The 54,339-nt window shown below is 48.8% G+C and carries 69 protein-coding genes, 1 tRNA gene and 2 pseudogenes (2 of these 72 only partly in view); 39 read left to right on the top strand and 33 right to left on the bottom strand.

All coding sequences use genetic code 11. The features are described from left to right. The 3 genes in view from N5910_RS05230 to N5910_RS05220 are tightly spaced (at most 2 nt apart) and all read right to left on the bottom strand, a layout consistent with a single transcriptional unit that may run on beyond the window. Nucleotides 1–121 carry the 5' portion of a ribonucleotide reductase N-terminal alpha domain-containing protein gene (locus tag N5910_RS05230; protein WP_191215999.1) on the bottom strand. 2,294 nt of this gene lie to the left of the window's left edge, so the window shows 121 of its 2,415 coding nt (coding positions 1–121); the start codon lies at nucleotides 119–121; the stop codon falls past the left edge of the window. Next, nucleotides 114–809 (bottom strand): 2-amino-5-formylamino-6-ribosylaminopyrimidin-4(3H)-one 5'-monophosphate deformylase, encoded by a 696-nt coding sequence (gene arfB, locus N5910_RS05225; protein ID WP_074359026.1) that lies wholly within the window; start codon nucleotides 807–809, stop codon nucleotides 114–116. Before arfB ends, N5910_RS05230 begins: the two co-directional genes overlap by 8 nt. A 2-nt stretch (nucleotides 810–811) precedes the next feature. After that, a complete protein-coding gene (locus tag N5910_RS05220; RefSeq protein ID WP_191215998.1) occupies nucleotides 812–1,294 on the bottom strand; it encodes a DUF1947 domain-containing protein in 483 nt (160 codons plus the stop codon). A gap of 224 nt (nucleotides 1,295–1,518) precedes the next feature. Here N5910_RS05220 and N5910_RS05215 point away from each other — a divergent pair, with 224 nt between their 5' ends. The 7 genes from N5910_RS05215 (at nucleotide 1,519) to cfbC (ending at nucleotide 7,063) form a co-directional block, all read left to right on the top strand. Then, nucleotides 1,519–1,755 carry an LSm family protein gene (locus tag N5910_RS05215; RefSeq protein WP_013295846.1) on the top strand — a complete coding sequence of 79 codons (237 nt, stop codon included), beginning with the start codon at nucleotides 1,519–1,521 and terminating at the stop codon, nucleotides 1,753–1,755. Between the two features lie 70 nt (nucleotides 1,756–1,825). Continuing rightward, the gene (locus N5910_RS05210; protein ID WP_074359024.1) at nucleotides 1,826–2,008 is read left to right on the top strand and encodes a 50S ribosomal protein L37e; all 183 of its coding nucleotides are present in this window, start codon (nucleotides 1,826–1,828) and stop codon (nucleotides 2,006–2,008) included. Beyond that, complete coding sequence (locus N5910_RS05205) at nucleotides 2,009–2,854, top strand: toprim domain-containing protein (RefSeq protein WP_074359023.1); 846 nt, start codon at nucleotides 2,009–2,011, stop codon at nucleotides 2,852–2,854. It abuts the gene before it with no gap. A gap of 32 nt (nucleotides 2,855–2,886) precedes the next feature. After that, nucleotides 2,887–4,290 carry an amidophosphoribosyltransferase gene (purF, locus tag N5910_RS05200; protein ID WP_191215997.1) on the top strand — a complete coding sequence of 468 codons (1,404 nt, stop codon included), beginning with the start codon at nucleotides 2,887–2,889 and terminating at the stop codon, nucleotides 4,288–4,290. Between the two features lie 26 nt (nucleotides 4,291–4,316). Further along, nucleotides 4,317–5,513, top strand: coding sequence for a peptidase U32 family protein (locus tag N5910_RS05195; RefSeq protein ID WP_074359761.1), 1,197 nt, complete (start codon nucleotides 4,317–4,319; stop codon nucleotides 5,511–5,513). Between the two features lie 259 nt (nucleotides 5,514–5,772). Beyond that, nucleotides 5,773–6,246, top strand: coding sequence for a CBS domain-containing protein (locus N5910_RS05190; protein ID WP_074359021.1), 474 nt, complete (start codon nucleotides 5,773–5,775; stop codon nucleotides 6,244–6,246). Between the two features lie 13 nt (nucleotides 6,247–6,259). Beyond that, nucleotides 6,260–7,063 (top strand): Ni-sirohydrochlorin a,c-diamide reductive cyclase ATP-dependent reductase subunit, encoded by an 804-nt coding sequence (gene cfbC / locus N5910_RS05185; RefSeq protein WP_074359020.1) that lies wholly within the window; start codon nucleotides 6,260–6,262, stop codon nucleotides 7,061–7,063. Nucleotides 7,064–7,284: 221 nt separating this feature from the next. On the opposite strand, the gene N5910_RS05180 is transcribed toward cfbC, so the two are convergent. Continuing rightward, complete coding sequence (locus N5910_RS05180) at nucleotides 7,285–7,707, bottom strand: GIY-YIG nuclease family protein (RefSeq protein ID WP_238337842.1); 423 nt, start codon at nucleotides 7,705–7,707, stop codon at nucleotides 7,285–7,287. 378 nt (nucleotides 7,708–8,085) lie between these two features. On the opposite strand from N5910_RS05180, the gene N5910_RS05175 reads away from it, so the two are divergent. After that, nucleotides 8,086–8,499, top strand: coding sequence for a DUF371 domain-containing protein (locus N5910_RS05175; RefSeq protein WP_074359759.1), 414 nt, complete (start codon nucleotides 8,086–8,088; stop codon nucleotides 8,497–8,499). A 152-nt stretch (nucleotides 8,500–8,651) separates the two neighbouring features. On the opposite strand, the gene N5910_RS05170 is transcribed toward N5910_RS05175, so the two are convergent. After that, nucleotides 8,652–8,735 (bottom strand) — tRNA-Leu (locus N5910_RS05170). Nucleotides 8,736–8,897: 162 nt separating this feature from the next. Between N5910_RS05170 and N5910_RS05165 the strand changes: the two genes are divergently transcribed. The 4 genes from N5910_RS05165 to galU all read left to right on the top strand — a co-directional run bounded on the left by N5910_RS05165 (nucleotide 8,898) and on the right by galU (nucleotide 11,075). Beyond that, on the top strand, nucleotides 8,898–9,185 hold the full coding sequence (locus N5910_RS05165) for a DUF167 domain-containing protein (protein ID WP_261599373.1): 288 nt from the start codon (nucleotides 8,898–8,900) through the stop codon (nucleotides 9,183–9,185). Nucleotides 9,186–9,290: 105 nt separating this feature from the next. Further along, a complete protein-coding gene (locus N5910_RS05160; RefSeq protein ID WP_074359018.1) occupies nucleotides 9,291–9,530 on the top strand; it encodes a hypothetical protein in 240 nt (79 codons plus the stop codon). Beyond that, a complete protein-coding gene (locus tag N5910_RS05155; RefSeq protein ID WP_238337841.1) occupies nucleotides 9,523–10,167 on the top strand; it encodes a hypothetical protein in 645 nt (214 codons plus the stop codon). The genes N5910_RS05160 and N5910_RS05155 overlap by 8 nt, the downstream gene beginning before the upstream one ends. A gap of 41 nt (nucleotides 10,168–10,208) precedes the next feature. After that, nucleotides 10,209–11,075, top strand: coding sequence for a UTP--glucose-1-phosphate uridylyltransferase GalU (gene galU / locus N5910_RS05150; RefSeq protein WP_261599372.1), 867 nt, complete (start codon nucleotides 10,209–10,211; stop codon nucleotides 11,073–11,075). 92 nt (nucleotides 11,076–11,167) lie between these two features. Here the strand turns inward: galU and N5910_RS05145 are convergent, their stop codons facing one another. The 4 genes from N5910_RS05145 to galE all read right to left on the bottom strand — a co-directional run bounded on the left by N5910_RS05145 (nucleotide 11,168) and on the right by galE (nucleotide 15,543). Continuing rightward, entirely contained in the window at nucleotides 11,168–12,430 is a 1,263-nt protein-coding gene (locus tag N5910_RS05145) for a CPBP family intramembrane glutamic endopeptidase (RefSeq protein WP_261599371.1), read from the bottom strand. An 8-nt stretch (nucleotides 12,431–12,438) separates the two neighbouring features. After that, nucleotides 12,439–13,851 carry a KAP family NTPase gene (locus N5910_RS05140; protein WP_261599370.1) on the bottom strand — a complete coding sequence of 471 codons (1,413 nt, stop codon included), beginning with the start codon at nucleotides 13,849–13,851 and terminating at the stop codon, nucleotides 12,439–12,441. 11 nt (nucleotides 13,852–13,862) lie between these two features. Next, complete coding sequence (locus N5910_RS05135; RefSeq protein WP_261599369.1) at nucleotides 13,863–14,381, bottom strand: hypothetical protein; 519 nt, start codon at nucleotides 14,379–14,381, stop codon at nucleotides 13,863–13,865. A 193-nt stretch (nucleotides 14,382–14,574) separates the two neighbouring features. Continuing rightward, entirely contained in the window at nucleotides 14,575–15,543 is a 969-nt protein-coding gene (gene galE, locus N5910_RS05130; RefSeq protein WP_261599368.1) for a UDP-glucose 4-epimerase GalE, read from the bottom strand. Between the two features lie 151 nt (nucleotides 15,544–15,694). Between galE and N5910_RS09510 the strand changes: the two are divergent. Continuing rightward, nucleotides 15,695–16,047 (top strand): annotated as a pseudogene (locus tag N5910_RS09510) (EamA family transporter). A gap of 164 nt (nucleotides 16,048–16,211) precedes the next feature. Next, nucleotides 16,212–16,673, top strand: a complete 462-nt coding sequence (locus N5910_RS05115) for an AraC family transcriptional regulator (RefSeq protein ID WP_074359012.1) — start codon at nucleotides 16,212–16,214, stop codon at nucleotides 16,671–16,673. 36 nt (nucleotides 16,674–16,709) lie between these two features. On the opposite strand, the gene N5910_RS05110 is transcribed toward N5910_RS05115, so the two are convergent. Further along, the gene (locus N5910_RS05110) at nucleotides 16,710–17,207 is read right to left on the bottom strand and encodes a hypothetical protein (RefSeq protein WP_074359011.1); all 498 of its coding nucleotides are present in this window, start codon (nucleotides 17,205–17,207) and stop codon (nucleotides 16,710–16,712) included. A 110-nt stretch (nucleotides 17,208–17,317) separates the two neighbouring features. Here N5910_RS05110 and N5910_RS05105 point away from each other — a divergent pair, with 110 nt between their 5' ends. The 3 genes from N5910_RS05105 to N5910_RS05095 all read left to right on the top strand — a co-directional run bounded on the left by N5910_RS05105 (nucleotide 17,318) and on the right by N5910_RS05095 (nucleotide 19,555). After that, on the top strand, nucleotides 17,318–17,707 hold the full coding sequence (locus tag N5910_RS05105) for a GerW family sporulation protein (protein WP_074359010.1): 390 nt from the start codon (nucleotides 17,318–17,320) through the stop codon (nucleotides 17,705–17,707). Nucleotides 17,708–17,777: 70 nt separating this feature from the next. Next, nucleotides 17,778–18,353 carry a DUF2953 domain-containing protein gene (locus N5910_RS05100; RefSeq protein ID WP_074359009.1) on the top strand — a complete coding sequence of 192 codons (576 nt, stop codon included), beginning with the start codon at nucleotides 17,778–17,780 and terminating at the stop codon, nucleotides 18,351–18,353. A 344-nt stretch (nucleotides 18,354–18,697) separates the two neighbouring features. Next, the gene (locus N5910_RS05095) at nucleotides 18,698–19,555 is read left to right on the top strand and encodes a type II CAAX endopeptidase family protein (RefSeq protein WP_261599883.1); all 858 of its coding nucleotides are present in this window, start codon (nucleotides 18,698–18,700) and stop codon (nucleotides 19,553–19,555) included. A gap of 94 nt (nucleotides 19,556–19,649) precedes the next feature. Here N5910_RS05095 and N5910_RS05090 read toward each other — a convergent pair whose 3' ends face one another. The 4 genes from N5910_RS05090 to N5910_RS05075 all read right to left on the bottom strand — a co-directional run bounded on the left by N5910_RS05090 (nucleotide 19,650) and on the right by N5910_RS05075 (nucleotide 23,648). Beyond that, a complete protein-coding gene (locus tag N5910_RS05090) occupies nucleotides 19,650–20,510 on the bottom strand; it encodes a sulfurtransferase (RefSeq protein WP_191215990.1) in 861 nt (286 codons plus the stop codon). A 126-nt stretch (nucleotides 20,511–20,636) separates the two neighbouring features. Continuing rightward, nucleotides 20,637–21,026 (bottom strand): hypothetical protein, encoded by a 390-nt coding sequence (locus tag N5910_RS05085; RefSeq protein ID WP_074359004.1) that lies wholly within the window; start codon nucleotides 21,024–21,026, stop codon nucleotides 20,637–20,639. A gap of 352 nt (nucleotides 21,027–21,378) precedes the next feature. Next, nucleotides 21,379–22,971 (bottom strand): sensor histidine kinase, encoded by a 1,593-nt coding sequence (locus tag N5910_RS05080; protein ID WP_261599367.1) that lies wholly within the window; start codon nucleotides 22,969–22,971, stop codon nucleotides 21,379–21,381. Next, nucleotides 22,965–23,648, bottom strand: coding sequence for a hypothetical protein (locus tag N5910_RS05075; protein ID WP_238337837.1), 684 nt, complete (start codon nucleotides 23,646–23,648; stop codon nucleotides 22,965–22,967). Before N5910_RS05075 ends, N5910_RS05080 begins: the two co-directional genes overlap by 7 nt. Before the next feature lie 60 nt (nucleotides 23,649–23,708). On the opposite strand from N5910_RS05075, the gene N5910_RS05070 reads away from it, so the two are divergent. Beyond that, a complete protein-coding gene (locus tag N5910_RS05070) occupies nucleotides 23,709–24,164 on the top strand; it encodes a methylated-DNA--[protein]-cysteine S-methyltransferase (RefSeq protein WP_238337836.1) in 456 nt (151 codons plus the stop codon). Nucleotides 24,165–24,365: 201 nt separating this feature from the next. Beyond that, nucleotides 24,366–25,607: a chloride channel protein gene (locus tag N5910_RS05065; protein WP_261599366.1), complete on the top strand. Its 1,242-nt coding sequence runs from the start codon at nucleotides 24,366–24,368 to the stop codon at nucleotides 25,605–25,607. 87 nt (nucleotides 25,608–25,694) lie between these two features. On the opposite strand, the gene N5910_RS05060 is transcribed toward N5910_RS05065, so the two are convergent. Both N5910_RS05060 and N5910_RS05055 read right to left on the bottom strand, forming a co-directional pair. Continuing rightward, nucleotides 25,695–25,886 (bottom strand): carbon monoxide dehydrogenase beta subunit family protein, encoded by a 192-nt coding sequence (locus N5910_RS05060; protein ID WP_261599365.1) that lies wholly within the window; start codon nucleotides 25,884–25,886, stop codon nucleotides 25,695–25,697. A 22-nt stretch (nucleotides 25,887–25,908) separates the two neighbouring features. Beyond that, complete coding sequence (locus N5910_RS05055; protein ID WP_261599364.1) at nucleotides 25,909–26,205, bottom strand: carbon monoxide dehydrogenase beta subunit family protein; 297 nt, start codon at nucleotides 26,203–26,205, stop codon at nucleotides 25,909–25,911. A gap of 155 nt (nucleotides 26,206–26,360) precedes the next feature. Here N5910_RS05055 and N5910_RS05050 point away from each other — a divergent pair, with 155 nt between their 5' ends. From N5910_RS05050 to N5910_RS05025, 7 genes and pseudogenes are all read left to right on the top strand, one after another. Beyond that, nucleotides 26,361–26,759, top strand: coding sequence for a hypothetical protein (locus N5910_RS05050; RefSeq protein WP_202879456.1), 399 nt, complete (start codon nucleotides 26,361–26,363; stop codon nucleotides 26,757–26,759). Nucleotides 26,760–26,812: 53 nt separating this feature from the next. After that, nucleotides 26,813–27,463, top strand: coding sequence for an anaerobic carbon-monoxide dehydrogenase catalytic subunit (locus tag N5910_RS05045; RefSeq protein WP_238337833.1), 651 nt, complete (start codon nucleotides 26,813–26,815; stop codon nucleotides 27,461–27,463). Between the two features lie 8 nt (nucleotides 27,464–27,471). Further along, nucleotides 27,472–28,710 carry a 4Fe-4S dicluster domain-containing protein gene (locus N5910_RS05040; RefSeq protein ID WP_261599363.1) on the top strand — a complete coding sequence of 413 codons (1,239 nt, stop codon included), beginning with the start codon at nucleotides 27,472–27,474 and terminating at the stop codon, nucleotides 28,708–28,710. A gap of 6 nt (nucleotides 28,711–28,716) precedes the next feature. Then, a pseudogene (locus N5910_RS09505) lies at nucleotides 28,717–28,767 on the top strand (hypothetical protein); the annotation flags it as partial. Between the two features lie 3 nt (nucleotides 28,768–28,770). Further along, entirely contained in the window at nucleotides 28,771–29,121 is a 351-nt protein-coding gene (locus N5910_RS05035) for a 4Fe-4S dicluster domain-containing protein (protein WP_261599362.1), read from the top strand. A 277-nt stretch (nucleotides 29,122–29,398) separates the two neighbouring features. Further along, complete coding sequence (locus N5910_RS05030) at nucleotides 29,399–30,727, top strand: ATP-binding protein (protein ID WP_261599361.1); 1,329 nt, start codon at nucleotides 29,399–29,401, stop codon at nucleotides 30,725–30,727. Between the two features lie 133 nt (nucleotides 30,728–30,860). After that, nucleotides 30,861–31,883: an adenylosuccinate synthetase gene (locus N5910_RS05025; RefSeq protein WP_074358999.1), complete on the top strand. Its 1,023-nt coding sequence runs from the start codon at nucleotides 30,861–30,863 to the stop codon at nucleotides 31,881–31,883. Here the strand turns inward: N5910_RS05025 and thiD are convergent. From thiD to proS, 4 genes are read right to left on the bottom strand one after another with little or no spacing between them, the layout of a single operon-like run. Then, entirely contained in the window at nucleotides 31,880–32,647 is a 768-nt protein-coding gene (thiD, locus tag N5910_RS05020; RefSeq protein WP_390893138.1) for a bifunctional hydroxymethylpyrimidine kinase/phosphomethylpyrimidine kinase, read from the bottom strand. The genes N5910_RS05025 and thiD overlap by 4 nt on opposite strands. Nucleotides 32,648–32,652: 5 nt before the next feature. Continuing rightward, on the bottom strand, nucleotides 32,653–33,333 hold the full coding sequence (gene cofC, locus N5910_RS05015) for a 2-phospho-L-lactate guanylyltransferase (protein ID WP_074358997.1): 681 nt from the start codon (nucleotides 33,331–33,333) through the stop codon (nucleotides 32,653–32,655). Next, a complete protein-coding gene (locus N5910_RS05010; RefSeq protein ID WP_074358996.1) occupies nucleotides 33,330–34,022 on the bottom strand; it encodes a hypothetical protein in 693 nt (230 codons plus the stop codon). Before N5910_RS05010 ends, cofC begins: the two co-directional genes overlap by 4 nt. Before the next feature lie 12 nt (nucleotides 34,023–34,034). Then, nucleotides 34,035–35,432 (bottom strand): proline--tRNA ligase, encoded by a 1,398-nt coding sequence (proS, locus tag N5910_RS05005; protein WP_191215988.1) that lies wholly within the window; start codon nucleotides 35,430–35,432, stop codon nucleotides 34,035–34,037. 133 nt (nucleotides 35,433–35,565) lie between these two features. Here proS and N5910_RS05000 point away from each other — a divergent pair, with 133 nt between their 5' ends. From N5910_RS05000 to rpiA, 3 genes are read left to right on the top strand one after another with little or no spacing between them, the layout of a single operon-like run. Beyond that, complete coding sequence (locus tag N5910_RS05000) at nucleotides 35,566–36,609, top strand: NAD(P)-dependent glycerol-1-phosphate dehydrogenase (RefSeq protein ID WP_261599359.1); 1,044 nt, start codon at nucleotides 35,566–35,568, stop codon at nucleotides 36,607–36,609. Further along, on the top strand, nucleotides 36,610–37,050 hold the full coding sequence (locus N5910_RS04995; RefSeq protein WP_191215987.1) for a UPF0179 family protein: 441 nt from the start codon (nucleotides 36,610–36,612) through the stop codon (nucleotides 37,048–37,050). Nucleotides 37,051–37,067: 17 nt separating this feature from the next. Next, nucleotides 37,068–37,739 (top strand): ribose-5-phosphate isomerase RpiA, encoded by a 672-nt coding sequence (gene rpiA / locus N5910_RS04990; RefSeq protein WP_074358992.1) that lies wholly within the window; start codon nucleotides 37,068–37,070, stop codon nucleotides 37,737–37,739. Nucleotides 37,740–37,882: 143 nt separating this feature from the next. Here the strand turns inward: rpiA and N5910_RS04985 are convergent, their stop codons facing one another. From N5910_RS04985 to N5910_RS04970, 4 genes are read right to left on the bottom strand one after another with little or no spacing between them, the layout of a single operon-like run. Further along, a complete protein-coding gene (locus N5910_RS04985; RefSeq protein WP_074358991.1) occupies nucleotides 37,883–38,089 on the bottom strand; it encodes a hypothetical protein in 207 nt (68 codons plus the stop codon). A gap of 2 nt (nucleotides 38,090–38,091) precedes the next feature. Then, nucleotides 38,092–38,952 (bottom strand): metal ABC transporter permease, encoded by an 861-nt coding sequence (locus N5910_RS04980; RefSeq protein WP_315901931.1) that lies wholly within the window; start codon nucleotides 38,950–38,952, stop codon nucleotides 38,092–38,094. Further along, nucleotides 38,930–39,724, bottom strand: a complete 795-nt coding sequence (locus tag N5910_RS04975) for a metal ABC transporter ATP-binding protein (RefSeq protein WP_261599358.1) — start codon at nucleotides 39,722–39,724, stop codon at nucleotides 38,930–38,932. Before N5910_RS04975 ends, N5910_RS04980 begins: the two co-directional genes overlap by 23 nt. Continuing rightward, nucleotides 39,724–40,656, bottom strand: a complete 933-nt coding sequence (locus N5910_RS04970) for a metal ABC transporter solute-binding protein, Zn/Mn family (protein ID WP_238337832.1) — start codon at nucleotides 40,654–40,656, stop codon at nucleotides 39,724–39,726. Before N5910_RS04970 ends, N5910_RS04975 begins: the two co-directional genes overlap by 1 nt. Nucleotides 40,657–40,779: 123 nt before the next feature. Here N5910_RS04970 and N5910_RS04965 point away from each other — a divergent pair, with 123 nt between their 5' ends. Beyond that, a complete protein-coding gene (locus N5910_RS04965) occupies nucleotides 40,780–41,160 on the top strand; it encodes a CopG family ribbon-helix-helix protein (RefSeq protein WP_191215984.1) in 381 nt (126 codons plus the stop codon). 9 nt (nucleotides 41,161–41,169) lie between these two features. On the opposite strand, the gene cobM is transcribed toward N5910_RS04965, so the two are convergent. The 3 genes from cobM to N5910_RS04950 are packed head-to-tail and all read right to left on the bottom strand — an operon-like array spanning nucleotide 41,170 to nucleotide 43,117. Next, a complete protein-coding gene (gene cobM / locus N5910_RS04960) occupies nucleotides 41,170–41,970 on the bottom strand; it encodes a precorrin-4 C(11)-methyltransferase (protein ID WP_238337831.1) in 801 nt (266 codons plus the stop codon). 11 nt (nucleotides 41,971–41,981) lie between these two features. Then, the gene (locus N5910_RS04955) at nucleotides 41,982–42,866 is read right to left on the bottom strand and encodes a DUF166 domain-containing protein (protein WP_191215983.1); all 885 of its coding nucleotides are present in this window, start codon (nucleotides 42,864–42,866) and stop codon (nucleotides 41,982–41,984) included. Between the two features lie 5 nt (nucleotides 42,867–42,871). After that, nucleotides 42,872–43,117: a TIGR00304 family membrane protein gene (locus N5910_RS04950; protein ID WP_191215982.1), complete on the bottom strand. Its 246-nt coding sequence runs from the start codon at nucleotides 43,115–43,117 to the stop codon at nucleotides 42,872–42,874. A 288-nt stretch (nucleotides 43,118–43,405) separates the two neighbouring features. Between N5910_RS04950 and N5910_RS04945 the strand changes: the two genes are divergently transcribed. The 4 genes from N5910_RS04945 (at nucleotide 43,406) to N5910_RS04930 (ending at nucleotide 44,165) form a co-directional block, all read left to right on the top strand. Beyond that, a complete protein-coding gene (locus tag N5910_RS04945; RefSeq protein ID WP_238337830.1) occupies nucleotides 43,406–43,585 on the top strand; it encodes a nucleotidyltransferase domain-containing protein in 180 nt (59 codons plus the stop codon). Continuing rightward, nucleotides 43,525–43,770 carry a hypothetical protein gene (locus N5910_RS04940; protein ID WP_238337829.1) on the top strand — a complete coding sequence of 82 codons (246 nt, stop codon included), beginning with the start codon at nucleotides 43,525–43,527 and terminating at the stop codon, nucleotides 43,768–43,770. Before N5910_RS04945 ends, N5910_RS04940 begins: the two co-directional genes overlap by 61 nt. Next, nucleotides 43,767–43,937 carry a hypothetical protein gene (locus tag N5910_RS04935; protein ID WP_202879453.1) on the top strand — a complete coding sequence of 57 codons (171 nt, stop codon included), beginning with the start codon at nucleotides 43,767–43,769 and terminating at the stop codon, nucleotides 43,935–43,937. The genes N5910_RS04940 and N5910_RS04935 overlap by 4 nt, the downstream gene beginning before the upstream one ends. A 69-nt stretch (nucleotides 43,938–44,006) precedes the next feature. Then, a complete protein-coding gene (locus tag N5910_RS04930) occupies nucleotides 44,007–44,165 on the top strand; it encodes a HepT-like ribonuclease domain-containing protein (protein ID WP_202879452.1) in 159 nt (52 codons plus the stop codon). A 156-nt stretch (nucleotides 44,166–44,321) separates the two neighbouring features. On the opposite strand, the gene N5910_RS04925 is transcribed toward N5910_RS04930, so the two are convergent. After that, nucleotides 44,322–44,534 carry a hypothetical protein gene (locus tag N5910_RS04925; RefSeq protein ID WP_191215981.1) on the bottom strand — a complete coding sequence of 71 codons (213 nt, stop codon included), beginning with the start codon at nucleotides 44,532–44,534 and terminating at the stop codon, nucleotides 44,322–44,324. A 108-nt stretch (nucleotides 44,535–44,642) separates the two neighbouring features. Next, nucleotides 44,643–45,050 carry a methyl-coenzyme M reductase family protein gene (locus N5910_RS04920; protein ID WP_261599357.1) on the bottom strand — a complete coding sequence of 136 codons (408 nt, stop codon included), beginning with the start codon at nucleotides 45,048–45,050 and terminating at the stop codon, nucleotides 44,643–44,645. A gap of 75 nt (nucleotides 45,051–45,125) precedes the next feature. Between N5910_RS04920 and N5910_RS04915 the strand changes: the two genes are divergently transcribed. The 5 genes from N5910_RS04915 to N5910_RS04895 all read left to right on the top strand — a co-directional run bounded on the left by N5910_RS04915 (nucleotide 45,126) and on the right by N5910_RS04895 (nucleotide 48,954). Next, a complete protein-coding gene (locus tag N5910_RS04915) occupies nucleotides 45,126–45,572 on the top strand; it encodes a hypothetical protein (protein WP_074358981.1) in 447 nt (148 codons plus the stop codon). Between the two features lie 377 nt (nucleotides 45,573–45,949). Beyond that, nucleotides 45,950–46,327 (top strand): roadblock/LC7 domain-containing protein, encoded by a 378-nt coding sequence (locus N5910_RS04910; RefSeq protein WP_074359755.1) that lies wholly within the window; start codon nucleotides 45,950–45,952, stop codon nucleotides 46,325–46,327. A 2-nt stretch (nucleotides 46,328–46,329) separates the two neighbouring features. Then, the gene (locus tag N5910_RS04905) at nucleotides 46,330–47,505 is read left to right on the top strand and encodes an ATPase domain-containing protein (RefSeq protein ID WP_261599356.1); all 1,176 of its coding nucleotides are present in this window, start codon (nucleotides 46,330–46,332) and stop codon (nucleotides 47,503–47,505) included. Beyond that, entirely contained in the window at nucleotides 47,506–48,195 is a 690-nt protein-coding gene (locus N5910_RS04900) for an RAD55 family ATPase (protein WP_261599355.1), read from the top strand. Nucleotides 48,196–48,321: 126 nt separating this feature from the next. Beyond that, a complete protein-coding gene (locus tag N5910_RS04895; RefSeq protein WP_261599354.1) occupies nucleotides 48,322–48,954 on the top strand; it encodes a tetratricopeptide repeat protein in 633 nt (210 codons plus the stop codon). Between the two features lie 324 nt (nucleotides 48,955–49,278). Here N5910_RS04895 and N5910_RS04890 read toward each other — a convergent pair whose 3' ends face one another. From N5910_RS04890 to metG, 4 genes are all read right to left on the bottom strand, one after another. Further along, nucleotides 49,279–50,187 carry an MraY family glycosyltransferase gene (locus tag N5910_RS04890; protein ID WP_238338016.1) on the bottom strand — a complete coding sequence of 303 codons (909 nt, stop codon included), beginning with the start codon at nucleotides 50,185–50,187 and terminating at the stop codon, nucleotides 49,279–49,281. Between the two features lie 114 nt (nucleotides 50,188–50,301). Beyond that, entirely contained in the window at nucleotides 50,302–50,766 is a 465-nt protein-coding gene (locus tag N5910_RS04885; RefSeq protein ID WP_074358977.1) for a DUF1699 family protein, read from the bottom strand. Nucleotides 50,767–50,774: 8 nt separating this feature from the next. Further along, a complete protein-coding gene (locus N5910_RS04880) occupies nucleotides 50,775–52,352 on the bottom strand; it encodes a DUF530 domain-containing protein (RefSeq protein WP_074358976.1) in 1,578 nt (525 codons plus the stop codon). A 181-nt stretch (nucleotides 52,353–52,533) separates the two neighbouring features. Beyond that, a protein-coding gene (gene metG, locus N5910_RS04875) for a methionine--tRNA ligase (RefSeq protein WP_074358975.1) crosses the window boundary here: on the bottom strand, nucleotides 52,534–54,339 show its 3' portion. The gene runs 153 nt beyond the window's last position; 1,806 of the gene's 1,959 nt are visible here — the last part of the coding sequence; its start codon lies off the right edge, out of view; it ends in the stop codon at nucleotides 52,534–52,536.

The raw sequence follows: 54,339 nt of genomic DNA, 5'->3' as shown, positions 1-54,339 counted from the left end.
CCCTCAGAAGGTACCTTTCCTTCAGCACGCTGAGGGCCGTTCTGCTTAAGGGTATCATCATGAAGCTGTATTCAACGGACCCTCCGATGACATCGGAGTGGCCTAGATTCCTTTCAGTCAATAAGGTCAAGAAGGTTCTTTATATCCCTTACAGCACTCTCAACAGCATCTTCAAGCAGCCTCTGGCCGAGGACAGGGTCAGGGTTTATACCCTCCTTTTCACAGGTCCTCGCAGCCCGGTCAATTTCCCTGTTAGATTCACGGGCCTCCTTAAGGCCTATCATCCCTATTTCAGGGTAAAGTTCGGGTCTGCATTCATCCAGCCTTCCTAAATCCGCAATTCCAAGGATTAAACCTGCGGATAACTCACCGCTTCCTGCATGGGGGCCCTCAATTTCAACCATCCTGCTGTTCCAGACGATCTCAAGGTCCAGTTCCTCCATGAGGTCCTCCATGTAATCTTCAAGGTCGTTACCGCCGTGGGCATTCACGATAACCACGGCATCAAGCTTCAGGAGTCTTCTGGCCTTCCTGAGAGTCGGTTTGAGTTCCTTCTCAACCAGTTCCTCCGGTTCCATGTGGATTCCATGTTTAACGTAGGGGAACTCTGCCGCACCGTAGATCACACCCAGGAACCTTGCTCCTGTGCGCAGAGCAGCCTCAAGGGCTATGTATGATGCTATCTTGGAGTCGGTGTCAATGGGGAGTGCAGGGCCATGGTTTTCAAGGTGGGAGCCCAGTGCAATCACACCTATCCTGTGGACCTTCTCTGAGAGGATGTTCCCCGCGTCAAGGTTCAGCCGAACCACCTTCAGACCTCCAGATTCCAGATCCTATCCCCTATATAGTGTATGGTTTTAACGGCTTTCCCTGAATCCTTCTCAACCATTTCAGGCCCGCTCATAAGGCTTATACCCACTGCGAGGGGTTTGCGGTGTTTCTCATCAACCACGATGACCGTGTCATTCTCCCCTATCATGGGGTCAGCATCAACGATACCAGGGCTCATAACATCGGCTCCGTTTGCAAGGAACCTCACAGCGCCCATGTCAACCACAACGTAGCCCTTCTTAATTTCAGTTCCAAGGGCACCCTTCAGTGTGGGGAAGGGTTTATCATCGATGAGCATGACCATGGGCCTGCCATCCACCAGGATCAGGTTTTCATCATCGGTTTCCAGGATCTCAACGGTGGCCCTGTCGGGTATTATCCCGGCATAGTCACCGAGCCCTTCCTTAATCTCCCTGAGCTTCTTTTTCTTCAGATGATACCTCTTTCTTACCTTCACATTCACACCCTTTCACTGTAGATTTCACAGGCAAACAGATTATACCATTATATGTTTAAGGTGATTAAAATCAGTTTACCCACACATGGCAGATCTATGGGTCCTGGGGGTAAGAAACCTATATATACTATTAGAATAGAAAAATGGAGTATCTGACCGCAAGATTTCAGATGTCCAGTTAGGTTTAAATATAATCTTGGCAGATCTTAATCTAAGGATAGGTGATAGATGTGAGTTCACAGAGAGTTAATGTACAGAGACCACTTGATGCCCTTGGCAATTCACTGAACTCCCCTGTTATAATCAAGTTGAAAGGCGACAGGGAGTTCAGAGGGGTTTTAAAGAGCTTTGATCTCCACATGAACCTCGTGCTCAACGATGCAGAGGAACTTGAGGATGGGGAGGTCACAAGGAGGCTTGGAACCGTCCTTATCCGTGGAGATAATATAGTGTACATATCCCCCTGAGGGACGCTAATTTATATCTGAGGAAGACTGAATTTTACATTAATGGAACTTGTTTTAGGAGGATTAAAAGATGAAAGGTACTCCATCATTTGGTAAGCGTAATAAGAATCTTCATATAAGATGCAGACGCTGCGGTAAAAACTCATACCACGTGCGTAAGAAGGTCTGCGCCGCCTGTGGCTTTGGAAGATCAAGCCGTATAAGGCGTTATAACTGGCAGAACAAGAAAATTACAGGCCAAAGGTTGAAATAAATGGATAATAAGGGCCCTGTTGATGTGCGGATAATCGTTGAGGGAGCCTCTGATGTTGAGAGCGTTTCAAGGGCGCTCCAGAAGGTATCCCTCGGGGCAAAGTACCATATAACTGTCTCATCCATAGTGCCGACAACAAGCCTCGAGATTGCCATGAAGGCGGTTGAGGGCGCTGATATAGTCCTTATAGCAACAGATGTTGATCAGACAGGAAGAGAACTTGCAGATAAATTCCGCGAAGCCCTGAAGGGTATTGTCGGGCACATTGAAAGGATGAAACTCCCCTACGGTCACGACGTGGAATACCTCGACCCGGAACTCATAAGGGAAGAAATAGAAAACGCCATCATAAGGGCCGGGCTCCATACAATTTCAGGTGTAAAGGACCTGAGGGACATGGAGCATGCGCTCAATGAGTGCAATGGGAAGTTAGAGGAGTTATCCTCTGAAAACAGCGCCCTTAAAGAGGAAAATAAGAGACTCAGGGATGAAATCGAGACTGAGAGGGCGACTCTGAATTCCCTTAAGGATGAACTGATGGGGGTCAGGGAAAAACTCAGGGCCCTTGAGGAACAGTACTCTGAGCTCAAAACTCGTTTTTCTGAAATTGAAGAAAAGAATCTTCTTGAAACCTTTTCAATAAGGGAACTCTGGAATGAGGCCTTTGATGAGGATCCAGGGGACCTTGAAAGGATTTATTTTGTAACGGACCATATAAAACCCGATGGCATTATAATGGGTCAGGGATCCATTGCAGCACCATCACGGGATGATGCCATTGAATGGCTCAGGATTATCAAATCAGCTCTGGTTTTTGTTGAGAAGGATGATGAATCACCGGAGTGACCCTAAAAACCTTCTTGCAGGGAGAATCTAAAGTGAGAGATAAATGCGGTATTGTAGGGATTTACTCAGCAGATAAGAACATCAACGTGGCCTCCCAGATATACTATGCACTCTACGCACTCCAGCACCGCGGACAGGAATCTGCAGGAATTTCAACCTTTGACGGTGATGAGATGCGGACCCACAGGGGCATGGGGCTTGTCTGCGACGTCTTTGACCCTGAGAAACTCGCAGAGCTCAGGGGAAGTGTGGGTATAGGACATGTCCGCTATTCAACCACTGGAAAGTCAAGGATTGAAAATTCACAGCCATTCTGGAGCGAATTCCAGGGAGGAAGGATAGCAATAGCCCACAATGGAGACATAATCAATTCAATGGAGCTAAGGGCTGAACTGGAGGATGAAGGCCACAGCTTCATATCAACAACAGATTCTGAGGTGATCTGCCACCTCCTGAGCAGGGAATACGATAAAAACCCTAACATGGTGGGGGCGATAAAGCGGGTTTCAGAGCAGCTCATAGGCTCCTATTCACTTGTGGTGCTCCTGAATGATGACCTCTACGTTGTAAGGGACCCTGTGGGTATAAAGCCCCTGGCCTTTGCAAGGAAGGGACCCGTGCAGATGGTGGCATCAGAGACCGTGGCCTTTGATGTTATAGGAGCCGAACACGTGAGGGATGTCCAGCCAGGGGAGATACTCCACCTCAACAGGGGAAACTCCCACTGGGTTGCCAATGCACCGGACACACGGAGGGCCCACTGCATGTTTGAATACGTGTACTTCGCACGCCCGGACAGTGTCATCGATGGCCGTAACGTTTACAGGGTCCGCCTGAACATCGGGGAGGCCCTCTACAGGGAGCACCCCGCCGATGCAGACGTGGTTGTCCCGGTCCCTGATTCATCAATACCTGCTGCTATCGGCTATTCAAGGATCTCAGGGATACCCTACGGGGAGGGCCTCATCAAGAACAGGTACGTTGGCCGCACCTTCATAATGCCCACACAGGAGGAGCGTGAAACCGCGGTTAAACTCAAGATGAACCCCATAAGGTCTGAACTTGAGGGTAAAAGGATAGTCCTTGTGGATGACAGTATTGTGAGGGGGACCACCTCAAGGGCCCTCATCGATATCATAAGGGATGCGGGGGCAGAGGAGATACACCTGAGGATAGGATGTCCACCCATAAAGTCCCCATGCTACTACGGTATAGCAATGGCAACCAAGAGGGAACTTATAGCATCCGACAGGGATGTTGAGGAGATAAGGAAGATTATAGGTGTTGACTCACTGGGCTACCTCAGCATAGAATCCCTGGTTGAATGCATAGGTATCAAGAAGGGCTTCCTCTGCACCGGATGCCTTGACGGCGACTACCCCACACCCCTCCCCAGGAATATCAGGGAATACGAGTCAGTAAGGTCATGCCTCTGATTCTTTCACATGAATCTGTGGTTACCATGCCTGAACTTCTATCACCTGCAGGAGACTTCCCCTCCCTCATGGCTGCCCTGAAGGCAGGTGCTGATGCTGTCTACCTTGGCCTGGAGGGCTGCAATATGAGGGCAAGGGCAGGGAACTTCACGGTCCATGAGATAGAGGAGGCCGTTGAGAGGGCCCATGGTTACGGTGCACGGCTCTATGTATGCACCAACACCTCCCTCAGGGATGAGGATGTTGAGAGGCTTGAACTCATACTCCCTGAACTTCATTCTGCCGGTGTGGATGCTGTCATAGCATCTGACCTTGCAGCAGTTGACCTTGCAGCAGATAACGGTCTGGATGTCCATGTGAGTGTCCAGGCAAACATATCAAACACCCGCAGCCTCCATGTACTGAAGGATATGGGTGTGTCAAGGGTTATACTGTCAAGGGAACTTTCCCTTAATGAGATCTCCGGTATAGCATCATCATCACCCATCGAGGTGGAGGTCTTTGTCCATGGAGCCCTCTGCACAGCCCTGTCAGGGAGGTGCTACCTGAGCTCATACCTCTATGGGAGGAGCGCCAACTGTGGCGAGTGCCTGCAGCCATGCAGAAAGAAGTGGAGGCTTGTATCCGAGGATGGTGAGTTTGAACTTGAAACAGATGCCTCAGGTTACATAAGAACTTACCTCCTAAGCCCCAGGGACCTCTGCATGATTGAACACATCCCAGAGCTCCTGGATGCAGGTGTATCCGCCCTCAAGATAGAGGGGCGCGGCCGGCCCGCAGATTATGTGGGGACCGTTACGGGTGTGTACAGGGAGGCGGTTGACAGGTACCTTGAGGGTGAATGGAGGTTTGAGGAGAGGTGGCTCCGGGAACTTAAAAAGGTGTTTAACAGGGGCCTTGGAAAGGGATTCTATTTCTCAGAGCCCGAGGCAGGGAGTCCGGGCAACGTCTCGGATTATGTTAAGCTCGATGTTGGGGAGGTTGTGAACTACTACCGGAAGGCAGGCGCGGCCGAGGTGCGACTCTGGAGACCCCTAAAGCTGGGGGATGAGATAATAATCCAGGGCAGAACCACCGGCGCCCTGATACAGAGGGTTGAGTCCATCCAGGTAGACGGCTGCAGTGTGGAGAGGGTTGAGGATGGACATGCAGGGATCCTTGTATCAGGGAGGGTCAGGGAGGGGGACCTGGTCTACAGGAGGGTCCCAAGGGACCGGGGATGATCCCAGGGCTTACCCTTTCTTTATTTTCGAGGTGCCGCAGCCCTCCCATGACTTCTTCAGCCCTTGAGGCTCTGAAGGTTCATAATCTTATTTATCCCTTGGTGCGGTCTATAGCAGTTTAATGCTTCTTCAGCCCTTGAGGCTCTGAAAAGCCCAATGACCCACTTCACTGCTCACTGATCTTCAGCTTCATGGGGATATCCGGCAGGGAAACTGTTATTTTTCAGGTCAGATAAAGTACTGTTAATGGGGTGAATAGATGATAAAGGTAAAGGATGCAATGCAGAGTGATGTTATAACCGTTAAGAGGACGAACAGTATCCATGAGGCTGCCAGGGTACTCAGGGAGAACAGGATCAGCGGGGCTCCTGTTGTTGATGATGACGGGAAACTTGTGGGTATAATAAGTGAAGGGGATATAATGAGGCTCCTGGAGGTCCATTCACCAAGGCTCAACCTTATACTCCCATCCCCACTGGACCTTGTGGAGCTTCCCATCAGAATGAAGCATGAGTATGATGAGATAGCCAAGGGGATAAGGAAGGCTGCGGTGATGCTTGTTGAGGAGATAATGAAGGAGAAGGTCATCACGGTCTCCCCCGAGGCATCTGTCTCTGATGCAGCTGAACTCATGGATAAGCATGATATAAAGAGGCTCCCTGTTGTTGATGAGGATGGAAACCTTGTAGGGATAATCACAAGGGGAGATGTTATAGGGGCCTTTGTTAAGTGAGCAGGGTGTGCCAATGAAGAGGATAGCCATTTATGGTAAGGGAGGTATAGGCAAATCCACCATCGTATCAAACATGGCAGCAGCCTACTCATCAAGCTACAGGGTCCTTGTGATAGGCTGCGACCCCAAGGCAGACACCACCAGGACCCTGTATGGACAGAGGATCCCTGCGGTCCTCGATATCATGAAGGAGAACCGGAAACCTGATGTTTCTGATGTGGTCCATGAGGGCTTTGGTGGTGTGAGGTGCGTTGAATCCGGGGGTCCTGAGCCGGGTGTGGGATGTGCCGGGAGGGGTGTTATCGTTGCAATGAACCTCCTTGAGAGGCTGGGTGTCTTTGATGATGACCCTGATATAATCATCTATGATGTGCTGGGGGACGTTGTCTGCGGAGGATTCGCGGTTCCCCTCAGGGAGGAATTTGCCGATGAAGTCTACATTGTGACATCAGGTGAGTACATGTCACTCTATGCTGCAAACAACATTGCAAGGGGTGTAAGGAAGCTCAAGGGCAGACTTGGCGGGGTTATATGTAACTGCAGAGGTATAAGGGATGAGGTTAAGATTGTGGAGGCCTTCGCATCCAGGATAGGATCCAGGGTTATCGGTGTTGTTCCAAGAAGCCCCCTTGTGCAGGAGAGCGAGCTTGAAGCAAAGACTGTTGTTGAAAAGTTTCCTGATTCAGACCAGGCAGCTATTTACAGGGAACTTGCGGATGAAATCTATGGTAACACAGACTTCACGGTCCCCGAGCCCATGGATCAGGACGAGTTTGAGGAGTTCTTCAGGAGATTCATTTATTCAAAGGATAATTAATTATGGGGAGGTGTTTTTTGGAGAGATATGTTCAGCTTGGCATATTCCATGCCATTACAGGGTCCTGATTGTTCTGCCGGCCGTCTGTCATTCTATCCCTGGGGCATCATCGGCCCCGTGCCTCCATGGTATTCTGTCCTGAAGCTAATATTTGGGGTTCTGATGCTTGGCGCCGGCATTAAACTTTTAAGGACATGATGCCGGGCGTCTGGAGCATGTGATCACAGGTTCCATTCACTCACCCTGGCGCCGGAGCCCTCCATTGCCTCAAGCACGGCACCTGTAGCATCATCAAGGCTTTCGAAGTAGTGGAGGTGTGAGCTGCACCGGCAGTCCGAACACCCGAAGCCAGTTACTGAGGATGGACCATGGAGCTTCTCTGAGATGGTGCATTCAAGTCTTCGTTCATCTGTGGTATAGAGGACCCTTTCAACCACAGCCTCCCTGAGAAGGTAATCTATATGCCACCTCAACCTTTTTTCCTTCTTAAGGTGCCTCCTTATCCGTCCTTCAAGGGAACCGAAACCTGAACCAACATAGACATAGAATCCCTTCTGGAAGACCCTTCTACCAAGCCTTCCCACATCCATCTCTGATCCATCGGACCTTATGATGAGGCAGTATGTACCCTTCATATGAATCATATAATAATCATGTTCAGACATCTATCAATTAAGTCAATCTGCTCCCGTTGAAGTAATACTCTTCCATGGTATTATCACAGCAAGAAAGTTTTAGTAAAATTTATATTTTTCATCGGTAATAACTTATTCTGGTTTCTGCAGGGTTAATCTGGGTGATGCCTTGTGGTGGCAGATGGTTGCTTTAGATAACAGTGATAAGCATGGTAATGATGGGGCAATGAAATATCAGTTTCCCACATAGGGAAGTGGCAGGACGCGCTTCAATGAAAAATTATCCAGGTGGGGGCCTGTGGGGAGGTGTAATGATGTGTCCTGTCTCTTAACTGTTTCTGAACCCTGCAGAAACCCCATGTTTCTGGAGGTGGTTAAGTGGGAGGGATGAGATATACCCTGAGGGCTAGGGGTCATCCGAATGTTTCTGCCAGGCACAGGACAACCCTTGAGGTTACTGTGGACCCGCAGATAGGGAAAACAGCCGACTGTATTATAGGTGTTTCATCATCTGATTCAGTATCAACAATTCCTGAGGAAATTAAAAGGGCCATAAGGGATCCTTCTGCAAGGATAAGACTCGTTTTACGTACTGAAAATGGATTCGATGAGGTGAGGGGTTACGGGCACCCTGACTTAACCCTGGACCATCCCACCGATATTGTCTGCCGCAGGAGCAGTTACATATGCGGCAGGACCCTCATGATAGGGGCTGATAAGGCAGCCTGTGATCTCAGCGAGGAACTTGTAAGGGATCTCATGGAGGGCAAGGAGCTTACAGTGGAGATAATAGTTGAATGAGCTGCCTGGATATTTACAGTTGTTGTGGTATTTTTTTCCTGCTCATCAAAGAAACAGTTACTTTAATTTTTTTATTTGTGACTTAATGGTTTGGTCCAAGAAATAGTTACTTCATTTTTTTTATTTCCCACTTAATGATAGTATTTGAATAGTGCAGGGGACGGGATTCGAACCCGCGAAGGGACTCCCCCACTAGGCCCTCAACCTAGCGCCTTTGACCGCTCGACCACCCCTGCATATGAGAATGAGTGCTGATCGGGGAGTGAAACAAAGTATCTACATTTTTATATTTAAACTTTGCGGTGCCCCGGCACAGGTTTTTATACGTGGCATGTAAAATTTTTATCATAAACCAAGCAGATCAAATATCTGGATGGATCAATATGGAGCCTGTAGCATTGGATGCTCTGAGAAAGGCAGGGAATGATCTCCTGGTGGATATTGAGGTATCACCGGGTTCTGGAAGATTTGAAATAGCATCATATGATGAATGGAGAAAGAGACTTGTGGTTAAGGTAAAATCACCCCCTGAGAAGGGAAAGGCAAACAGGGAGATCATGAAGGAGTTCTCAAAGATTTGCGGTAAAGATGTTGAGATCATATCAGGTCATAAAAGCCGACATAAGACCCTCAGAATATATGGTATGGATCCTGAAGCCTTTCTCAGCCTGCTGCAGGAGTTCTGAAGTAATATCTGGCTCATGAATGTATATGATTCATTTAAGTGTAAACAATTTTCATGGAAAAATATATTAGTAAGGTTTTAGAGAAGATGTAACTGGAGGTTAGACATGATTTCAACAGTTACAACGACAACAACCACCACCGTGACGACTGCAGATGTCATGACATACAGTATAATAGCAGTGCTTGCCCTTATAGGGTTCCTTGCTGTGAAGGAGGTTCTGGGCTCCGATGAAACAGGAAGCGAAAGGATAAGGGCTCTGGTTTCAGGTTCGAATATAGCCATTCTACCGTTGCTAATAGTCTTCGCAGCCATCGTCATCTACAGGGTTCTTACAATTGTCTAGGAGGATTATGATGAACAGGAACGCTATAATATTGGTGATAGTCGCCATCCTTATCATTGTGGGTGCCGCGGCTTTCATGATGAGACAGCCAGCAAATACAGGTACAGTGACGGCAGGAGACACCCTCCTTGCAATTGATAACCATGCAGCCGACCATCAGATCCATGCGGTGATGGTCATAGAGAATGTTTCAAAGGCTGACGGGACCCTTACAAACATCTACGCTGATTCATGGATCCAGCCCGGCGGTAAGGTCCAGATGGATATTTCAAAGGAGCTCGGCTATAATGGGTCACTGCCATCAGGAACAAGCTTCACAATGAAGATGTGGTGCGACCCACATGGAAACGGCACAGGGAATGCAACACTCAACATGACCGTCCATGGGGGAACAGCAGACAAACTCATGGATGAAACCAGGGCATATCTGCTTACAGCATCCCATGAATTCTATCCACTCTCAAGTATAACTTCAGACCAGATTAACACGACCCAGGACCCTGCTAAGGGGGCGGAGTTCCTCAAGGGGATACAGTCAATCTATGTTGAGTTACTGATAACAGTAAATCCCGATGGAACAGTCACGATAACGCAGCTCACACCTCCAGTCCTATGCAGTCTCGCAGCAGGTGGTTAAAAAAACTTTTTATTTTTTTTTTAAGTATAAGGAGGTTTTTTATGAAGGCAGTTATACCAGCAGCTGGCCTGGGAACCCGTTTTCTCCCTGTAACCAAGGCACAGCCCAAGGAGATGCTACCCGTATTTGACAAACCCACAATACAGTACGTTGTAGAGGAGGCAGTGGCTTCAGGTATAGATGATATCCTGATAATAACCGGTAAGGGTAAAAGGTCAATTGAGGACCACTTTGACCGTTCCTTTGAACTTGAATACTTCCTTAGGAAGAACAACAAGACAGAATACCTTGACGAGATAGAGGCAATATCTGAACTGGCAGACATCTACTTTGTCCGCCAGAAGGAACAGAAGGGCCTGGGTGATGCAATATACTGTGCAAGGAAACATATAGACGGCGAGGATGCCTTCGCAGTCCTCCTGGGTGATACCATAACCTCGGCGGAAACACCCTGCACACGCCAGTTAATGGACATCTATGAGAAACATGGTGCCTCTGCGATTGCAGTTGAGGAGGTACCACGTGACAGGGTTGAAAGGTACGGTATAATCGATGCAGAGCACCTGGGCGGAAACCTCTACAGTATAAGGGACATGGTTGAGAAACCGGCCGTCAGTGAGGCGCCATCAAACCTTGCGATAATGGGGAGATACGTCCTTGAAAGCGAAATTTTTGATCATATAAAGAATATACCTCCAGGTTTTGGAGGGGAGATACAGCTGACAGACGCCATGAGGTGTCTTGATAGGGTTTATGGATGCGTTTTCAGGGGCAGGACCTATGATATAGGTAACAAGGTTGACTGGCTCAAAACATCCCTAGAATTCGCACTCCTTGATGATGATATAAGGCCAGAACTCATGGAGTATCTTGAGGACCTCATGCAGGTACTGAAAAAATTTTATTGATCAACCTTCAATGGTTTTTTTTCTTTTCCATGGTTGAGTTTTGTATCTCTTCCCATTACCATCCTCCACCTGATTTTGCATCTCCCGGCCATCTAGAGGAAAGGCATCACAAGGAACAGAATAGAGTTTGATATCCCGTGGGAAACTGTTATACCGGATATGCTGTCGGTTCTCTGGAAAGCGAAACCATAAACAATGGCCACACTGAAGACAAATATAAGGTCGTAACCGGACTTCCAGCCGACGTGAAGGGCTGTGAATAACAGTGATGCATACAGAAGCCCAGGCAGCGGCCCCATGACCTTCTCAGCATTCCTCTGAAGTATACCCCTGAAGAGGAGCTCCTCTGCAAATCCGGTCCCTATCAGCATCACAAGAAAACCCGTGAGGAAGTTGACCGGGCTGAGGGATGGTATGAGGGCATCGGGTCTCAGTATCTGGTATTCAATATAACCCATGGGGAACCCTGTAAGTGCAACTGGCACCTGCCATCGCAGCTTCCTCAGGTTTAACCCAACCTCATCCATTGTAAGTTTCTGAATCCTCATGAGGGCCCCCGATGCAGCAAAGAGGGGCAATGCTATGATGATGTACCAGTAGAGGTGTTTCACCGCTCCAAGGGGCATTGAAAGACCTATGATCCTTATGAGGGGGAGCATCATCATGGCGGCAAGAAGAACCCTCATCCTCTTCTTTGAGAGGGATGAATGGATGAAGAGGGCAAATAGAAGTCCGGTATGGAGTACAAGGCCAGCCTTGAAGCTGATGAATGATGTTAAATACTCTGCGAGTATGATTAATGCCAGATAAAGCAGCAGAACCGATGTATTGTATCTTATAATTTCAGATGAAAGCTGCTCCTCAAGGTCCCTTATCTTGGCGTAGGTTACAAGGGCCCTGACCTTATCCTGTGTCTTCATGCAGATCCTGTTATAGTACTGGTAGGCCTCAAGGGCTTCATCATGTTTCCCAAGCTTTTCAAGGACCTTAGCACTTCTAATAATAGCTTCTGACTCATTTTTAATGTCATTCATCCTCCTGAACCTGGATGCAGCCATATTATAGAACCAGTGGGCCTTCCTGAGCCTCCCCTCCATTTCATAGGCCCTTCCAATGCACAGTGAAACATGGGCCTCCATAGGGTCCCCCTCTTCCCTGTAGAGTTCAAGGGCGTTCTCATAGTTTTCAAGGGCAAACCCTATTTTCTTAAGCTTGTGGTACTCCCTGCCGATCCTGAAAAGGGTGTCGGCGGTTTTTTTAACATCTCCGGCTTCAGCGAAGTCCTCTGCCATCCTCTGCATGTTTTTAAGCCTGTTAATGTAGTTTTCAGGCTTTATAATCCGTCTTCTCTCCAATTTATCACCTAATTTTCCATGACCATCCTATGGAAAAGCTCACCATCCACGTGCAGATCAAGCTGACCCGCAGGTGGCAGGGATGACTTTTCGAACCTTTTAACATCCTGGAGGATACTCATATCAAGTATCGCCTCCATGGACCGCACACCGTGCCTGTACTCTGGTATCTTTAGGAAGGCGTTTAAAACTTCCCTGTCTATCCTGAGACGTCCCCTTGCATCAAAGAGGTGGGGAGTTTTTCTCTCAAACATTGACCTGAGTAGTATGGCCCTGCGCAGCATGAAGAATTTATCACGGCGGTGCTGGGGGTCCGGTCCGATAATGTTCACGTATCCCCTGAGTCGGCTTATGAAGTCACGGACCTTGGCTTCCCTCAGGATATCAGGGTCCTGGGATTCAAACTCCTGGAATGTGCTGTTTGTCCCCCCTGCAAATATAAGTATGGATTTTCCCAGGGGGTGCATGCTGTCGCCTTCCCTGAACTCCCCGTCCTGCATCGGGGCAAGGAAGTAACGTATCCATCCAAGCTTCTTATCACCCAGGGGAGAATCAAATTCATCAAAAAATGCCTGGGCTATTTTACCCTGAAGGACAGCGTCCCTTATCTGATGAAATGCATCAATAAGGTCTTCCTCGTCCCTGAACTGTGATATGTTGAAGTTCAAGTGCTCGATCCTTTCAGGGTCAACACTTGCAGCCAGCTGTTTCACTGCAAATGATTTACCTGCACCGGGCGGTCCGAATACTCCGATGCACAGGGGCCTTTCAGGATTCTCAGTCTTAAGGTACTCAATCATAAGGTTCCTTATGCTCTGATAGCCCTCAATTTCTGTCCGATCAGCGGTTATAAGTTTTCCAAAGTGTGCTATTGGAAGCGGACATCTCCTCTGCCTGTAACCGTTGATAACAATGTGCCTGGAAACTGATTCTATGTCAAATATCGGTGGAGAATCCGCGATTGTCCAGAGATCCCTGCCCTGGTGGGGTATCTTAACGGATCCTATCCATGAAATGTCCCCTGCCTTGAATATGTTCAGGGGATAATCGGGTTTTCGTGTGAATCCCTTCCGGTGGAGGTTCATTGATGCCGTCATCCCGCTCCGTACGGCATCATCAATGTCATGGCCCCTACATATTGACTCTGTGAAACCCGCGGTGAATGCACAGCCATAGCCCTGCATTTTTCCAGGGGACCTTTCAAACAGATTCCCCTCAAAGAGGTGCGGGTGGTAGAATAAGCGCGCATCACCCCCACTGTAGTGCACCGCACCTTCAAGTCCTATCCTCACGACCATGTTAAGGTCCCTTAGATCTGCCATGGCTGGGTTGTTGTTCATCTGCCACATGAAATCCTCTGCTGTCTTCTCCCATGACAGCCTTCTGCTTATGTTTGCACCGAACTCCCGCAGGTCATCCACGGTCACGATCGTTATAAGGTTTCCCTGTGATTCTCAGCGAGGTAACGCCAGAGGCTCCCTGTGAAGAGGGGTGATGACATCTTGAGTACTATGAGGGTTTCTTCGTTCCTTAATGAAGAGGGCCATTTATCATTCATTTCCCGGAAACCATTCCCTGCATCATCAATCACAAGGACATCTGCTTCAGAGTCCCTGAATTTAAATGGCATCCCTGGAAGGCCATCTTCAGGTCCAGTGTAACCTAGGAAACGCTTCACATGATAGCCTTTACCTGAATCCTCAAGTTCTGCGAATGAATGTATAAACTCCGATGGATCTGTATTTTCAGGTTCAACCTCCAGTTCTGGATGATTAACCCTCAGGGACGTACTCAGCATGTCTGCAAGAAGAAGAGCTCCTCCCCTGAGGGCTTTTCTTTTGAATCCCAGGTGACTCTTCCAGTTGAACCTGGAAACATCGGCATCCTCTTTGACCGGCCACTGGATCCAGTCAACGGTTATATCCCCTGTTACGGTAACATTCAATGTCATCACCCCTATTCTAGCAGTTTTTATATATTCAGAATTTCCATGTACCTATTATTGACCCATATGGTAATGTTTTTTTGCTCAGGTAGGTGATCAATTTCTGGCAGAAAAAAGAGGATTTTTGCTGCGATGGATGTTCTCTGGCAGCAGATGGTTGGGGTGCTGTTTTCTCTGAGTAAACATTTTTATCGTTACTTCATCGGTTCCTGCTACTGTGCCAGGCCCAGGCGGTTTCGATGATCCTCTCAAGTTTTCTGAATTCGGGTTTCCACCCAAGGACCTTCCCGGCCTTCACGGAGCTTCCTATGAGTTCAGGCGGATCCCCGGGTCTTCGATCATCCTCAACGACCTTTATTTCCTCACCTGTAACTTTCTGGCATGCCTCTATAACCTCCCTGACAGAGAAGCCCCTGCCGTTACCCAGGTTGAATACCCCCTTTTCTTCCCTTTCCAGGTATTCAAGGGCCCGGCAGTGGGCATCGGCCAGGTCCATGACGTGTATGTAGTCCCTTATACAGGTCCCGTCAGGTGTGGGGTAATCTGTGCCGAAGATTTTAACGGACTCCCTCCTGCCCATGGCAGCGTCAAGGACTAGGGGTATGAGGTGGGTTTCAGGGTCATGGAGTTCACCCACATCACCCTCAGGGTCGGCGCCTGCGGCATTGAAGTAGCGGAGGGAGACGTAGTTCAGGCCGTAGGCTTCATGGTAGTCCCTGAGTATCTCCTCAACCATGAGTTTGGATCTCCCGTAGGGGCTTATGGGGTTCAGGGGGTGTTCCTCTGTTATGGGAATCTCAATGGGGTTCCCGTAGACGGCACAGGTAGATGAGAACACGAAGCCGGACACACCGTTCTCCATCATGGAGTCAAGGAGGTTCATGGTGTTCATGACGTTGTTCCTGTAGTATGCCCCCGGGTCTCTAACGGATTCACCAACATCTGTAAAGGCCGCGAAGTGCATGACAGCATCAACATCGTATTCCCTGAAGACCCTGTCAAGCAGGGATCTGTCTCCAAGGTCGCCCTCCACCAGCCGCCCCCATTTGACGAATTCCCTGTGCCCCCTGCTCAGATTATCAAGGACAACGGTCTCGTAGCCCATGGATGATAGAAACTTGTTTACATGTGACCCTATATATCCTGCTCCACCAACGATGAGTATCATGATTTTTCACCTTTCAGTTTTTATATAAGATCGTGTTTATAAAAAGGATATGGCCCCTATGTTATCTAAGTGGTGAGGTGTGACTGTGAATTACTACATATTCGCCCTTCTGGCAGCCTTCCTCTTTGGAGTGGCCCCTGTATTCAGCAAGATGGGTCTTGAGGGTGTTAACCCTGGCGTGGCCCTCACGATAAGGAGTTCGGTTATAACGTGTGTCATGCTCTTCTGGGTGATGCTGATGGGAGGTCCTGATATGCTCTCGGAGGTAACCCCCAGGGGCTGGGTTTTCCTGGCCCTTGATGGGATATCTGCAGCCCTCCTGGGCCAGCTCTTCTATTACTATGCCCTCAAGTCGGGTGAAGCATCAATAGTGGTGCCCCTGTGGCATCATTCCCTGTCTTCACATTTATAATAGCACTCTTCTTCCTGGGGGAGAGGTTAACGGCCATGAAGGCAGGTGGACTTGTCCTTGTTGTACTGGGAGTTATACTCCTGAGGGTTTAGGTAATCCCAGAATCGGCGAAACACTCCTCTATGAGGAGAGTGCTCCTTTTAATTTTCGGTTCGTGATGAGATGAAGGTTTTTTGCGGGGCTGCCTGTTTTTTTGGTTAATGGATAGATAGATTTTTATAATTTCACCCTGATAATAAAAAATGGGGAGGTTTTTATGGATATAACTGAAAAGATGGTTGAAGGAGTGAAGGTGGCCTTCAGGAAGTGCAGGGGAAGCTACGAACGCATCCCGGAGTACATTGAGGAAGTTGCAGGATGGGTTATAGGGAAGGGGCTTCAGATGACCGGCAGGGTCTACGGGACCTACTATAACAGTCCTGATGAGGTCAGTGAGGAGGAACTCAGGTATGAGATAGGTGTCTCCTTTGCGGGTGAAGCAGAACCTGAGGGGAACATAAAAATAAAGGAGTTACCGCCAATGATAGTTCTGGCAGCCCTTCACCAGGGACCCTACACTGAGGTCGGCCCTGTTATACAGGGGATAGTTGAGCATGCCCTCCAGAACAGCTATGAGATCACAGGACCCGTCACCGAGGTTTACCTCAACAGTCCCATGGAGGTTGATGAATCCGAACTTTTAACAGAGGTCCAGATCCCTGTTAAAAGAAGGGGATAGTGTACTTTTATTATCTTTTAAAAATTGGATAGGGGTTCATGGACTTGGAGGGACCCCTATCAGTTTGATTTCTATTGAATTGGCTGTTATTGAGTGTTTTCCTGTTACATCGGTGTACTGAACACCAAATCCTCCTATAAAGAATGGGTTTGAGAGTGTTGCATCATCACCGAAGTCCATCTTGATCTCCTCTTCGGTGGGTATGTATATTAGGGCCTGGAATTCAACCTCATCGCCGGCCTCGATAATTTCAAAGGATTTATCAAAGTCCTGGGATGAGACCTCAATCTTCCTGGCTGGCCCGCTTCCTGTATTCTTTATCCTGCAGGTTATGGTGACATTTGTCCCTGGCTCTGCACTTTCAGGTCCGCTCTGTGTTGCGACGAGTTTAGCCGCACCTATTGTTTTATTAACCCGCGTCCCGTTTTCAGCTGTCTGGTTGTCTGCTGTTTCACCTGGCCCTGAGAGGAGGTAGGCGCCGGCTGCAGCAGCAACAACCACCACAAGGGCCAGGATAGCAATCTTACTGTCCATAATAAACACCTCCAGTTATGGTATGATGCAATTATAATAAAACCCTTTTGAATAATTTTCAGTGCCAAAGTGGATATACCTGGATAAACATAAATTATGGTGTGATTTAAATGAAAATTGAAGAACCGATTAAAACTACAGTTGAGGAGCTGAGAAGGCTCCTTGATGTGAAGAACCTTGTTGGAGAACCCCTTGAGACAGAGGATAAAATTCTCATCCCTGTAATGAAGATGGGTGTCGGTTTCGGGGCAGGTATGGGTGAAGGAAGGTCTTCTTCCTCTGAAGGAGGCGCTGGAAGCGGTGCTGGAGCAGCTGCAGGCGTTGAACCCATCGCGGTCATTGTCATACTGAAGGATGTCAGGGGCCCCGATGGTGTACGTGTCATCGACCTCAGATCCGCAGGCACCGGCAGAATCATACAGGAACTGGGATCCACAGTTACAGAGGTTATAAAGGAACTCTCAGATAATAAGAAATCTGAGGAATCATCTGAGGAATGAATCCAGAAGCCACGGGAAATCTGATTTCATGCCCCTGAAGCGCCTATGAGGGATTAACATTTTTGAAAGAGTGATCTGGTGGATTTTCACTTCACTGGCCCTCCTGGCAGTCCTCATCATAGTCCTCCTCCTCTTACCCTACAGGATCAGACTCACCGGTTTAAGGGATGGTGAGGGAACATTCCTAACACTTCAGGTGGGAGTATGGAATTTAAGGTTCTTCAGGAAGAGGCTCGGTCCTGATGCTGCTGGTGGGGCTGGAAAAAGGCAGGCCCCTGATATTAAGGCCATGAGGGATTTCACATCAAGGCTCCTGGGTGCAAGGGGTCAGATTCTGCACCTCACAGGGAGGGTCATATCATCGGTTAACCTGGTCTTTCTCAGGGTCCATCTTAAACTGGGGCTGGGGGACGCTGCTGACACGGCCATGATAAACGGGTACCTGTGGTCCATTGGAGCCATTACAGGGGGATCAGGGAAAATTGAAATAACATCTGAACCAGATTTTTTTCATGATGATGTAACTGGAAGTATCGATGTTGAAGTTGAGGTAAGGCCATTTATACCTGCCGTTACCTTTATCCGGCTTCTGGGTAAGAGGCCCTTCAGGGAATTCTTATCCGGCCTTAGAAACCCTGGAAAATAGGAGTTAAATCAGCTTGAGGGTGGATGGGATCGATGGTGACCGGGATGAAAAAACATTACATCCAGAGTCACCGGGTGATAACAGGGGGTCGGGTCTTAAGGGTGGTTATATGGGGAGTATCAGAGGATTGATGGCAAACAGTCACTTGGAGTAGCGGTGTATATGAGGAGTATCTCTGCAACCTGTCCTGCTGAGTTCAATGCAGGGGATAGGAGGATTTTAATATTCTTCAGGCTGACATTTACTTTAATGGGTGAAAATATAAATGTCATTTCAGCTGAACCTATCATGTGTATAGTCTTTGAGGATGAGATGATGTATCCTCTTTGCCTTTGTTGATTGATATGATGATGGAGGGGATGCACCTCTTTGCTGACCGATATGATAAGGATGATAATATGAAGCAGGAGAAGCTTTCAGCCTTTTTCATAATAGCATTTGTCTTTTCATGGATACTCTGGATACCAGTTGCACTGATATCTGCGGGCTTCAGTTTCACAGGACCGGTGGACGCCTTCCTGAAAGGTCCCTACAACCCTGCAGCCTTCGGACCGACACTTGCAGCAATCCTTTTAACCTTCCTCTACGGCGGAAGGGATGAACTTCTAAGCCTCCTCAGGAAGGGTTTTAAAAGGGATTTCCATGGTTTCTGGTGGATTATAATCCTCTTCTTGTTCCCACTCATCACGGGACTATCAGCATTCCTCGGCGTCCTCTGGGGGGACGCTCCACCATCCCTTTACTGGGTCTCCCAGCCATGGATCATCCCCCTGGCCTTCCTTTACATATTCTTCCTTGGAGGTCCGCTACAGGAGGAGTTCGGCTGGAGGGGCTATGCTCTCCCGGGACTTCAGAGGAAATATTCACCGGTCTACGCCGCCATCATACTCGGTTTCATATGGGGCCTCTGGCACATACCCCTCTTCTTCATACAGGGAAGTATACAGTCACAGGTCCCCTTCTGGAGCTTCATGATCCTGATAATCTCGGCATCCATAATATATGCATGGGTCTACAATTCAACCGAGAGTATACTGGCAGTTCTGATCATCCATACCACAGGAAACCTCTCATACTTCCTCTTCCCGGTACAGACAACCATTGCCGGCGGAGTCTTCCTGATGATCCTTAATGTAGCAGCAGCATTCATCGTGCTTTTATTCGCAGGCTCAGAGCTCAGGACAGATTTCAGAAAAAATTAATAATTTTTTAACAGGCAGCACCCTGTTTGGAGATGGTTAGTCCGGTGTCTGTGGCAGGGGTGTGTGTCCGTAAATCGCCGTTTTTATATTTGCTTCAGTAGGGGTCAGGACCAGTTACCGTTGGGTTGTCCTCTATCTGGGTCCACTCGGTGAATGAACCCTCATATATCCTGACATCAGGGTAGCCAAGATACCATTTGAAGAGTATGAATTCATTGGTTGCCTCCCTCCCGGTTCCACAGCTGCAGATTATGGTCTTATCCTCTGATGCTCCTGCAGCCTCCAGGAGTTCAAGTATCTCCTCTTCAGGTTTAAGGAGGGTTTTATTCTCATCATCCATTAGGGACGCCCATGGGAGGTTAACCGCTCCAGGGATGTGTCCTGGTTTTATCCATGGACCCTGCCCCTCATAGACCTCCCTTGGCCGGGCGTCCAGGACAAGCACGTCATCATGGTCCTTTATTTTCTTGAATTCAGGGTATTCAATGTAGAAGTCCTTCTGTGTCTCTGCAGAGAAGTCTGACTCCTCAACCTCAGGGAACACCTTTGTCACATCACCACCGGCCTTCTTCCACTCAGGGAGCCCCCCGTTTAGTACAAGGACGTTACGGTGGCCGAACCTTGCAAGACTGTAGGCCAGCATTGTCTGCTCAAGGCCATCACCCCACCCCTTGACCTCACCGGGTCCGGTGTACACAACCGTGGGCAGGTCTTCAATGCCTGCCTGATGGAATATCAGTTCAACGGCTCCTTCAGGGATGTACATTGCAGGCGCCATGCCCCGGGGCTCCCGGAAGAGGCCCTCGTTAAGGTATACTGCTCCAGGGATGTGTTCAAATATGTAGTCATGGATGTTTGGCTGGCAGTCAACAATTTTAACCTCATCCATGTTATCCATGAGCCATTCAGGTGTAACCCACCTTACACGGCCGTCTCCCCCGCCATATGGTTCCATAGAATCACTCCAGGCATTTGATAAAAAATATATGGTGATTATTACATATATATTTTGGCTCATAGGGGGAAAAATAGGAAATTGTTCAGAACTGAATGGATGCTGATTTAAATTGATCAGCCAGGTCTATTTTCTGAACCTTTCATCATAGTAGATAAGGCTTTCAGGCTTTCTGCCCCTAACCCTGTCGGCGAAGCCCTGGCACCGGAATTCCTCAACAACCCTTTCAAGGACATCAAGACGTTCCCTGGCCTCATCAAGGAGTCCCTTGGTGATTTCTATCCTGTGTTCAAGGCGGTTGTTCTCATCCTCAAGCCTCTGAACATCCCTCAATTTAAGGTCAAGTTTCAGTACGGTGAGACGGTTAACCTCATCCTGCAGAGAACGGTTTTCGGATCTGAGCTCCTTAACACGACCCCTGCATTCTGCAAGTTCCAGCCTGAGGTCATCTATGATTTTATCCCTCTTCCTTATCTCACCCTTCAGGATTTCAATTTCATCTTCAAGTTCACTCATCCTCTGGCTCCTCCATACTATTAAACTAATATAATGCCTGCTTCTCAGGGGTATGTAGTGTATTCTGGTGGTCATGCGGAGGGCTGAGTCTTTCCTCTTCGCATTTGTTTCTCAGGGGTATGTAGTGTATTCTGGTGGTCCCGTGCAGATCCGGTTAATTCCCATGGATCGTAACCCGGACAGGATGAAGTCCCGGGATCCGGGACAGGTACCGGTTAATGGTCATGGACCCGTTTAAATCTACCGTGCGGGGTTATCGTAAGGGTCATTTCCTGGAAGATAGTTGATAATACTCCTCCCCATCATGGTCTTAACGGGTCTTGTGAGTTTTACATCACCTTCAGCCTTCATCTCAGTATCTCTTCTCATAGCTCAGTTCATGGAATCTTATCCTGATGGAGAGACCACCATCGGTTTCAATATCCATCTCACCGTCCAGCTGGTCTATAAGTGCCCTTATAAGGTACCATCCCATGCTCCTGGACCCTGTGATGACATCGGGTGATTCAACACCCCTGCCGTCATCAGCGACCCTCAGTTCGAATTCTCCATTCAGTCCTTTAAGCTCAACATAGATGTTGCTGGCTTCGGCATGTTTCAGTGAATTACTTACAAGTTCATTAACGATTAAACCCACCGGCAGACTCGTCTCAAGGTTGAACTCGAGGTCCTCAATGCTTGTGTGGATCCGCGGAACACCTGAAGAGGTCTGTCCCTGTGTTATCTTCGAGATGAGGTTTTCAAGGTACCCCCGTATACTGACAGTGGAAAGATCTGTTGAATGGTAGAGGTGTTCATGGACGAGTGCTATGGACCTTATACGGTCACGGCTCTCTGCCAGGATATTCCTGAGTTTCCTGGATTCGATCTGACGTTCCTGGATGCTCAGGAGGCTTGATATTATCTGGAGGTTGTTCTTGACCCTGTGGTGGATCTCCCTCAGCAGGAGTTCCTTCTCCCTGAGGGACTCCATTATCTCTGTCTGATCTTCAATGATGACTATTTCCTCATCACATATACTTGTAACGCGGATATTCGCGTATATGAGACGACCCGACCTGCTGATGAGCCTTCCTAGACCCTCAGTTTCACCTTTCAGGTCATCCGGGTGCATGAGATCCTTCATATTCATCCCCTGGAGTTCTTCGGCGCTGTATTCAAGGACCCTTTCCGTGGCGCTGTTACAGTCCCTTACTCTGCCATCATGGTTAAGTGATATTATAGGAACCGGGGCGCCTTCAAATATGCTCCTGTAACGTTTTTCACTTATTTCAAGTTCCTCCCTGGCCTTCTTTATATCGGTGATATCATCACCTGCTATTATGCTCCCTCTTAATTCACCATTTTCCCTGAGGAACCTCACATTCCATGAAACAGTCTTTCTTCTGCCTTTAAGGGTCAGTATGTCGCCTTCAAGGCGGTAACTATCATCCCCCTGCTTCAGGTGATCCTGATACAGTTTTAGGCGCCATTCTCTATCCTCTGGAGGTACGAAGGTGAGGAACCAGTGTTTCCCGGTTATCTCATCCCTTTCACCTTCAAGGATCTCAAGGCCCCGCCTGTTTATGAGCTTAACACGGTCCCGTTCATCAAGGACCATTATAAGGGACCCTGCAACATCAAGGTACATCTCTGCAGTTTTCCTTTTAGATTCAACATTCTCAAGGAGTTTGATGTTCTCCTTCATTGAGAGGTGCTGTCTTCCGGTGAAAAGAAGTATGATGAGCCCATACGCAATTATAACCTCCTCTGCGAATCCTATTTTGCTTAGTATGAAACCACCCACTTCAAATATTGCAATTGTGGTCATGATATAGAATAAGAGGACAAAGATTTCAGGAAGGTATGCCGTGATCCTTCCTTTCACTGGACTGTAAACTGGCCTTGACCAGTCCTCCTTGAAGAATTCCATGGCTGCAAGGACTAATATGAGGTAACTTACCATCCACCAGATGTCAGGCATGGTTCCCGCAGGTCTATACCGATTGTTCTGGTGTATGTGAAGATTATGTCTGCCAGGAGGAGGACGGCTATGCTTATCATGAAGAGGTTAAGCGTCCTAGATCTTATGAATCCCATTTTATTTACGGCAAGTTCGAGGAGCATGAAGAGGACCAGTACATCCCCTATGACATACAGGGTTGATATGAATACCTCTGTGAATTCTCCACCACTGAATATGATGGGTTTCAGGAGGAATATCCACAGGAGCGTCAGGGTGCTGACTCCAATTATTGAAAGGTCCACAGCCGTCCGGATCCTTTCAACCTGTCTTTTTATGGGTATGAGGAAAATACCAGCTGCAAAGAGAGGATAATAGAGGAGGTAGAATAGATCCGCAATTGAGGGGTAGGGGTTCTGTCTCAGGATGGACTCGATGATGGTCCAGGTAAGGTCACCAAGGAATGAGAAGAACTGTGCAGAGGTGAGGAGGATGAGGGCCGGGAAAAATTTCGGATAGAGCTTCTTTGAATAGATGCTCACATACAGAAGCCCGATGAAGGCTGCAAGGTTTGCTGTGGGGGTCAGGACGTTAATGATATCCCCCCTGAACTCGGAGAGCTGGGCTATGAGGGCCAGGAAAATCGATGCCGCCACGAAGATCTTCACATACTTTTCCATGGAACCACACCTTGATTATAGTGTATGTTCATAATATTTAAGGGGTTTGAGTTGATTTCAATGAGGATCATGCTGGATCATCCACTGGTTAATGCGGTGATAAGATTTGATGGTGAGAGGATACTGGGTGTTTCACTCTCAGGGGACCATGATGACAGGATAAGTGAAGGGGTGCCGGAGTTTGTCCGTGAGACAGTATTAAAGATGGAAAGGTTACTTGATGGGGAGATGGTTGAGTTTGACCTTTCACGGGTTGATCTTTCAGTCTGCACACCCTACCAGCTGAGGGTGCTCCGGGTTGTCTCAGGGATCCCCTGGGGGTCCACCATGAGCTACGGTGAACTTGCAGAAGCTGCCGGCGGAAGCCCAAGGAGCGCGGGCTCTGCCCTTGCAGCCAATCCCTTCCCCATCATAATACCATGTCACCGTGTTATAAGGAGTGATGGATCGCCTGGCGGCTATCAGGGCGGAACCGAACTTAAGAGAATCCTCCTTAAAAAGGAGGGAGCACTTTAGACAGGAGTTCTGATGTTTATATTTCTGTGGCTGCAGAAAGCTGAGGAAGTTCGGCCCAATGTTAATATGTTTGCTGAAGGCATGGTTCAGTATCTTAATATGTTCGTTATAGGTAAGTTTAACGAAGATAAAGAGGAGATTCAAACCATGGGACAAGGTAAATAACGTGGTAAATATAAACTATATGGTGGAGGGGGAAATATGAAGGGGGATTTTGATCTTTCATCAAGGGCCTACTGGGAAAAGATGGGCTGGGGGATAGTGTTAGGTTTAACCGGTGCTTTAAGTGCTTTGATGTTTGTTTCTGCTGTAACTGTCGGTCATAGCTTTATAATGCCCTATACCGGTGATATTTCACCTTTTTCCGGATCCCCGTGGATTGTTGTTCTCATGACGGGAGCCGGTTTGATGGTTGGCATACTGAACCGTTATACACCGGCTGGAGAGATGGATGTCTTCGAAGCATTGAACAGAGGGTATTTAGACCCTGAACCTGTGCCATCCTCTGTCATGGTATCACTGATATCACTGGTTGGTGGTTTCAGTTTAGGACCCGAAGTTACCACGGGTATGCTGGCAGGCGGTACAGGAGCATGGATTTCAGAAAAACGTAAGCTGGATCCTGAAAAGACAAGGATTAATGTTATAAGCAGTATTTCCGGGGCCTGGTCCGGTTTATTTACATCACCCTCTGTCATGATTCTGGTATTGCTGGAATCAAAGCATAAACAGTCAGTGGTCTTTTACGGGACATTACTCATAGCTTTAATTTCAGCTGTGATCGGTTTTGCTATTTTCTATGTGCTCCAGGATTACAATTATGCCCATGTTCTGGGACTTTTATCTCCTCCGGTTTATAAACTGGAGATATGGCACCTGGGAGTAAGTATATTGCTGGGCATACTTGCTGTTCCTGTCGCTCTGATTTTCATAGTCCTGAATAAGATTTTTAAACGCTTCATAATGCCATTGAAGGGTAAACCTGTAATACGCAGCACCCTTGGCGGGTTTTTAATAGGATTACTGGCCGTGGCAGTACCCACTACCTTTGGTTTAGGTACAGAGACAATACCTGTTATTACAGAGCAGGCGGCAGAGATAGGTTTCATTCTCCTCCTGGTTTTCGCATTTACCAAACTGGTGGCATTGAGCGGAGCATTGAACTTTGGTTTTATTGGAGGACCAATATTTTCTCTTCTTTTCGCTGGTTCATGTCTGGGCAACGCCATCCATCAGATATTCCCCCAGATACCCCCTGGACTGGCACTGGGATGTATGATGGTGGCGGTCCCTGCTGCACTTGTGCCTGTTCCCCTCTCTCTGGCGATACTGGTCATTCTTGTAATCGGTCTTTCGCCCCTGAATGCCCTTCCAGTATTCCTAGCAGCTTTAGTTGCTTTTTCTATAACCCGTGGATTATTATTAAAAGGAGTGGAAGAATGATATGCCGGAGTTTGATATTAGAATAGCTGCCTGACGCTGGTTAAATAAGTAGATAACTCAAGAAATAAAAAATAAGAAAGGATTTCCTCACGTTTTAAGTGACCCTTCAAGCTCTGAAAGCCACTTAACCCATTTTTCGTATTCCATGTTTGGAAAACTCATATCTGCATTGGGGTGCATGTACCTGCACAGGGTCAGTGTTCTTATGTGTGGTGCGAAGTGTTTGAGGGTTGAGAGTCCCTGGGATCCAAGGTAGTAGGGAACTCCTATAAAGATCACAAGATCATAGTTTCCCTTACCATCAAATCCCTTTCCATTCCGGATTTTTGAGGTTGTTGACTATCTCTATAGCACCTATGACGTTGAAATCATTTAAACCGGCCTTTTTAAGGGCTGAAGCCGACCCTCCAGTTGCAGCTACAGTTATTCCTCTTCTTTTAACGATTTTAACAACTCTTTCGGTTATTTCAGGAACACTGTTAAGAAGTGATCCTATTACGAAAAGGGGTCTCCTTGATTTCTTTATGCTGAGTGCTGTCATCTCAGGGGACCAGACACTAGCCTTTTTTATACCACCATGGGCAGGGTTCCATCCCATCATATCACCGGTTACATTTATATATCATGTGTGACCACTACATATGTAATGATTAATAATGATAATATTTAAAGTTGATGTTGGTTAGCACCACCATCAATAAAAAGTGAAGGGGTTAAACTTTGCCTATGGAAAAATCTAAGATAGGGGATGGGATGAAAATAAAAGGCTTCAACATGTCCTTTGAGGACATAGACTCATTCATCCAGCATAAAAAGAAGGTGAGAAGGGCCCATGAAAAAGAAGTGAGTCTGGACTACCCAGAACTCCGTAAATGGGATATGAATCTCCTATCTTACTTTAAACCATTCTACGCGCCACTATGTGACATGTGCTGCCTCTGTACCTATGGCAGATGCGATCTTTCAACCAACAAGAAGGGTTCATGCGGAATAAACCTTGAGAAACAGCAGGCAAGAACCATCCTCATGATGTCATGCATAGGTGCATCGGCCCATGCAGCCCATGCACGGGACCTTGTGGACATGCTCATGGAGGAAGATCCAGAAGGGAACTCAGATATGACAGTTCAATTGATCTGGTTTCACCCATAATCACAGCGGTCACCGGTCTTAAACCGGAAACAGTCCATGATCTTGACAGAATAATGGCAGCCCTTGAAAGGGAGCTCACAAACCTCATGGCATCGGTACACACAGGACAGGAAGGAGACCACCTGGAATTTGAATCAAAGGCACTTCATGCAGGGATGATAGACACCATAGCCCTGGAGGTTGCAGAGATAGCCCAGATCAACCTTTATGACTTCCCAACAGGAGAAGCAGATACACAGCTGCAGGAAATAGGTATGGGTGTTATAGACAGAGATAAACCAGTAATACTCTGCATAGGCCATAATGTGGCTCCAAGCACAGAAATAATAGATTACGCTGACACCACAGGGGTACTCGAGGACCTGGAGATCTGCGGTCTATGCTGCACAGCACTTGATCAGGGCAGATACTCCCTATCATCAAAGATAGCAGGCCCCATATCCAGGCAGCTCATGTTCATAAAGACAGGAATACCTGATGTTGTTGTCCTTGATGAACAGTGCATAAGACCGGACATACTTGAACTATGCAGGGAGAGGAACATATCAGTAATCACAACAAGTGATAAATGCTCACTTGGATTAGAGGATAGGACAGATGATAACCCCTACAGGATAATAAGGGATATTGCAGAGGGAAAGATACCCGGAGCACTTATAAGGGACAGGGAGAAGGTGGAAGGATTGCTGTTGAACTGGCATTAAAGAAGTCCATGCAGAAATCCTTCAGGACATCTGAAATCCCATCACTCACAGAGTGCAGTCCATGCACAGACTGCAGACCTGGCTGCAATGAAACACCCCTAAATACAGAGAAGGTCACATCCTTCCCTGAAAAATCACTTGAAGACTGTACAGGATGTGCACAGTGCGACAGGACCTGTCCTGCCATGCTACCAATATCTGAAGCCATCAGTGAGGCAAGGGAAGGAAATCATGAAGCTCTTGAGGAACTCTACAGGGCATGCACAGGATGCGGGGTCTGCATTGAGTCATGTCCAGAGAAAATACCCATACTCAACCTTATAATGCACGGGGCTCGTGAAAGGATAAGAAAGGAAAGATACCTTATAAGATCAGGCAGAGGCCCTATTCAGGATATAGAGATAAGACGCGTTGGAGCACCCATAGTCTTCGGTGACATACCAGGAGTCATACTACTTGCAGCATGCTCCAATTACCCTGATGGTGAGGAAGATGTTGCGAAAATTGCCGATGAGTTCCTTAAAAGGGGTTACATAGTCATGGCTGCAGGCTGCGCAGCAATGGACATAGCACTCTACAGGGATGAGGAAGGAAAAACCCTGTACGAGAAATATCCCGGTGACTTTGACAGGGGAGGGCTTCTTAACCTTGGACCCTGCGTTGCCAACTCCCATGCCATAGCAAGCGCCATAAAGATATCCAACATCTTTGCCAGGGTACCCCTTGAAAGGAACTTTAAGGAGATATCAGACTACATCCTGAACCGTATAGGTGTCTGTGTTATAACATGGGGTGCCATGAGCCAGAAGGCCTTTGCAATAGCAACAGGCGCTAACAGATGGGGAATACCCGTCATAACAGGACCCCATGGATCCAAGTATCGCAGACTATACCTTGGAGAAGAAGAAAGGGTTATAAATGACAGGAGAACAGGGGAAAGGGTTGAATCAGAACCAGGTCCCCCGCACCTCATCTACACAGCCGAAAGCCTGAATGAATGCATGGTGACGGTGGCAAAAACATGTATAAGGCCCAATGACACGCCACGCGGAAGGATGATAAAACTCAGTAACTACATAGATCTGCACATGAAATACTATGGATGCCTCCCCCAGGATCTGCACCTTTACATAAGGGAGGATAATGAGATACCATTCAAACACAGGGATGAAATCCTTAAAATCCTTAAAAAAATGAACTGGAAGCCAAGGAAAGCCCCTGCTGAACCCTCAATAATCTACCAATGATCTGATATGATATCAATAAAATTAAAGGATCCTGAAAGATGCTCTGGATGCGGTCTATGTGTGGTAGCATGCAGAAGGATCCATGGAAGGGAGAGAATAAAGATCTCAGACCAGAGCCCTGTTGTCTGTGTTCAGTGCGAAGACGCACCATGCATGAATTCATGCAGGGTCGGAGCAATCAGCAGGGTCAACGGAGTAACGATAATAAACAGGGACCTCTGTGTTGGCTGCAAATTATGCATGGAGGCATGTGAATACGGCGCAGTTCACATGGATGGTCTTACAGCAGTAAAGTGCACGGTATGCATAGAGTCAGATAACATCATGCCAGCATGCATAGAATCCTGCCCTGATGGTATCCTCACGGTAAGCCTCAATGAGAACCATGATTTATTTTTTTCCAGGTCCTAGAGGGCATCCCCATTCATCAGGATGGGGCAGCCGCTCGCAAAAATTAACTGCAGGTTTTCAATCAGCGCGGATCCTGCTGATCTGACACCCATGAATCAGGATTTGCCTCACATGATAATAACCTTAAGGGCACATTTTTGACCGTTAACAGCCCCATAACGGACCTTGCTTATAGCATCCATCAGATAAAGCGGACCCCCTCTATCTTAAGGGGTCAACTTTAATATTATCAAGTGACATAGGTCTACTAGTCACAGATTATACTTGGAGTGGTTCAATGGATTATTACCATGATGAAAAGATGCAGAAACTCTTCGAGATGCTCAAACAGCCCAAGACCATTGAAGAGATTGACTTATCGGTTAACTTCATTAAAAATCTTATCCTGAAGGTTATAGCCACCTATGGGAGTGTGCAGGTCAGCAGGATCCATGAGATAACAGGGCTCCACGTCGATATCCTTGAGGAATGCCTTAAGGAGATGGAAAAGGATGAACTCTGCGCCCCAACCGGTGGAGGATTCCTCTTTCCAAGCGTAACCTACACCATCAAGAAACAGGGCCAGAGCCAGGCCTCAAAGCTCCTTAAGGAGAACCCCTACGTTGGAATGGCCCCCGTAAGCTATGAACTCTACTTCAAGATTATGGGTGAACAGCTGGAGGGCAGATTCCCGATAAACATACCCGAGGAGGTCATCGAGAAGGCCTTCAGGGATGTGGTGGGGAACGAAAGTGCCAAGAAGACCCTTATAGAGGGTGCGATTGGAGGTAAGGGGCTCTTCATCTACGGACCCCCAGGTACAGGTAAAACCTTTATAACCAGCAAGATGTCCGACCTCCTGCCACCCATAGTTATACCAAGATACGTTGAGTTCAGTGAACAGATAATCCAGTTCTACGACCCTGATTTTCATCGAATGTGCCCTGAACAGCCTGAGGACCCGCGATGGGTTAAGATTTACGCCCCATTCGTGTTCACGGGTTCTGAGCTTACAAGCAGGAAACTTGACACCAATTATGATCCCAACAAGGGCGTCTATGAGACATCCCCCATCATAAAGGCCAACGGCGGAGTTCTTCTTGTGGACGACCTTGGAAGGCAGAAGGAGGACCATAACGCCCTCCTCAACCGCCTTATCGTCCCCCTTGAGAACAAGAAGGACATGATCTATGTCAAGGGATCACCGGTCGTTGTCCACACACACTTCATCCCCGCCTTCTCAACAAACCTTGATATAACCATCATGGACGAGGCCCACCTTCGAAGGGCTCCGCTGCACGTGCACCTTGAAAAACCAGCCGTGGAGGAGATAGTTGAGGTCTTCAAGCGCAACCTTGACTCCATGGGCGAGGAATACGACCCGGAAATCCTTGAACGATTCGCCCTTGTATATAAACCGATAGCAGAGGGAGGGGAGGGCCTGCAGCCCACCTTTGCCCATGCAAGGGACATAGCCCAGATAGCCCAGGCAGTGAGGATAAGGAAGGGCGAGGACAGGATAACCCTTGAGACAATGGAGGACGCCCTCCAGCAGCATGTGCTGATAGCCCTCCAGCGCCGATTCACACCGATGCTCTTTGAACGCATAATAAGAAGGAAGGTATGATTTGGAAAAATTTTTATTGGATACCCAGAAGGATCCGACTGAGAGGAGCATATACCTAACCCGTATGATTTGGAAAAATTTTTATTGGATACCCTGTAATATATGAGAGGCATAAATCTAAGGAGTAATAAAAATGACATGCACTGTTCTAGTTGGAGGAGGATGGGGTGACGAAGGCAAAGGAAAATGCATCACCTACCTATGTTACAATGATAAACCATCAATAATTGCAAGGGCAGGGGTCGGTCCAAACGCAGGCCACTCAGTGGAGTTCAGGGGTGATAAGTACGGACTCAGACTCACACCCTCCGGCTTCTTCCACAGGGATGCAAGGCTCCTTATAGGTGCAGGTGTCCTTGTTGACCCTGAGGTCTTCCTTCATGAAATGGAATACCTATCAAAGTACAGTGTTGCAGAGAGGACAGGGGTCGACTACCGCTGCGCAATAATAGAGAAGAAGCACAAGGAACAGGACCAGTCCTCAAGTTACCTTTCCAAGAAGATAGGGAGTACGGGTACAGGGTGCGGACCGGCAAACGCCGAACGTGTAATGAGGACGGCAAAACTGGCTGGTGAAGTGGAGGAACTCAAGGATTTCCTTGCAGATGTACCCCTGGAGGTCAATGAGGCACTTGATAACGGTGAGGACGTCTTTGTTGAGGGATCACAGGGCTTCGGACTCTCCCTCTATTACGGTACCTACCCCTACGTCACCAGCAAGGATACCACTGCAAGCACAGCAGCTGCAGACGTGGGCCTTGGCCCCACAAGGGTCGATGAGGTCATCGCGGTGTTCAAGTCATACATAACAAGGGTTGGTGAGGGTCCATTCCCCACAGAGATCAGCCAGGAGGAGGCCGAGGAGATGGGCCTTGAGGAGTACGGTACCGTTACAGGTAGAAGAAGAAGGATTGGCCTCTTTGATATGGAGATGGCCAGGGAGTCCTGCATGATCAACGGGGCAACCCAGATCGCTGTTACCTGCGTGGACCGGCTTTACCCTGAATGTGAACGTGTACGTGATTATTCTGACCTCTCAGCCGATGTTAAACGGTTCATCGAGGAGATTGAATCCGAGACAGGCGTTCCGGTCACCATAATCTCAACGGGTCCATCACTGGAGGACACCATAGACCTCAGGGATGAACTCCTCTAATCTGGTTTTTCCTTTTCCTCAAGGGACCAGAACTGGTTGAGGGTCCCGTACCTGCCATGCCTTATGGCTTCCCTGACAAAAGCATCGGCCATTTTAAGGGACTCATGGAGATCGAAGCCCCTGGATAGGTAGGCTGCTGCTGCAGCAGAAAATGAACATCCACTCCCATGGGTGTTGCTGGTCTCTATGAGTTCCCCTTCAAGGATGCTGATCTCACCGTCAAGGAGGATTATATTTTTACCTCCAAGATGACCCCCAGTAATAATAACATCACAGAGGTCACCTATAACCCTCGCAGCCCTGCGGGCATCATCGACTGAGAATATCCTGACACCTGAGAGTTTTTCAGCCTCTGCAACGTTTGGAGTCACTATCAAAGCCTCAGGGAGAAGGTACCTCTTCAGGGCATCAACAAATCCTTCAGATGAGAGCCTCCCACCGGATGCCGCCACCATTACAGGGTCAACAACCATTCTGAGCCTGTATTCCCTTATTTTCTCAGCAACTACCCTGATTATGTCCTCACTGTAGAGCATCCCTGTCTTACCATGGACCAGAGGGAGGTCCTCCATAACAAGGTCGATCTGCTCCCCGACAAAGTCAGGGGGCACCGGAAGAACCCCTGAAACCCTCTTCACGTTCTGTGATGTCAGTGCTGTTACAGCAACCGCACCGTAGACCCCCAGGGCCGAGAAGGTTTTTATGTCACCCAGTATCCCGGCACCCCCTGATGGATCTAGACCCGCAACCGAAATCGCCATCACAACCATCACCCCAGGTGGAATGTCCTTGAAACCTCCAGCCTCGCAGAACCCCTTGAGGGTTTAACTGAAAATTCAAGGCCCTTAAGGTACTCCTTTGTATGTGTACCCTCACCGTGGAGTATGATCTCACCCAGGTCCTCGGCGGTGTTCACGTCAAGGGAGAGGTAGAATGAATCATAGACATGGACACTCATACCTATCCTTTCGGCCTCCATCACGTGCTCAAAGAAGCTGCAGTCACCGAACTTCAGCCCCATGCTGCCTGGTTCAAGGATGAGGGTGTTTGTCCCCCCTCCCTTGGCCGGTGCTATGACGAGGTCGAAGGTCTCTGACCTCTTAAGGAGGTCCCTGACTTCAGCCTTCCCTATCAGGGGGACGTCAGATGGTGTTATAATTATCCTATCAAATTCTGAACTGCAGAAATCCGCCGCCTGCTCAAGGGCCCCGTTAAGGTCCTTCTGACCCTTCTCCTCAAGGATATCCAGGCCAAGGCTGTAGGCGTATTCAAGGACGTCCTCATCTGCGCTGATTACAAGGACCCTGTCAACATGGCTCCGCAGGGCCTCTGAGACGTCCCTGAGCATGGCCCTGAGGAGTCCCTCCCTCTCTGAGGGTGATAGGGTCGGAGATAGTCTTGTCTTTGCATGTGAAAATCTTGATACGGGTATTATGGCGCAAGTCTTCATTGTCCCGCTCCAGGGTAAATTGTTTTAATGAGTGAAAGGATCCTAAGGGGTGAGCTCCTGTTAAGGATTGGGCTGTTGATGTCAGCTGCTGAGAGTTCATCATCTGTAAGCCCGTAATCTGCTTTAAGCTCAGCCTTCACAGCTTCAAGGCGCTCCTTGAGCTGGTAGAACCTCATGTCCCTTTTTTTAACTGCAGCGTACACCTCGCCACGGTATATGTCCAGTTTATCACCCCTTGCAAGTACCCAGATCTTAAGCTGGGTCTTCATGGCCTCATCAGGGTTATCAGGGTTTGAGGATGAGATAACGTCCCTTATGAGGCCGGGTGCCTGTCCTGTGGGTTTCAGTTTGCTCCCGGGGACTGTTCTTTTTTCAGGTTCAGTGCTGTAGGCAGGCACCTCCACCGATGAGCCTGCAGGTACGGTGACGGTTGATGCTATGACAAGACCCCCTGAACCGTCCCCTGTAAGGAGTGTGCCCGAGAGCACCCTTACGGGCCTGTCCCACGAGTTTTTCACTTGAACTGTGTGGGGTATTTCCCCTGCCTGGGTCTTCTGCACAGCCTCTGCTTTACCATTCTGGTAGGCTGCTTCAAGGTCCGGTCCACCCATCACCAGGTAGCATATTCCTCCCGATGATACTGCGAAGAGGAATATGAGGCCTACCACGAGCACTATTTTCAGGTTCATCCAATCTACCGTTTAATATGTTCTTGCAAGGAATGCTCTGTGTTCTGCTTCTCTGCCACAGTTTATACAGGTTCCGGTTCCGCCTTCCTGTATTCCAAGTATATCCACCCTGACCTTCTCTTCGATGTCCTTACCGCATTCCTCATCACCGCACCACATGAAGGATATGATGCCCCTCTTCTCTTCTATGATTTCAGCCGCCTCCTCAAGGGTTTCAGCTTCCCTTATCATGGAGTTCATCCTCTCCCATGCACGTTTCCGGATGTTCTCAAGGATGTCGTCCATGAGCTCCCTCAGGGTGTCCTCTATGCTTTCAAGGTCCGCGGTTGTCTTCTCCCCGGTGTCCCTCCTTGATATGACTGCGGAGTTGTTTTTAAGGTCCCTGGGGCCGATTTCGATTCTGAGGGGGACTCCGCGCATCTCCCATTCATAGTACTTCCTCCCGGCCCTGAGGTCCCTGTCGTCAAGGTGGGCCCTGAAACCTGCTGATTCAAGCCTCTCCATGAGGCCTCTGCAGGCGTCAAGGACCTCCTCCTCGGCGCCCCTGAATATCACAGGGACTATAACCACATGGTAGGATGCAACCTCCGGGGGGAGGCAGAGACCGGATTCATCTCCATGAACAGCTATCACCGAGGCTATAACCCTGTCAGAGAGACCGTAACAGGTCTGGTGGACGTATTCATGTTCACCGTCAGGGTTTTCGAATTTTATGTCGAAGGTCCTGGCGAAGGTCTGGCCAAGGTTGTGGACAGTGCCTATCTGGAGGGTTTTTCCATCGGGCATGATGGTGTCAAAGGCCATGGTGTAATCTGAGCCAGGGAACTTGTCCCATGGGGGCCTCTTCGTGATGAGGTATGGGATTCCAAGGGCGTCAAAGAATTCCCTGTAGATCTCTATGGCCCTTTCAACCTGTTCCTCGGCTTCAGCGGCACTTGAATGGATTGTATGGGCCTCCTTGAAGGTTGTTATTTCACGGACCCTTATAAGTGGCCTTGTATGTTTTGTCTCGTACCTAAAGGTGTTAACCACCTGGTAGAACCTCATGGGGAGGTCGCTGTGTGAACGCACCCAGAGGGCGAACATTGGGTACATCACGGTTTCGCTTGTCGGCCTCAGGGCCAGTTTCCTCTGGAGCCTGGTGAGGCCGCCATGGGTCACCCAGTATACCTCGTCCTCAAAGCCCTTTACATGTATGGACTCCTTTGCCAGTTCATCCTCGGGTACAAGGAGGGGGAAGAGGACCTCCTCATGGTCCCTGTCAAGGATGTCCTTCAGGATTTTAAGGGTGTTCTTCCTGATCCTGAAACCGTGGGGCATCCAGACGTGCATTCCCTTCACAGGATACCTCTGATCAATAATCTCAGCTTCCTCTAAGATGTTATGGAACCATTCACTGAACTCTGTCATTTTTTCACCATGATAACCGTTAGGGTCTTCTTGATAATTTCACAAAAAATATATCCTTTCGCGGGAGATAAACACCAATCAGAAATTATTTTATCACCAGTACTTAAATAATATACTCCATCAGAGGGTTAACATGGATCCAAGGAAAATTCAGTTACCGAGGGAGATATACACGGGGCCGGGTGTTATAGGAGAGACCGGTAAGATATGCAGTGAACTAAGATTTAAGGGGAGGGTTGTGGTTGTAACAGGCCCCACAACCCTTAAAATAGGGGGTGAAGCTGCAATTGAGAGCCTCCAGGATGAAGGCTTTGAGGTTGATCAGGTAACCGTCAGGGAGGCGAGTATGGGTGATGTGAAGGATGTCCAGGATCTTCTGGACACGGCATCCCTTGTGCTTGGCGTGGGGGGCGGTAAGGTCATTGATGTTGCCAAGATGGCCGCAACCCTCCAGGGCATCCACTTCATAAGCGTCCCAACAGCGGCATCACATGACGGGATAGCCTCCCCCAGGGCCTCCATAAAGAACGGTGAGGGCACAGCATCCCTTGAGGCCAGTTCACCGATAGGTGTGATTGCAGACACCGAGATCATAAGCAGGGCGCCCTTCAGGCTCCTTGCATCGGGGTGTGCGGATATAGTGTCAAATTACACGGCCATCATGGACTGGAAGCTGGCCCACAGGCTGCTCAATGAAAGGTACAGTGAATCTGCAGCGGCTCTTTCACTCATGACAGCCAAGATGATAATCAGATCTGCCGATGCAATCAAGGAGGGCCTTGAGGAGAGTGCAAGGCTCGTTGTAAAGTCCCTCATAAGTAGCGGGATTGCTATAAGCATCGCTGGAAGCAGCAGACCCGCAAGTGGCTCCGAGCATAAGTTCAGCCACGCCCTTGATGTCATCGCACCCAGACCAGCCCTTCATGGTGAGCAGTGCGGAGTGGGAGCCATCATGATGATGCACCTGCACGGGGGGGGCTGGCAGTTCATAAGGGACGCTCTCTCAAAGATGAACGCCCCTACCAACGCATATGAACTGGGCATAGACCCTGAGTACATCATAGAGGCCCTCACAACAGCCCATACGATCAGAAGGGAGCGTTACACAATCCTTGGAGACAGGGGTTTAACCCGGGAAGCAGCTGAGAATCTTGCAAAGATAACGGAAGTGATATGATTGATAACTCTTATAGGTGAAAAGCTTGCAAGGAAGGGCGTCAGGTTCCTTTACTGCGGACCTGCAGAGGAATGCGAGAACTGCAGGTTCAGGTCCACGTGCATAAAACCCCTTGAGGAGGGGCACATGTACATTATAAGGGATGTTAAGGACAGGGACCAGAGGTGCCCGGTTCATGAGGGAGAGAAGGTAGTTGTGGTGGATGCTGAAAGGGCCAGTATCGAGACACTCATAGACTCAAGAAGGGCCTTTGAAGGGTCGATAATATCCTTTGAGGCTCCTGACTGCAGCAGGGAATGCAGGATGTATGATCTCTGCCACCCCGAGGGCCTCAGGGAGGGGGACAGGTGCAGGATTGTAAAAAATCTGGGAAAACCTGATAAAAAGTGCCCTGAGGGGCATGAACTGAGGAGGGTTTTACTCCAGCTTACAGATAAATAACTTTGAAGGAGGTTTACATGAATCTTAAGAAGATGGCCGCATTGAGGGCGGCTCATGAGATAAGGGATGGGGATGTTGTGGGCCTTGGCACGGGTTCAACAGCACACTACTTCATCAGGGAACTCGGGAGGAGGGTTCTTGAGGAGGAACTTGATGTCATGGGCATCCCGACATCCTACCAGTCAATGTTCCTTGCATCCAGCTCAGGTATAAGGATCACTGGCCTCAGTGAACACGACCCTGATGTTGCGGTTGACGGGGCTGATGAGGTGGACCCCCAGCTGAACCTCATAAAGGGTGGAGGTGCAGCCCACACCCTTGAAAAGATAGTTGACTCTGCTGCAGAAAGATTCATAGTCATTGTGGATGAATCAAAACTTGTTGATAGACTCGGAGCATTCCCGCTCCCTGTCGAGGTCATACCCGCGGCCTGCAGACCTGTAATGGAGACCCTTGAGTCAATGGGCGCCGATGTTTCCATCAGATCCTGTGAGGGGAAGGACGGTCCCGTGGTGACCGATAACGGCAACTTCGTCCTCGATGCATCCTTTGGGGTTATCCATGAACCAGGGGACCTTGAGGTGAGGCTTAACAGCATACCCGGCGTGGTTGAGAACGGCATATTCTCAGGTCTTGCAGATATGGTAATCGCCGGAACATCCGATGGCTTGAAGATCATGAAGCCATAGTCTATAATGATGGCTTTTATGGAGTCTCGTGGACCTTAAGGTATCCGCTCCGTTTTATCCTTGTGGTTATTCTGCCATCACATTAGAGGGCTACTGTCACGATACGTGCTCTATTTTATCTTGGTGGTTATTCTGCCATCACATTAGAGGGTTACTGTCACGATATGGGCCAGGGGTATTATAACGGTTGTTGTGGTCTTACCACCCCTCAGCTTCAGTTCAAGGCTGAGGTAATCTGTTTCAACCCTTTTAACCTCCCCATAATAGGTCTTTCCAGTGATAAGCGTGATGCTGAGGTAATCTCCTACTGAGGATTTAAGCGTATCCCTGAGGTCAGAACCGCACTTCATGTTTAATGATTCTGCATCCTCTTTAATGTATTTTTTTCTTTCAGATAACCGAAAATCTGGGTTATGCCGAAGAGTGCTGTTAGAAGGAGGACTATTATTGCCCCTGATGAAAGGTTGAACTCATATGAGATCCATAGACCTGCAAGTGCCGTCAGGACACCTGTCAGGGTTGCCTTGACCATTATGTCCTTCATGTTCATGCTGAAGTTCTTTGCAATGGCTGCAGGGATCGTGAGGAGTGCTATGACGAGTATTATACCAGCGGCCTTTATGAGTACAACGACACTGAGGGCGACGAGGGCAAGGAGGTAGAGGTAGAAGGTGTCCACAGGCACCCCAAGGACCTCAGCGTACTCCTCATCAAAGCATAGGGCCAGGAACTCCCTTTCGAAGAGCACTGCACTTGAGATTATGATGAGGTCAAGGATCAGCATGGTCCAGAGATCAATGGGGGTTACCATAAGGATGTTCCCAAAGAGGTAACTGAAGAGATCAGGGGCATAGCCCGGGCTGAGGTTTATGAAGACTATACCAAGGGCCATGCCTGCGGACCAGAGTATTCCTATGGCTGTATCCTCACTGATCCCGGTTTTCCTTGTAACGGCACCCATGGAGATGGCCGCTCCCACTGTGAAGGGTATGGCCGTGGTCACGGGGCTTACACCCATCAGGTATCCGAGCCCAACACCCCCGAAGGCTGCATGGGATATACCGCCACTTATGGAGACTATCCTCTTTGTGACAACATAGCTACCAACAACACCGCAGGCGATACTTACAAGCACCGCCGCGACAATGGCGTTCCTCATGAACTGGTACTGGAGTATCTCCATCATAATCTCACGGCTCCCTGTGTCTTTCAAGGACCCTGTGGGGTATCCCGTGGGCAATAAGTTCAACCGGGCAGCTGTATGCATCCTCAAGGCATCCAAGGGCCTCCTCAACAGTCCCATGCACGAATATCCTGTGGTTGAGGCATGCGATGCTGTCAACGTGCTGGGCAACCGTTCCGATGTCATGGGATACCACGATTATGGTCACATCACCCCTGAGTTCATCGATGATATTGTAGAATGAAGCCTGGAATGCAGGGTCAACACTGCTTGTTGGTTCGTCAAGTAGGAGCAGTTCCGGTTCCCTTACAAGGGCCCTTGCCAGGAAGACCCTCTGGAGTTCACCCCCTGAGAGGTCATCGAGTTTCCTGTCACTGTACTCCAGCATACCAACCCTTTCAAGCCATTTAAGGGTCCTTTCCCTGTCCCTGTCCGTGTAGGATTCAAGTTTTCTGTATGCACCCATAAGGACTGTCTGAAATACGTTTATGGGGAAGTCAGTTTCAAAGTGGCTCCTCTGGGGAAGGTAACCTACCCTGTGCCGTGCATACTCCGGCTTCATCCCCAGGACCCTTACGGTTCCACTGGATGGCTTTATCTGTCCTGTTATGAGCCTCAGGAGTGTTGTTTTACCCCCTCCGTTGGGTCCTATTATGGCCGTGAGCTCTCCTGAGGGTATCCTGAGGTTTATCCCATCAAGTATCAGCTTTTCCCTGACAGCGTAGCTTACATCCTCTATTTCAACTGCAGGAATCTTTATCCCCTCCTTCCGTGGAAGTCTTTTCTTTCTGATTGCAGCCATCAATCCCCCTGATGGGACCACCCATTCTCCAGGGCCCTGAGTATCTTCTCCATGTTTTCAATGTAGTTCTGGTTCAATGGATCCACCACCACAACCTCCGCGCCGATCTCATCTGCAATCATCTCGGCGTTCTTCCTGCTGAACTGGGGTGATACGAATATGACCTTTATACCGGTCCTCCTGGCTTTCCCTATTATATCTGACAGCGTTCCGGGTCCCGGTTCCTTGCCTTCCCTTTCAATGGCCACCTGCCTCAGCCCGTATTCAGAGCAGAGATACCCCCATGCAGGGTGGTAAGCGAGTATGGCCTCGCCCTCCCTCCCTTCAAGGGTCTTTTTCATCTTGGTGTCCAGTTCCCTCAGTCTTTCAAGGTAGAGGTTGGCGTTGTCCTGATAGTACCTGCTGCCCTGGGGGTCTATCCTTTCAAGGCCTTCAAGGGTATTCCTGACCATTATCATGGCATTTTGTGGTGATGTCCATACGTGGGGGTCGTAGGGACTTTCAATGTCTTCGTGGTGTTCATCCCCTCCCTGGGTGGGTATGAACCTGATCCCCCTGGAGGTGTTCACGATAAGCATGTCCGGGTTGATGGATCTGAGCCTGTCAAGGTACTGGGTCTCGAATTCAATTCCGGATCCCACAATGAAGTAGGCGTCCGCCTCTGAAACCCTTTTAAGGGTTCCGGGGTCCGGTTCATAGGTGTGCGGGTCTGCACCTGGAGGTACCAGCACCGTGACCTCTGCACGTTCACCTGCAACGGCCTCTATAAATTCCTTCTGGGGCATTATCGTCGCCACCACCACCAGCTTTTCATCACCACCCCCTGGGGGTTCTGTACCTGTGAAGAGGTACATTGCTGTTACAGAGAGGACCGTGATGATGACAAGTCCCAGTATTTCCTTAAGACGGTGACGGATCATCTTAGCGGTCACGTGTCACACCCCATTTCATGGTTTTATTCCACCCAAGTATACTCTATTCTTATTAATATTTAAGATTTGTTTTAATAAAATTTAACATAATCCATATAAGTAATTATTAAAATATAGTTCTGTATGGTGGTTGTAAGTGTTTCAATCGGTGAAAAACTCCTTGAGGAGATAGACAGGATCAGGGATGACATGGGTTTTTCAGGAAGATCCGATGTGATAAGGACAGCTGCAAGGAGGTTTATAGATGAAAAAAAGAACTTGGATGAGTTAAGTGGAGATATAAATGCTGTGATATTTCTCATACACCATAAAAGGGTTGAGGACAGGGTAAACAACATCAAGCATGACTATGAGGATATTATAAACACCCAGGTCCACAGCCACCTCAGGGACGGGAACTGTCTGGAGATATTCATCCTTGAAGGTGATGCTGAAAGGATAACTGAACTCGCGGACAGGTTCCATGGCTGTGGAATGAAACACATAAAACTCATCACGGTCTGATGGACCGGTTCACTCTGATGTCCCTTCACGGTACTCATGGCTGAAGCCGGCATCATATAGCTTTGAGGCCCTGAAATCTCCTGGCTCAAGGACCCTCCCCACGATTATCATGGCAGTCTTCCTTACACCGGCAGCCTTAACCTTTCCTGGTATATCGGTCAGGGTGCCCCTGATGATCTCCTGATCGGGCCATGACGCCCTCTTAACAACGGCGGCGGGTGTGTCGGGGGGGTAATACTCAAGGAGTTCCCTGCAGACATCCTCAATCATGTGGACACCAAGGAAGATGCACATGGTTGACCTGTGGGCTGCAAGTTCCCTGAGACTCTCACCAGGGGGTACCGGGGTCCTGCCCTCGGGGCGTGTGATTATAACGGTCTGGGATATCTCAGGGAGGGTTAACTCAGCTCCAAGGGCCGCTGCCGCTGCAAATACAGAGCTGACACCCGGTATGATCCTGTAGGGTATGCTGTTCTCCTCAAGCACCCTTATCTGCTCCTTTATTGCACCGTATACTGAAGGGTCACCGGTGTGTACCCTTGCAACCCTCCTGCCCTCGGCACACGCCTTCACCATGATATCGGTGATCTCATCAAGATTCATGTATGCACTGTTGTGAACCTCCGCGTCCTCAGGGGCGTATTCAAGGATTTTCTCATTTACAAGGGAACCAGCATATATAACAACATCCGACTCCCTAAGGACCTTCAGGGCCTTAAGTGTTATGAGTTCAGGGTCACCTGGACCGGCTCCAATGAATACAACTTCACCATTCTTCAGATTACCATCTCCCGGACTACTTTCTATCAATTTTGATCATATCAGGACCTGTAATCCTGTCCGTCTATGAGTTCTATTGCCCCGTAGGGACACTCCTTAACACACCTGCCGCATGCACCGCAGGAGAATGGATCTATAACCGCATGTTCACCCATGGTAACGGTATCATGGGATAACCTCACAAGGGGGCATACGTCCCTGCAGAGAAAGCCGCACTCGTATCCCTGGCAGACCTCAGGATCCACCACTGCATGGGCTCCAGGGATACCTGTGGCCCTCTTAACAGCCTCCCTTGTGAGGTAACCTGCAATGTGGAGGTGTGTATCCCCGAATCCAGGGTCTGTATCCATGGATGCCAGACAGGGATAGTTATGGAGTTTCTCACCTGCAAGGATCTCCGCATCTTCAGGTGCTGAACCAGAAAGTTCATCTGCAATGTAGAAGGTTGAACCGCAGGGAGCGCTCCTTTTAACCCTTACGGATCCTATCCTTGCACCGGATCTTATCTCGAGGAGGGGCCTTCCGAGGCGCTCCGCAAACTCATCAATGTATCTGTCTCCTGAGGGTTCAAGGGAACAGAATGGAACAGGAAATGCAATTCTACCCCTGAACATGCTTTTAATTTCATTTTTAAGGCCATCGGGTAGCTGTGTCGGTGTGTGTGATTCAATGATAAGTGACTCTGCACCTGATTTTGCTGCAATCTCGGCGGCCACAAGGTTAAGGTCCCCCTTAAGACCGGCAGCCACGGTTAGATCAGCATCAGACACCGATTCAGGGACCAGGGATGAAGGGTCATCAAGGAATTCAGGTGTTTCATCAGGATACTCAAACACGGCGACCATACTGGATGCGAAGCCATGCTCAGCCACCGTGTTCACCACCCTCTTCCCGTACTCTCCTCCGCTCACCATTATTATCCTCATGGTAACTACCTGTAGAACAGAATGTATGCCACAATCATCAGTATGATGGCAAGGACAGCGCCGGTCACTGCCATGTTCCTGTCGCTGCCAAAGATTATGGGCACAGGTCCTATCATCACAACACCTGCAGCCTTCACCTCACCCTTCTCCTTTGGCTGTGAAGCTGCAGTGAGGGCTGTGCCAATGAATGTTAGAAGCACACCGACCATTATCAGGATGATACCTGCAGTTATGATTATCTCTCCCCTCATAGTATCCTCCAGGACTATCTATCTGAAACTTATTCCTTATATGCTATTACCCTCCTTCAGCTTAAGGTGCACAGGATGAAAGGTCTGCAGGTAGGTCTTAATATGCTCTCCACCTTCAGTGCGGGCTAAGAGTATGCGGAGAGATCAAAACCGGATTTCAGGCATCTGGATGGGGATGCAACCATTGATATTTTATGCATAAAGGACATAACTATCATGGGGTTGATCTAATGGCCGATTCAAATCTTGAGGTCAGACTTAAGGAATTTTTTTAAGGATAAGGATTACGTGTATTTCGCCTATCTCTTCGGGTCGGCAGCCAGAAAACGTACGGGTCCCCTCAGTGACGTTGACATTGCGGTTTTCATTGATGAATCCTGGATAAACATGAAAGTTTCCGGATTCAGATGGAGCTTTTTGATGGCCTCGTATCCCTCCTCAGGACAGACAGGGTCGACCTTACCATAATAAACGAAGCTCCTCTCCTTTTAAGATACAGTATAATAAGGGACGGCATCCCCATTAAGGATGATCCTGCAAGAAGGTTAAGGTTTGAAAGGAACACCATGAGCTGCTATCTCGACAGAAAATATTACATTGAAAGGCACACAAGACTGGCAATCAGGAGGATTGCAGGAAAAGGATTGATATGAGGGATGAGATCCTGTCCAGACTGGAGAAACTCGGGGAATACATCAGAATACTTGAAGATTATCAGAAACATAGCCTCTATGAAATCAAAGGGGATCATACACTCAGGGCCGCAGTTGAGAGGTACCTTGAGATTTCCATCGAGTACTTCTGGATATGGGGGAGATGATCATTTCAATGGAGGGCGAGGCGACCGGAGACCTAAAGGGAAGTTATAGAGATTCTTGGAGAGCTGGAAGTGCTTCCAGAGGATTTCGTCCCTAAATTCGCGCCTGCAGCAGGCTTCAGGGACATACTTGTCCATATGTACACTGATATAGACGTTGAAAGAGTATATGGATATTTACAGAAAAATCTGGACGATATAAAGCTGTTTGGGAGGTTGGTCGCCCTTTAACTTGAAAAAAACCAGATGTTGGTTTGATATAGGATTTTTTTTGGTTGGTTTCTCTCTTTCTGGGAAAAACAGATGGTGGTTTGATATAGGATTTTTTTGGAGTTTGGTTGCCCTTTACCTTGAAAAAACAGATAATGAACCTCTCAGGGGGGCCATCTAGAGGTACTCTATTGAGACACATTCCCATGGCTGTACATTGGTGTCTATCACTGCATAGATCTCCCTTTCAGGGTCCCTGAAGAGGTCCTCACATCCGAACTCCAAGCCCTCAGACAATTTCACGGGGTAGATCCGGCCCCGGTTGCTCTTCACTATCACTTCTCCTTCCCGGCTTATACCAACTACGAGCTGTTTTATTTCATCCGCCATTTAATGTCCTCCAGATATTTGAGATAATTAAGTCTGAGGTATAATAAAAACCTTTAGAGGCCATGCCCTTTTTCAGCATGTTTTCCTGAAGAACCACTCAGTCCCTCTTCAGCCGGTACTGGGTTGAGCCACCCTGTTTTCGGGATTCAAGGAGCTCGGTTTCAACATCCTTTCAAGGACCTTTCCTTCAAAGGGGAGGTCCTCCCCCTCTATCCATGATTCTGTACTTGCAAGGGTGTCGTATACCTCCAGGCACGCCATGAGGATCTCTGAGGTTTCAGGTCCCGGGCTGACCCTCTCAACCTCACCCTTTATTCTTCTGGCCGTCCTCTTTAGTTTCTCCTCTTCGGCCTCCGGGACGACACAGAGGACCCTCAGTTCGTTCCTGAGGAAATAGGAACCACGATTCACACTGAATACGTCCTTACGGATCACAAGGCCGCCGGCGTCATCCACAAACTCCTCAAATTCATGGAACCGGTGGGGTCCTCCCCTGAAAACCACCACCATGTACATGACTTTCTATATGTAATTCAAACTACTAATACCTGATAGTAATATTTATATTAAAATTATTATTAAAATAGTTTCATGGATACGAGGGGTGTTCTAACGGCAGATGCCGTAATCTCACTGTTCCTCATCATCCTCCTCACAGGCCTTATCATGTCCACGGCAGCCGAGAGACTTGATGGGGTCTACAGGAGCAGGTCAAACCTTGAGTCAAGGCTCCTCATGGACAGAACAGCCCATCAGATAAACCTTGCAGCTGCAGGAGGACCGGGACACCAGGTCCTGATTGAACTTCCAGGGAGGCTGAACCATACATGTGATTACAGCCTCGATGTAAACTCCACAGGGGTCTATGGCTGGTTCGATGGACGCAGGGGTTTTTCACCCATCCATCCAGTCATCATCCTTGACGGTTACGGTAACCCTGGAAGGGTACGCCTCCAGCCAGGAAAGAGATACCTCCTTAGGAACACCCCCAGGAACGGCAGGACTGCTGTGATGATAATGGAACTTAAGGGTGTGTGAAGATGCACGGCCAGGTAACCGCAGAGTTCCTTATACTGACAGGTATAGGAGTTCTTATTGCAACGGTGATGGCAGCCCAGGCATCTGAACAGATGGAGTTAATCACGGCGTTATCAGCTGCAAGGACAGGTGCTTCAGAGGCGGTATCAGCGAACACCTATGCGGTTTACCCGGCAACCACATTCGATGAGTACAGCAGAGGAAAACCAGAACTCCTCTTTCCTGGGAAGGTAAGGGTAATGCGTATTGAAGTCATCGATGAGGGATACAGTGCCACATACGGGAGGAGGAAGTACAGGCTGAGGGCGTGGCTTTCAGGCCCCCCGCTACCATCACAGCTAAGGGAATCCCTCTCAGACAGGGTGAACTATGTATGCATGACAAAGACAAAGAAGGAAAAACTTGATGATGTGCTTTCTGCTTTTATGCAGGTGGGCCAGATAAGGGCTTCGGGTATCGTTTCCAAGGAAGGACTGCTTATAAATGCAAGGACACCCCCTGACGTTGATGCAAGGATATTCTCAGCCCTCTGTTCCACGATTATGGGGGCCGCAGAGGCCGCCTCAGGTCAGATGAATACCGGAGCTGTTAATGAGATAAGCGTAAGGACTGAAAAGGGCATAATCATACTCAAACCAGCAGGGGAAAAGGCCATATTCACGGCCCTTGCAGAACCTGACGCCCAGCTGGGGCTCCTTCTCTTTGAGATGGAATCACGGGCGGCCCAGGTGGAGGAGATACTCAAGGAGATGTGAACATGAAGAAGACGTACATTCCAAAGCTGGACGACCTTCTCGGCGGAGGAATAAAGGAAGGGTCCTCCATAATGTTCTCAGCCTCTCCTGGAGTTGACTATGAGGCCTTCGGCTATCAGATGCTCAACGGCCGCGTTGAGGAAGGCGACAGGGGCTTTATATTCACCAATGTTTCTGAACCCGACAACATAGTATACGAATTCACATCCTATGGCTGGGACCTGGGGAATCATCTTGATGATGACAGTGTCTTCTTTGTTGATGGCAGCTCCCCATTCCTCGGCATGCCATCAGATGCGCGTTACATTGTTGATGACTACTCCGAGATAAAGGAAACCGTGATGGAGGCAATTGATGAAGTACCCGGAGGAATAGCTGTAATAAACAACCTTTCAGTAATAATAGATTATCTTGGCAATGGCGATACCCTTGAAATTGTTGAGGAATGGAACAGGAGGGCTGCAGATAAGAACGTCAACATGGTCTACCTCTTCACGGAATGGGATTATGAACGTGAACTCGTGGATAAACTGAGGGGCAGCATGGACTGTGTTGTTGACCTCAAGACCATAGAGGAAAGGGTTATAATAGGACAGGGATTCATGGTAGCCAGTTCAGCATGGTCGGATCCATCAGACACCATGGTGCTGTTCTTCGTTGTTCAGCCAGGAGGCGTAAGGGTCTACGTGCCAAAGATACTTGTAACGGGACCCTACAATTCAGGAAAATCCAGCTTCGTTAAGGCCATATCAACAAAGTCTGTTTCAGTTGATCGAAAGGCCCTGTCAGCGTTCCCAACAACAATAGCCATGGACATAGGACACCTTGAATATAAGGGATTCATGGCAGACATCTTTGGAACCCCTGGACAGGAACGCTTCGACCTCATCCTTGACGTGCTATCAAGGGAAGCTGTAGGAGCATTCATAATAGTGGACTCAACAGCACCTGAGACCTTTGCACGGGCTAAGGAGATGATAAGGAAAACAAGGGCCGAGGCAATACCCAAGGTCTTAATTGCAAATAAACAGGACCTCCCCGGCGCCCTGTCACTGGAGGAGATAAGGGAGAAGATGAAAATCAGTGGCGAAGTGCCGATAGTACCGGCAGTTATAACCGAGGGTAAGGGTGTTGAAGAGGCCCTTGACACGCTCCTCGGACTTCTTTATGGTGGTTGAATGATTGTTAGAATTTCCTCCGGGATCAGGGGATTTGATGACCTCTTCGGGGGTATGGGTTCACTGCCAGAGAACACCGTCACACTGCTCTACGGGCCCCCCAAGGTTGGGAAGTCCCTCTTCTCCTATGCATTTGCAGCTGAGGGAGCAGAAAACCAGGAGCCATGTCTCTACATATCGGCAGATTACGGGATCGCTGACCTTAAAAGGAACATGGAGGTCCTTAACATGAACCCTGAGGCACTGATTGAGAATGAACTCCTCTACGTTATAGATGCTGCATCGAGCATCTCAGGGTCCGCGGCAGAGGAGGGGAACACCTACCTCCCATCCTCTGTAAATAACCCCACAGACATAATGGTTAAACTTGGAGTTGCCACAAGGAACATCACCCAGCGTTACACCATGTTCCGCTCCGTACTGGACTCCCTCACAACCCTGATGGCCTTCAATGATGAGATGCTGGTTGTCAGGGTCCTCACAGCCTACATGATGAGGATAAAGGATGCCGGGGGAACAGCCCTTGTCACCTACACCGAGGGAGTTGCAGACCCTGCGCTTGAGGAGGAAATCAAGGAACTCTTTGACATCCACCTCCACATGGACGGCTCCACCCTCTCTGTAGCAGGGGCTGATGGTGTTAATGAGGCGCCCTACCGGATAACCGATCAGGGCATGCTCATAGGGTGATCCAGCTCCCTAATTATCCCTGGGTTGATATGAGGATGGGTGACGGAAGGACTGACTTGGAATGAAAGATATTTATCCTTCAATTTCTATAATTAATGCTATAATAGTTTCAGGGGCGTTATTTCCATGATATTCACTGTTATAGGGATATTTGATTTTTTAACCGGAGGTGATGAGGGTGACTCCCTCGAGAAGCAGCTCAGAAAACTTGAAGACATCCTTGAGGAGGAGTTCAACACACTTGTAACCATTGCAGGATACTACGCTGATATGGGGGAGAGCCAGGAAGCCCTTGATTACCTTGAAAGGGCCTACAGGGTAGCATCCGAGATGAATGATGAAGAACTCATGGCATTCGCCCTTGACTCGATGGGTGATGTTTATCTGAGTAACCGGAAGGTTAAAACAGCCATGGAGTACTTCAGGGAAGCCCTGCGCATCTACACCTCCGTGAACTCGCCCCTGAAGATGGACCTCCGGGAGAAGATAAAGGAGGTTGAGAAGATCCAGGAGGCCATGGACATCGCAAGCATCAGCAGGCTGCAGGAGGAGGTTGAAGAGGGCGTTGAGGTTGATGTGAAGGCTATAGAACCATTCCTGGACAGACTGGTGGGTGAGGTTGATTCTGCAGGACTCTATTCATCCCATCCTGATAAGGATGCTGCTTCCAGGATCAGGGAGGCCTACCAGATTGCAAGGGACATAGGCGATACACCCACAGAGGCATCCTCCTCCTGCTCCTTGCAGCATATTCAATAAAAAATGAGGACTTTGAAGAATCCCTGAAGTACATTAAAAAGGCTGAGGATCTTTTCAGGGAGAATAAAAATGATAAAGGTCTTGCCATCTCCCTTGTACTTGAAGGTGTTGTTGATTTCATACTCAACTCCCCTGTGGGTGTTGCATCTACTTTCAGGGAGGCCGTTGAGATCTTCCAGAAACTGGATGAGAAGGCGCTTGAATCAACCACACTGGAGCTCCTCAGTAGGCTCTACAGTTTCTGAGAGGGGTTTATGTGCTTACAATACTGGAGCTCCTCAGTAGGCTTTCTGAAAGGGTTCTTTTTCTTGTTTTTCACTGTTTCTAAAATGGATCAAGTGGAAGTATGAAGGCCAGCATGACACCCAGGAACCCGAAGAAGACACCTATGGACCATACCACCATTACAACTGTTTTTTCCCTCATTGGGCGTCTTAGAATCCACCTTATAAGTGAATTGAATCCCTCAGGGGGCGCGATGAGTTTCCCGTCCTCAGATACCCTTGTTGGCTGGTGCCTGTGCCTCTCAACAACACCTGCACTGTAGAATTTCAGGAGTCCATCGATGATGTTGGGGAGGAGGACTATAAAGGCTATTATCTTCACACGGCCTATGAATGCAACCGAAGCTATACAGGCACCTATTATCAGCGTCCCCACATCACCGGGGAATACCCTTGATGGGTACCTGTTGTATATAAGGAACGCCAGGAGGGCCCCCAGCATGGCCATGGTTATTATTGAGACATCATATTTACCCATTATTATACAGGAGAGTGTGAGGGCCGTCATTGCAATTGAACCAAGCCCTGATTCTATACCATTGAGGCCTGCAAGCATGTTTGTGAGGTTCGATGCGATTGAAACAGCCACCGGCATCATTATCATGTAGAGTATACCCACCTTTGGCGGCGCCACCCATATTATGGGGAGGCCGGCGAGAAACAGAAGGATGAGTTTTTCGCGTGATGATAACCTCACAAGGTCATCCACCATCCCAACGATACCCACAAGGAGGATCACAAGGAGGGTGACCATGAGTTCATACTGGAGGGTGGGGAAGGTGTACATGCCGATGAACATTCCAATGGTAAAACCGAAGAGTATCCCTATACCACCCATCTCTGCAACTATGGGCTTTGATATCTTATGTATGTCGTTCCCAACAACGTTGGCCTCCTTCAGCTTCCTTATCAGCCTTGGCATAACAAGGTAGGTTGAGAGGAATGCCATGAGACAGCATATGATTGAAACAACTATTACCGATGAATATTCCGGTGAAAGACTGGTTAACAATTAAACCACCATTATCCCTATCCTTTAAACTCTGACCCTTTAATCTAATCTTCAGCCCTTCTTAAGTATATAGTATACTGTCCTCAGGGGTATCCCTAGTTTCTGTGATATCATCCTTGCAGGAACACCCCTGTCAGCCATTTCACGGACTCTTAGCCGTGTGTTTTTATCATACTTTCTCTTCTTACCCCTTTTAAGCTTCATATCCCCCTTGAGATAGTAGACAGTTTTAAGGGGAAGGTTGGTGATCCCCGAAACCTGTTTTGGTGTTTTACCCTCCTTCAGGAGGCTCTGAACAAGTTTAACATCCTTCTCGGCATACTTCCTCGGCCTCCCCATCCTCTTTACGGGTTCAACCTCCACTCCAAGTTTTTCAAGGGCATCCAGGTACTTCCTGGAGGTCCTGTGGTAGAGGCTTACCGGACATGTGATCTTCTTAAGATCAGGGTTCTTCTCAAGAATCTCAATTATCCTTCTTGAAGTCAGTGGCTGGTTCACATGGATAGTCTCCGCCATAAAACCACTCAGTCACCTTTAATAATATCAAGAAACATTCTAGCCTTGTCCGTTGATGGTTTACCCAGGTTCTCAATGCTGGCCTTTTCATGAAGAAGTTCATCCACCGTGACATTGAAAAGACCCGCGCAGAGGTCCATGTCGAGTCCGGCTTCCATGTGGAGTACGGCCGCGCCGAAGGCAGCAGGGTTGGGTTTCATGTGAAGCCCCTTCATCTTCTCCTCAATCTCAAATTTCTTGAGGAGCACATCGCCAAGGTTTTCAATGTAGACCATCCCATCCATCCAGTACCTGTTGAGGAGCTCCACGGCACCCTCACTGAACTCATTGAAGGTCCTGGCCTGGTTCCTGTCAAGGACCGGTCTGAGGTTGGGGAAGGGACCCGAGTACTTTGATCTCCGGTCATAGGATGTTCCAAGGTAGTATCGGGCAACATCCCAGAGCACAAGGTTCACTGGCACATCCCTGAAGAGCTCCCTCTTTATCCGGTCCATGGCTTTAAGGTCCCTCTCCAGTGAGGGGATCAGTCCACCATCAGGGCCAGCCAGGCCGGAATCATGGAGCAGCTGGTGTAACTTCTGGATTCTGATCTCCCTGAGCTCATCCTCTGAACCCGTGAATTCAGGAGAGTAGGTCCTGGCCTCAAATACCATCTCCCTGTATCTCCTGACGGATTCATAGTCCCCGAGCCTCTCATGGTAGACATCATCCCTTATTTCCCTTATTATGTCATAGGACAGTCCTGCGTAGGCGATTGCAAGGGAAGCCCGGGTGTAGCGGTCATTGATTATACTCGACTTTTTCCTGTGGAACTGCATGAACTCGATTCTAACATCCGGCCCATACTTCTCCCGGAGCATCCTCTCATAATCATCGTCATCGCTGTCAATGGTGATTCTTCTCCTTATCCAGCGGCCGTCCTCAAGGACCCTTATCACCAGGGTGGCTGATTTCACGGCCCCCTTCTTCTCATTCTTAAAGAGCCGCATTATCTTCTTGAAGGCCTCCCTGGCCCAGAGGCTCAGCTCGGACATCTTAACCATGTAGTCCCCTGAGAGGGGGAGGTATGGTATTATCTCAACCCTGCAGATTGCCGATGAACTGAAAACCGGTTCAAGGGAACCTGAACCACAGGGGCACTCCATCCCATCATGTATATCATCCAGTTCAAATTCACCAAGCCGCATCAGCCTTGAGCACTCGCTGCACCTGAGGAGACCGTACTCCTCGAGGTTACCCAGGGCTATCCTGTGGGATGATATCGCAGAGTTAACCCTGTCAAGGAGGTTCTTCTTGGCAGAAGCCTTCATCCTGAAGTACTGGGCGTGCCTTTTAATGTCATGTATGTCCTCTGCAACTTCACCGGAGTACTGTGCACCGTAACCTGATATTGAACGGAAGGGATACTTGAAGCCCCTGAGCTCCATGGTCTCCTTGAGGTCCTGAAGTTCATCAAGGTTCCCCCTCAGGTACCTGTAAATTTTGAAGAAACCCTCACGTGACCTTATCTCGTCCAGTGTGACGGGCCTGGATTTTATACTTTCAAGGAACCTTTCCGATCTTGCAATGAGACCTGATTCATTCATGGGTATTCTCCACTCAGGCTTCAGGATGGAGCCCCTGGCCTGTTATCCATCAATATCCCTTCATAGGTTGAGTTCTTGGGGATGGTAAGGACTCATGTCGCTTTTATCCATCAACATCCCCTCAGACGACAATCATCATTCACCGCATCACCCCTCCTATGGGGTTCTGCCGGCCAATGCTTCACATTATCCTTTCACCCACCTCAGCATCCCGGGGGTCCAGTATGTTCAGTGTCTTACCGGTTGCAAGTACCATGCCCTCTGATTTAACACCGAAGAGCCTGGCGGGCTTGAGGTTAACCAGGACGGTCACCTTTCTCCCCTCAAGCTCCTCTGGACTGTACTTCTCTGCCAGGCCTGCGACAACCTGTATTTCCCCATCACCTGTGTCTATGATAAGCTTCAGCAGTTTATCGGATCCCTCTATCTTCTCGGCTGACATCACCATGCCGACCCTTATATCCATCCTTGCAAAATCGTCAATTGTTACCTCTTCAGACATTGCTTCATCCTCCGCTTCAAGTTTTGATTTCTCCTCCTCAATCGCCTCATCTGGGATCTTGGAGAAGAGGGGCTTCGCCCTCCCTATGACCTGTCCGGGTTCAAGTTCATGGAAACCCCAGGGTCCACCGGAAAGGTTCATGGTCTCAAGGATCCTCCCTGATGATGATGGCATGAAGGGCTCCAGGAGCCTCCCCAGGTTGGCTGCCAGGAGATTGCAGAGGTAGAGGCATGTTGCGGCCCTCTCCGGCGACTCCTTAACGGCCTTCCATGGTTCCTGGTCATTGAAGTACTTGTTACCCTTCTTGGCAAGCTTAATTATGAACATGAGGGCGTCCCTGAACCTGAATTCATCGATGAGTTTCCCCACACTTTCATGGGCATCCCTTATGGAGTCAAGAAACTCAAGGTCATCCTCGGTGTATCCTGAGGGTTCAGGCACCTTCCCATCAAAGAACCTTCCAGTGAATGAGAAGGTCCTGTGGAGGAAGTTGCCGAGGACATCTGCAAGCTCATCATTAACCCTCCTCTGGAAGTCATCCCATGAGAAGTCAGTGTCCCTTGTAAGGGGAGCATTAACGGTCAGGTAGTACCTTAGGAGGTCCTTATGGAATTTTTCAAGGAATTCAGATGTCCAGACCACCCAGTTCTTACTTGTTGACATTTTACTGCCTTCAAGTGAGAGGTACTCCCCTGCTATTATGTTCTCGGGGGTCCTGCAGCCGTAGGCCATGAGGAGGGCCGGCCAGAATATGGAGTGATGGTATATTATGTCCTTCCCTATGAAGTGGATGGCGCCGTCATCCCAGTACTCCCTCCAGGGCTTCCCGGTCCTCCTGCTCCATTCAACCGCAGATGAAATGTATCCAAGGAAGGCCTCACCCCACACATAGATGATTTTGCCATCGTTCCCCTCAAGGGGTACCGGGACTCCCCAGTCCATGTCCCTCGTGAGTATCCAGTCCCTGAGGCCCTCACGGAGCCACTGGAGAGCATAGTTCTTGACGTTGGATGGCATGTCCGAGCCTTCAATCCACTCCCTGATGTCGTCCTGGAAGCTGCTCAGCCTGAAGAAGTAGTGCCTCGACTTCCTCACCTCCGGACTGGAACCGCAGACCATGCATAGGGGCTCCTCAAGCTGGAGAGGCTCCAGGTGCCTTCCGCAGGCTTCGCAGTGATCTCCCCTGGCACCCTCGGCACCGCAGTAGGGGCATTTCCCCTCAACGTACCTGTCAGGCAGGAAACGTTCACATTCACCACAGTAAAGTTGCTTTATATCCTTCTCATATATGAATCCCCTTTCATAGAGTTTCAGGAAGAAGTTCTGGGCTATCTCATAGTGGGTTCTGCTGGTTGTCCTTGAGAAGTTATCAAAGGATATGTCGCAGTCCTCAAGGTCCCTGCGTATCATCTCATGATACCTTGTCGCGATTTCAATGGGCTTTTTACCCTCCTTTTCAGCCTTCACAGCTATAGGGGTTCCATG

Origin of the sequence: Methanothermobacter wolfeii, from assembly GCF_025397995.1 — an archaeon.
Taxonomy (GTDB): domain Archaea; phylum Methanobacteriota; class Methanobacteria; order Methanobacteriales; family Methanothermobacteraceae; genus Methanothermobacter; species Methanothermobacter wolfei.
Note: the sequence above shows the minus strand (reverse complement) of the source record. Positions and strands in the feature narration are given on the sequence as shown.

Bases quoted from the DNA above. Each gene is read 5' to 3' on its own strand.
- N5910_RS05085 (WP_074359004.1), bottom strand. From the start codon at position 21,026: ATGAGTGAACTTGAAGATGAAATTGAAATCCTGAAGGGTGAGATAAGG.
- N5910_RS04965 (WP_191215984.1), top strand. From the start codon at position 40,780: ATGGTGGTTGTAAGTGTTTCAATCGGTGAAAAACTCCTTGAGGAGATA.
- cofC (WP_074358997.1), bottom strand. From the start codon at position 33,333: ATGAAGACTTGCGCCATAATACCCGTATCAAGATTTTCACATGCAAAG.
- rpiA (WP_074358992.1), top strand. From the start codon at position 37,068: ATGAATCTTAAGAAGATGGCCGCATTGAGGGCGGCTCATGAGATAAGG.
- N5910_RS05195 (WP_074359761.1), top strand. From the start codon at position 4,317: ATGCCTGAACTTCTATCACCTGCAGGAGACTTCCCCTCCCTCATGGCT.
- cfbC (WP_074359020.1), top strand. From the start codon at position 6,260: ATGAAGAGGATAGCCATTTATGGTAAGGGAGGTATAGGCAAATCCACC.
- N5910_RS05070 (WP_238337836.1), top strand. From the start codon at position 23,709: ATGAGGATCATGCTGGATCATCCACTGGTTAATGCGGTGATAAGATTT.
- N5910_RS04975 (WP_261599358.1), bottom strand. From the start codon at position 39,724: ATGGCTGCAATCAGAAAGAAAAGACTTCCACGGAAGGAGGGGATAAAG.
- N5910_RS05205 (WP_074359023.1), top strand. From the start codon at position 2,009: ATGGATAATAAGGGCCCTGTTGATGTGCGGATAATCGTTGAGGGAGCC.
- galE (WP_261599368.1), bottom strand. From the start codon at position 15,543: ATGATACTCATCGTTGGTGGAGCAGGATATATAGGGTCACATGTAAAC.
- N5910_RS05210 (WP_074359024.1), top strand. From the start codon at position 1,826: ATGAAAGGTACTCCATCATTTGGTAAGCGTAATAAGAATCTTCATATA.
- N5910_RS05030 (WP_261599361.1), top strand. From the start codon at position 29,399: ATGGATTATTACCATGATGAAAAGATGCAGAAACTCTTCGAGATGCTC.
- N5910_RS04950 (WP_191215982.1), bottom strand. From the start codon at position 43,117: ATGAGGGGAGAGATAATCATAACTGCAGGTATCATCCTGATAATGGTC.
- N5910_RS05105 (WP_074359010.1), top strand. From the start codon at position 17,318: ATGAAAATTGAAGAACCGATTAAAACTACAGTTGAGGAGCTGAGAAGG.
- N5910_RS05065 (WP_261599366.1), top strand. From the start codon at position 24,366: ATGAAGGGGGATTTTGATCTTTCATCAAGGGCCTACTGGGAAAAGATG.
- proS (WP_191215988.1), bottom strand. From the start codon at position 35,432: ATGACAGAGTTCAGTGAATGGTTCCATAACATCTTAGAGGAAGCTGAG.
- N5910_RS04885 (WP_074358977.1), bottom strand. From the start codon at position 50,766: ATGGCGGAGACTATCCATGTGAACCAGCCACTGACTTCAAGAAGGATA.
- N5910_RS05040 (WP_261599363.1), top strand. From the start codon at position 27,472: ATGCAGAAATCCTTCAGGACATCTGAAATCCCATCACTCACAGAGTGC.
- N5910_RS04955 (WP_191215983.1), bottom strand. From the start codon at position 42,866: ATGAGGATAATAATGGTGAGCGGAGGAGAGTACGGGAAGAGGGTGGTG.
- N5910_RS05180 (WP_238337842.1), bottom strand. From the start codon at position 7,707: ATGATTCATATGAAGGGTACATACTGCCTCATCATAAGGTCCGATGGA.
- N5910_RS05090 (WP_191215990.1), bottom strand. From the start codon at position 20,510: ATGGAACCATATGGCGGGGGAGACGGCCGTGTAAGGTGGGTTACACCT.
- N5910_RS05175 (WP_074359759.1), top strand. From the start codon at position 8,086: ATGAGATATACCCTGAGGGCTAGGGGTCATCCGAATGTTTCTGCCAGG.
- N5910_RS04910 (WP_074359755.1), top strand. From the start codon at position 45,950: ATGACAAAGACAAAGAAGGAAAAACTTGATGATGTGCTTTCTGCTTTT.
- N5910_RS05055 (WP_261599364.1), bottom strand. From the start codon at position 26,205: ATGGGATGGAACCCTGCCCATGGTGGTATAAAAAAGGCTAGTGTCTGG.
- N5910_RS04935 (WP_202879453.1), top strand. From the start codon at position 43,767: ATGAGGGATGAGATCCTGTCCAGACTGGAGAAACTCGGGGAATACATC.
- N5910_RS04905 (WP_261599356.1), top strand. From the start codon at position 46,330: ATGAAGAAGACGTACATTCCAAAGCTGGACGACCTTCTCGGCGGAGGA.
- N5910_RS04900 (WP_261599355.1), top strand. From the start codon at position 47,506: ATGATTGTTAGAATTTCCTCCGGGATCAGGGGATTTGATGACCTCTTC.
- N5910_RS04890 (WP_238338016.1), bottom strand. From the start codon at position 50,187: ATGGCATTCCTCTCAACCTACCTTGTTATGCCAAGGCTGATAAGGAAG.
- N5910_RS04880 (WP_074358976.1), bottom strand. From the start codon at position 52,352: ATGAATGAATCAGGTCTCATTGCAAGATCGGAAAGGTTCCTTGAAAGT.
- N5910_RS05135 (WP_261599369.1), bottom strand. From the start codon at position 14,381: ATGACATTGAATGTTACCGTAACAGGGGATATAACCGTTGACTGGATC.
- N5910_RS05010 (WP_074358996.1), bottom strand. From the start codon at position 34,022: ATGAACCTGAAAATAGTGCTCGTGGTAGGCCTCATATTCCTCTTCGCA.
- N5910_RS04895 (WP_261599354.1), top strand. From the start codon at position 48,322: ATGATATTCACTGTTATAGGGATATTTGATTTTTTAACCGGAGGTGAT.
- N5910_RS05110 (WP_074359011.1), bottom strand. From the start codon at position 17,207: ATGGACAGTAAGATTGCTATCCTGGCCCTTGTGGTGGTTGTTGCTGCT.
- N5910_RS05000 (WP_261599359.1), top strand. From the start codon at position 35,566: ATGGATCCAAGGAAAATTCAGTTACCGAGGGAGATATACACGGGGCCG.
- N5910_RS05050 (WP_202879456.1), top strand. From the start codon at position 26,361: ATGAAAATAAAAGGCTTCAACATGTCCTTTGAGGACATAGACTCATTC.
- N5910_RS05095 (WP_261599883.1), top strand. From the start codon at position 18,698: ATGATGATGGAGGGGATGCACCTCTTTGCTGACCGATATGATAAGGAT.
- N5910_RS04920 (WP_261599357.1), bottom strand. From the start codon at position 45,050: ATGTACATGGTGGTGGTTTTCAGGGGAGGACCCCACCGGTTCCATGAA.
- N5910_RS04925 (WP_191215981.1), bottom strand. From the start codon at position 44,534: ATGGCGGATGAAATAAAACAGCTCGTAGTTGGTATAAGCCGGGAAGGA.
- N5910_RS04915 (WP_074358981.1), top strand. From the start codon at position 45,126: ATGGATACGAGGGGTGTTCTAACGGCAGATGCCGTAATCTCACTGTTC.
- N5910_RS05080 (WP_261599367.1), bottom strand. From the start codon at position 22,971: ATGGTAAGTTACCTCATATTAGTCCTTGCAGCCATGGAATTCTTCAAG.
- N5910_RS05160 (WP_074359018.1), top strand. From the start codon at position 9,291: ATGATTTCAACAGTTACAACGACAACAACCACCACCGTGACGACTGCA.
- N5910_RS04940 (WP_238337829.1), top strand. From the start codon at position 43,525: ATGGAGCTTTTTGATGGCCTCGTATCCCTCCTCAGGACAGACAGGGTC.
- N5910_RS05115 (WP_074359012.1), top strand. From the start codon at position 16,212: ATGGATATAACTGAAAAGATGGTTGAAGGAGTGAAGGTGGCCTTCAGG.
- N5910_RS05190 (WP_074359021.1), top strand. From the start codon at position 5,773: ATGATAAAGGTAAAGGATGCAATGCAGAGTGATGTTATAACCGTTAAG.
- N5910_RS05025 (WP_074358999.1), top strand. From the start codon at position 30,861: ATGACATGCACTGTTCTAGTTGGAGGAGGATGGGGTGACGAAGGCAAA.
- N5910_RS05045 (WP_238337833.1), top strand. From the start codon at position 26,813: ATGGCAGCCCTTGAAAGGGAGCTCACAAACCTCATGGCATCGGTACAC.
- N5910_RS05075 (WP_238337837.1), bottom strand. From the start codon at position 23,648: ATGGAAAAGTATGTGAAGATCTTCGTGGCGGCATCGATTTTCCTGGCC.
- galU (WP_261599372.1), top strand. From the start codon at position 10,209: ATGAAGGCAGTTATACCAGCAGCTGGCCTGGGAACCCGTTTTCTCCCT.
- N5910_RS04985 (WP_074358991.1), bottom strand. From the start codon at position 38,089: ATGAAGTGCGGTTCTGACCTCAGGGATACGCTTAAATCCTCAGTAGGA.